General features: G+C 67.1%; 24 protein-coding genes and 1 tRNA gene (1 of these 25 running past the window's edge). 14 read left to right on the forward strand and 11 right to left on the reverse strand.

Features of this window, described 5'->3' with window-relative positions; genetic code table 11:
- Positions 1-184: 184 nt before the first annotated feature.
- Positions 185-343, reverse strand: a complete 159-nt coding sequence (locus AU193_RS23125) for a hypothetical protein (protein WP_156425190.1) — start codon at positions 341-343, stop codon at positions 185-187.
- A gap of 222 nt (positions 344-565) precedes the next feature.
- Here AU193_RS23125 and AU193_RS12425 point away from each other — a divergent pair, with 222 nt between their 5' ends.
- Positions 566-1,420, forward strand: a complete 855-nt coding sequence (locus AU193_RS12425) for a phytanoyl-CoA dioxygenase family protein (RefSeq protein WP_064422691.1) — start codon at positions 566-568, stop codon at positions 1,418-1,420.
- 42 nt (positions 1,421-1,462) lie between these two features.
- Here AU193_RS12425 and AU193_RS12430 read toward each other — a convergent pair whose 3' ends face one another.
- Entirely contained in the window at positions 1,463-1,966 is a 504-nt protein-coding gene (locus tag AU193_RS12430; RefSeq protein ID WP_064422692.1) for a DUF2505 domain-containing protein, read from the reverse strand.
- A gap of 171 nt (positions 1,967-2,137) precedes the next feature.
- Here AU193_RS12430 and AU193_RS12435 point away from each other — a divergent pair, with 171 nt between their 5' ends.
- The 3 genes from AU193_RS12435 (at position 2,138) to AU193_RS12445 (ending at position 34,238) form a co-directional block, all read left to right on the forward strand.
- On the forward strand, positions 2,138-2,986 hold the full coding sequence (locus AU193_RS12435) for a class I SAM-dependent methyltransferase (RefSeq protein WP_371259192.1): 849 nt from the start codon (positions 2,138-2,140) through the stop codon (positions 2,984-2,986).
- Between the two features lie 419 nt (positions 2,987-3,405).
- Positions 3,406-33,474 carry a non-ribosomal peptide synthetase gene (locus AU193_RS12440; protein ID WP_082682951.1) on the forward strand — a complete coding sequence of 10,023 codons (30,069 nt, stop codon included), beginning with the start codon at positions 3,406-3,408 and terminating at the stop codon, positions 33,472-33,474.
- Positions 33,471-34,238 (forward strand): methyltransferase domain-containing protein, encoded by a 768-nt coding sequence (locus tag AU193_RS12445; protein WP_064422694.1) that lies wholly within the window; start codon positions 33,471-33,473, stop codon positions 34,236-34,238. Before AU193_RS12440 ends, AU193_RS12445 begins: the two co-directional genes overlap by 4 nt.
- 11 nt (positions 34,239-34,249) lie before the next feature.
- Here AU193_RS12445 and AU193_RS12450 read toward each other — a convergent pair whose 3' ends face one another.
- Positions 34,250-34,636, reverse strand: coding sequence for a DUF2237 family protein (locus AU193_RS12450; protein WP_064422695.1), 387 nt, complete (start codon positions 34,634-34,636; stop codon positions 34,250-34,252).
- A 75-nt stretch (positions 34,637-34,711) separates the two neighbouring features.
- On the opposite strand from AU193_RS12450, the gene AU193_RS12455 reads away from it, so the two are divergent.
- A complete protein-coding gene (locus AU193_RS12455) occupies positions 34,712-35,962 on the forward strand; it encodes a KasA/KasB family beta-ketoacyl-ACP synthase (protein WP_064422696.1) in 1,251 nt (416 codons plus the stop codon).
- Here AU193_RS12455 and AU193_RS12460 read toward each other — a convergent pair whose 3' ends face one another.
- From AU193_RS12460 to AU193_RS12470, 3 genes are all read right to left on the reverse strand, one after another.
- A complete protein-coding gene (locus AU193_RS12460; RefSeq protein ID WP_172798289.1) occupies positions 35,963-36,838 on the reverse strand; it encodes a cyclopropane mycolic acid synthase family methyltransferase in 876 nt (291 codons plus the stop codon).
- Positions 36,839-36,923: 85 nt separating this feature from the next.
- The gene (locus AU193_RS12465; RefSeq protein WP_064422698.1) at positions 36,924-37,868 is read right to left on the reverse strand and encodes a cyclopropane mycolic acid synthase family methyltransferase; all 945 of its coding nucleotides are present in this window, start codon (positions 37,866-37,868) and stop codon (positions 36,924-36,926) included.
- Between the two features lie 121 nt (positions 37,869-37,989).
- Positions 37,990-40,365, reverse strand: a complete 2,376-nt coding sequence (locus AU193_RS12470) for a lysylphosphatidylglycerol synthase transmembrane domain-containing protein (protein WP_064422699.1) — start codon at positions 40,363-40,365, stop codon at positions 37,990-37,992.
- A 204-nt stretch (positions 40,366-40,569) separates the two neighbouring features.
- Here AU193_RS12470 and AU193_RS12475 point away from each other — a divergent pair, with 204 nt between their 5' ends.
- Positions 40,570-41,955: a cytochrome P450 gene (locus AU193_RS12475; RefSeq protein ID WP_064422700.1), complete on the forward strand. Its 1,386-nt coding sequence runs from the start codon at positions 40,570-40,572 to the stop codon at positions 41,953-41,955.
- Here AU193_RS12475 and AU193_RS12480 read toward each other — a convergent pair whose 3' ends face one another.
- Complete coding sequence (locus AU193_RS12480; RefSeq protein ID WP_064422714.1) at positions 41,956-42,441, reverse strand: hypothetical protein; 486 nt, start codon at positions 42,439-42,441, stop codon at positions 41,956-41,958.
- A gap of 165 nt (positions 42,442-42,606) precedes the next feature.
- Between AU193_RS12480 and AU193_RS12485 the strand changes: the two genes are divergently transcribed.
- Together AU193_RS12485 and AU193_RS12490 are read left to right on the forward strand one after the other, a co-directional pair.
- Entirely contained in the window at positions 42,607-44,403 is a 1,797-nt protein-coding gene (locus tag AU193_RS12485) for a bifunctional serine/threonine-protein kinase/transporter substrate-binding domain-containing protein (protein ID WP_064422701.1), read from the forward strand.
- A 276-nt stretch (positions 44,404-44,679) separates the two neighbouring features.
- On the forward strand, positions 44,680-45,156 hold the full coding sequence (locus AU193_RS12490) for a DUF5994 family protein (protein WP_064422702.1): 477 nt from the start codon (positions 44,680-44,682) through the stop codon (positions 45,154-45,156).
- 3 nt (positions 45,157-45,159) lie between these two features.
- Here the strand turns inward: AU193_RS12490 and selD are convergent, their stop codons facing one another.
- Positions 45,160-46,167 carry a selenide, water dikinase SelD gene (gene selD, locus AU193_RS12495; RefSeq protein WP_064422715.1) on the reverse strand — a complete coding sequence of 336 codons (1,008 nt, stop codon included), beginning with the start codon at positions 46,165-46,167 and terminating at the stop codon, positions 45,160-45,162.
- Positions 46,168-46,218: 51 nt separating this feature from the next.
- On the opposite strand from selD, the gene AU193_RS12500 reads away from it, so the two are divergent.
- Positions 46,219-46,313: transfer RNA gene (locus tag AU193_RS12500), tRNA-Sec, on the forward strand.
- Positions 46,314-46,327: 14 nt separating this feature from the next.
- Here AU193_RS12500 and AU193_RS12505 read toward each other — a convergent pair.
- A complete protein-coding gene (locus tag AU193_RS12505) occupies positions 46,328-46,849 on the reverse strand; it encodes a DUF488 family protein (RefSeq protein ID WP_064422703.1) in 522 nt (173 codons plus the stop codon).
- Between the two features lie 109 nt (positions 46,850-46,958).
- Here AU193_RS12505 and selA point away from each other — a divergent pair, with 109 nt between their 5' ends.
- Both selA and AU193_RS12515 read left to right on the forward strand, forming a co-directional pair.
- Positions 46,959-48,239 carry an L-seryl-tRNA(Sec) selenium transferase gene (selA, locus tag AU193_RS12510; RefSeq protein ID WP_064422704.1) on the forward strand — a complete coding sequence of 427 codons (1,281 nt, stop codon included), beginning with the start codon at positions 46,959-46,961 and terminating at the stop codon, positions 48,237-48,239.
- Positions 48,227-49,927, forward strand: coding sequence for a selenocysteine-specific translation elongation factor (locus AU193_RS12515; RefSeq protein ID WP_064422705.1), 1,701 nt, complete (start codon positions 48,227-48,229; stop codon positions 49,925-49,927). The genes selA and AU193_RS12515 overlap by 13 nt, the downstream gene beginning before the upstream one ends.
- Before the next feature lie 316 nt (positions 49,928-50,243).
- Here AU193_RS12515 and AU193_RS12520 read toward each other — a convergent pair whose 3' ends face one another.
- Positions 50,244-51,761 (reverse strand): glycosyltransferase family 39 protein, encoded by a 1,518-nt coding sequence (locus AU193_RS12520; RefSeq protein WP_064422716.1) that lies wholly within the window; start codon positions 51,759-51,761, stop codon positions 50,244-50,246.
- Positions 51,755-52,597, reverse strand: coding sequence for a family 16 glycosylhydrolase (locus tag AU193_RS12525; protein WP_064422717.1), 843 nt, complete (start codon positions 52,595-52,597; stop codon positions 51,755-51,757). The genes AU193_RS12520 and AU193_RS12525 overlap by 7 nt, the downstream gene beginning before the upstream one ends.
- Positions 52,598-52,821: 224 nt before the next feature.
- Here AU193_RS12525 and fdh point away from each other — a divergent pair, with 224 nt between their 5' ends.
- The 3 genes in view from fdh to nrfD are tightly spaced (each overlapping or abutting the next) and all read left to right on the forward strand, a layout consistent with a single transcriptional unit that may run on beyond the window.
- Positions 52,822-56,073, forward strand: a complete 3,252-nt coding sequence (fdh, locus tag AU193_RS12535) for a formate dehydrogenase (protein ID WP_253867790.1) — start codon at positions 52,822-52,824, stop codon at positions 56,071-56,073.
- Complete coding sequence (locus AU193_RS12540; protein ID WP_064422708.1) at positions 56,070-56,972, forward strand: 4Fe-4S dicluster domain-containing protein; 903 nt, start codon at positions 56,070-56,072, stop codon at positions 56,970-56,972. Before fdh ends, AU193_RS12540 begins: the two co-directional genes overlap by 4 nt.
- A protein-coding gene (nrfD, locus tag AU193_RS12545; RefSeq protein ID WP_064422709.1) for an NrfD/PsrC family molybdoenzyme membrane anchor subunit crosses the window boundary here: on the forward strand, positions 56,972-57,671 show its 5' portion. The gene runs 257 nt beyond the window's last position; 700 of the gene's 957 nt are visible here — the first part of the coding sequence; its start codon is at positions 56,972-56,974; its stop codon lies off the right edge, out of view. Before AU193_RS12540 ends, nrfD begins: the two co-directional genes overlap by 1 nt.

Raw genomic sequence — 57,671 nt, forward strand, 5'->3', positions numbered from 1 at the left:
ACACAATGTCAGCAGCTCGCGGTGACGGCATCACCTACTCTAACAAGAGCGGACGAATTAATGACTCAGGACACTAGTTCGTCGTGATCTGAGCCAATTCAGTTAGACCGTGCGGGCTCCGATCGATTCGTTTTCGTCGGCGCCCTCGCACGCTGGACTGGAAGGCCAGCGAAAAGGTCCGGGTTCAGCGCGACCGGGCAGCATTGGCCGGCGTGACCGTTGCCAATGCAGTGCGCAATGCTTCGGCGGGGAAGACTTCCTCAGCGAGTGCGAGCCAGTCGACGGCACCGGTCCTCGTCGTCTTGTCGACGGGCGGACGGCCGGTCGTGACGGTTGTGATCATGACACGATCGTCGTCGCTTGCAGGGTCCCCGAGAATGGCTGCTGGGCCAGACTTCGGACCCTCGAGGTCAGCTTTACCTATCCGTGGGGTAAGGGCCGAATGCTTATCGGGAAGCAGCCTTGAGTGCCATAGGTGTCGCCCGCAAACCCTTGACCGCTGCTCGAGTGAGGTCCAATGTTCCGAGTAGGCCGCCGAACACACGTCGGCCGGTAAGGACTGCTGATGAGCATCGACGACGATCCGGTCACCACGCTCGACGACCTCAGGAACGATCTGGCACGCCGACACAAGTGGACACCCAGCAGCGGCGCCTCGGTCGACCCGGCGATCGTCGACGCCGATATGGCGGCCCTCGACCGCGACGGCTACCTCATCTGGGAGAACCTGCTCAGCGCCGACGAGTGTCGGCACATCAAAGAGACGGTCGCGCCGTGGCTCGCGCACACCGGCCGCAATTCGTTCGAAGGGCACCGAACCCAGCGGGTCTACAGCCTGATGAGCAGGACCCGGGCCTGCGACCGGCTCGTCGATCACCCGCGGGTGCTCGCGGTCCTCGATCGGTTGTTGATGGACAACTATCTGCTTTCGGCGCTGCAGGCCATCAACATCCAGCCGGGCGAAACTGCGCAGCTGGCTCATCATGACGACGGCTTCTACCCGATTCCGCGGCCACGCGAGCCCCTTGCCGCGGCGACTATCTGGGCGATCGACGACTTCACCGCCCACAACGGCGCCACGGTGCTCTACCCGGGCAGCCACCGCTGGGGCAGGCGTCGACCGGAACCGGATGATCTCGCGGTTCCCGTTGTCATGCCTGCAGGTTCCTGCGTCTTCTTCGTCGGCACCCTCTGGCATGGCGGCGGCGCGAACACCACCGACAAGGCACGACTGGCCGTCACCGCCCAGTACTGCCAGCCGTGGCTGCGGCCGATGGAGGCCTTCACGCTGTCGATCTCCCGCGACACCGCGCGCGAGGTGTCCGACGACATCCGGCGCATGATCGGCTACAGCATCCATCCGCCGTTTGTCGGTGCCGTCGACGGCTTACATCCCCTGCGGCTGTTGGAGGCGCCGTGACCCCGCGCACGGCTGCGAGATTCGCTCAGTTCGCCGCGCGCATCAGCCCTGCTCGGCAATCCATTCGGCCGTGAAGCGCTGAATTGTAGAAATCTGCTGGGTCAGGAGATGGCCCATGATGAATTCGATCTTCGCCCCCACCAACGGCACCCTGAACTCCACGGTTGCGCTGCACTCCAGCGTCGAACCGCTCGGCGCGGGAGACAGAAGTATGTCGCCGGAACCGGATCCCGGCGCCCCATGCGTCGAGATGCAGACTTTTCCGCGGACTCTGCCCCCGGCGGCCGGGCACCAACTCTCGTTCTGCACCACTCGCCAGCTACCGGGAAAGAATCTGGCGACCAGTCTCGGTAGACCGTCACGACGCAGGTCTTGCACGACCACGATGTCCACCGACCCGTCATCGTTGGTGACCAGCGAATCCAACCTCCCGAACCCGCCGAACGCCTTCAGCCGCGAACGCCAGTACTCCGTCGCACAGAACGCCGAATGAATCTGTTCGACGGTGGCTGCAGATTCGACCGCGAAGTCGAATGACCGTGACACGAAAACCCACGCTATGTCTGTCGGCGGTAGGAGAGGTCGCTTCGGCGCAACTCCCTACGAGCCCATCCCGACGAGTCCGAATCGCCGATGTCCACGTCGCCGCAAGCGCAAGCCGCTAGTCTGACCGCGCAGCCACGTCGGTCAGACTCGAGTCGCGGGCTGGAGGAGGACGTGACGGATACGGGAAGTCCGGAGCCGATCGGCTCCGACGGCAAGGTCGACTTCACGGCGGTGCGTTGGGGATCTGTCGAGTGGACGCTGCTGTGCATGCTTTACCTGCGTGCGTGCGAAAGTCGTTCACCGACAACGATTTTAGGCGATCGATTCGCCGCGCGGGATGTCGCGCGCATCGAATACGACTGGCCGCGCGTCCACCGCGCCGTCCGTCCGGCGATCAATCAATTCGGAGTGGCATTGCGGGGGGCGCAATTCGACACCCGCATCACCGACTATCTGACCCGTCGTCCGGACACCACGGTGCTGCATGTGGGTTGCGGATTGAACAGCCGCGCAATGCGTTTGACAGTGCCGGCGTCGGGCCGCTGGTTCGACGTCGACTTTCCGCAAGTCATTGCTTTGCGCCGCAAGTTGTACGGCGAGTCGGACACCTACCGGATGATCGGCTCATCGATAACCGAGCACGGCTGGATCGATGAACTCCCCTCGGGTGGATCCGTGCTCATCGTCGCCGAAGGCGTGCTGATGTATCTGGCGCCGGACGAGGTGAGGGATCTGCTGCACCGATTACTGGATCGCTTCCAGACGGGTGTACTCCTCGCGGACCTCCTGTCGCCTTGGGGACCGCGGATATCCAGACTCAGGTCGGGCATCATCAAATGGGGCACACGCGACGGCGGTGAGCCCACACGCTGGGATCCCCGGCTTCGACTCATCGACGAAAGCTCCGTCATTGCAGGGTTCGAGAAGATCCCGCTCAGGCGGCCACGAGCCCTGTACCGGATGCAGAACGCGATTGCCACAACTCGAAACTACGATCGAATCTTTCGATACGCGTTCTGAAATGACGCCGACGCCGGCCCCGAATTCAGCAGCAAACACCCTGCTCCGAGTAATTCTGACGGACGCGAAAATTTCTCGCTGAAAACCGCCGATATGCCCAGTCGCCTGCAGTAGCGTCGGGTCCGGTTCATCCATCTCGGGGTCGGGGAAACCGATGAGCGTTGATCCGCTCAACAATGAATATGACAGCGGGCTCGTCCGGTTTGACGAGCAGCGATGCGGCGTCTGGCCAACCCGCGTAGAAGTGCCGGCTTGTCGAGGCTCAGACCTCGCATTAGCAGACCGCGGCTTATGCGAGAACCACGTCCAAGAGTGTCGGTTCGGCCCGCGGCCGACGTGGCCTCACAGGCGATTCACAGCGAGGCGGATCGCGTCAATTCTTCCCTTCTGAACTCTCCCTCGGGGATTGGGGCGCTCGAATGCGACACGAATACCGGGCATTGCCGCTGACTCGGCGACAGTTGGACATCTGGCTCGCGACCGCATCGGGTCACTCAACTACAGAGTGGCAGCTCGGGATGTTCGTGAAAATCGACGGCGCCATCGAACCCGGCGTCCTTGAAAAGGCAATCAGGCTAGGCCTTCTCGAAGCCGAGGCGGTCAGGGCCTCATTCGTGGAGAAGGACGGTCAGGTACGTCAACAGCCGATCGACTACTCAGACGTCCGACTCGAATCATACGACCTATGCGGCTCAGCGGACCCCGTAGCCGAAGCGCGCGCCATAGCCGCCTCGATCGAGCAAACGCCGATGCCCCTCGACGGAAAGCTGTTGAGCTTCAGCCTATTCCGGACACGGATCGACCAGTATTACTGGTTCGCCTGCTGCCACCACATCGTCATCGACGGGATGAGCATGGGGCTGGTCGGCCGTCGCATCGCCGCCATCTATTCCGCGCTCGTTTCCGGCGCACAACCCTCGCCCGCGGTATTCGGGTCACTAGAGGACCTCGTCACCTCCGAATTGCAATATGAGGAGTCGGCGGACTACGCCGACGATCGCGCCTACTGGAACCGCACTCTGTCCTCGGGCTGTGAGCAGATCTATCGGTGGGCGCCGGCTGCGGGAGGGGCCGGTTCACATCGGCCGTCGACGCCGATCGCCTTCGAGAAATCCTTGAATGTCCGCGTCCGAGAGTTGTCAAAAGCGCTGGGCGTTCGCCAGACGTCTGTGATCACCGCGGCCTGTGCCCTGCTGGTGCGCGAGTTCAGTGGCTTTGGTTCAGAAGTGGTGCTCGACTTCCCGGTCAGCAGGCGTGTCACCCCGACGTCCAGCTTGCTCCCAGGAATGCTTGCCGGGGTCGTCCCGCTCGTCTTGCGCACACCGCCGGACTGCGCGGTCGCCGACTTCCTGGTCCAGGTCGACACGCGGATCCGGGAAGCATTGCGCCATCAGCGTTTCCCTTTGCAAACACTCAGCGGCTATGGGCAAACCCTCGGCGCACGGCCGTCGAATCGGGTGGTGCTCAACTTCATCCCATCGAGGCTCTCGCTGGATTTCGCCGGCGTTCCAGCGACGGCGACATACACAACGTTCGGACCGGTCGAGCATTTCGGTCTGTTCTTCCTCGGGGTGGGCCGCGAACAGATGTTCTGCTCGGCAGGAATGGGCCAGCCGTTCTCCAGTTTCGCGGCCGCAGACCTGTCTTCGCGGCTGCAGACGATACTGGAGACGATGGCCGCGACACCCACGCGGCCGTTGTCGTCGGTCGACGTGACCCCAGCCGGTGAGCGCGCCAACCTGAGCGAACTGGGGCACGCCAACGCGTTGCGCGAGCGGATGCAGGCATCGCCGTCGATTCCGGCGCTGTTCTCCATGCAGGCCGCCCGTACGCCCACGGCGGTCGCTCTTGAATGCGGGCAACGCTTCTGGACATATCGCGAACTGGATGAGATGTCGAACCGGTTCGCGCATCTGCTGACGACGCGCGGCGTTGGTCCTGGGCGATACGTGGCGCTGCTGTCTCCCCGTTGCGCGGAAGCGGTCATCGCGATCCTGGCGGTACTCAAGACCGGCGCCGCGTATGTGGGGATCGACCCCGCGCTTCCCGCGCGGCGCATCGAGTACATGCTCCAGGACGCCGGCCCGGTCGCTGTGATCACCCGGGCCGGAATTCGACACCTGCTGCAGGGAAGTGAGCTACCGGTCATCGACCTCGACGACCCTGCCGCGGACGCGCACTCCGCCGGCGCCTTACCGGCACCTGACTCCAGCGACATCGCCCACCTCATCTACACGTCTGGCACCACCGGTGAACCCAAGGGCGTGGCCATCACGCATGGCAGTGTCACACAACTGCTGCAGCCGGCCGACAGCGATCTACCCGCACGCGCGTGGGCGCAGTGGCACTCCTATGGATTCGACGCCTCCGTGGAAGAAATATGGCGAGCGTTGCTGCACGGTGGTCGGCTCGTCGTGATCCCCGACGAGATAGCGGGCTCGCCGCACGAATTCCACTCGTTGCTGAGCTCCGCCGACGTCAGCGTATTGAGCCAGACTCCCTCGGCCCTGGCGACGCTCTCACCGGTGGGCTTGGAGTCGTTGACGGTACTCGTGGCCGGTGAGGCCTGCCCGGCCGCCCTGGTGGATCGCTGGGCGCCCGGGCGGGTGATGGTCAACGGCTACGGGCCCACCGAGACAACCATCTGTGCGGCGAGAAGTGCGCCGCTGCGAGCGGGCTGCGGTGAGCCACCGATCGGCTCACCCGCGGCCGGCGCCGCGTTGTTCGTGCTCGACGGCTGGCTGCGTCCGGTACCGGTCGGTGTGGTGGGTGAGCTCTATGTGGCCGGTCGGGGGGTGGGTCTCGGGTACTGGCGTCGGGCCGGTCTTACGGCGTCGCGGTTCGTCGCGTGTCCGTTCGGCGGCGCGGGAGCGCAAGGACAGAGGATGTATCGCACCGGCGATCTCGTGCGCTGGGGTCCGGACGGCCAGCTTCACTATCTCGGCCGCGCCGACGAGCAGGTCAAGATCCGCGGCTATCGAGTCGAGTTGGGCGAGATACGCGCCGCGCTCACCGGCCTGCCCGGCGTGGAGCACGCCGTCGTCATCGCCCGACAAGACCGTCCCGGCGAAACGCGTCTGGTCGGCTACATCGTCGGCAGCGCCGATCCGGTCGCGGCACGCACCGCGCTCGTCGAGCGGCTACCCGCCTACGAGGTCCCCAGCGCCGTCGTCGCGCTCGATGCGCTGCCGTTGACGCCCAACGGCAAGTTCGACACTCGAGCGCTGCCCGCCCCCGGACAACGAAGCGAAAACCGTTACCGCGCGCCGACCACGCCGACCGAGCAGATCCTCACCGGCATCTTCGAGCGGGTGCTAGGGCTCGTCCGGGTTGGGGTCGACGACTCGTTCTTCGAGCTCGGCGGGGATTCGTTGTCGGCGATGAGGGCAATCGGCGCCATCGCCGAAGCCATGGACGCCCACCTGTCGGTGCGAATGTTGTTCGACGCACCGACGGTCGCTTTGCTCGCACCGCATGTCAGCAGTGGGGATGGCCGCCGTGCGCCGTTGGTCGCCACCGAGCGTCCCGCGGCGATTCCCTTGTCGTTCTCCCAACGCCGGCTGTGGTTTCTCGACCAGTTGCAGCCCGGGGCCTACAACATGCCCACCGCATTCAGGATCGACGGTCCCTTGGACGTCGAGGCGCTGAGCGCGGCACTCGACGACGTCATCGCGCGCCATGAGGTACTGCGAACCGTCTATCGGCAGAGCGATGGTGTGCCCTGCCAGCAGGTGTTGCCCGCCCGAGCCGGGATGTGGCGTTGCGGCCCGGTGGAGACCCCGGTGGTGGAGAGGATGGCGGACGACGATGCGCTCGACGCGCTGAGTGCCTTGGCCCGCCACGAATTCGACCTTGCGAACCAAATCCCGATATGTGCCCAGATCTACGCAACCGGCCCCGACCGGTATCTCCTCGGACTGGTGATACACCACATTGCCTTCGATGGCTGGTCGGTGACACCGCTGGCGCGGGACCTCGCCGATGCGTACGAGGCCCGACGGCAGGGCCTCACAGTCGAGTTCTCGGAATTGCCCGTTCAGTACGCGGATTACGCGCTATGGCAGCGCGCGCAACTCGGTGATCTCGAGGACGGTCACAGTCCGATCGCCACCCAACTGGCGTACTGGCAGGAGGAGCTGGCGAATATGCCCGAGCGCCTCCAGCTTCCGACCGATCGTCCTTACCCCGCGGTGGCCGACCAGCGGGGCGCCACGGTGAAGGTCGACTGGCCGACGGCGCTGCAAGAGCGAATCCACCACATGGCCGCACGCTGCAACGCCACGAGTTTCATGGTCGCGCAGGCCGCCCTGGCGGTGTTGCTGTCCCGGTTGAGCGCCAGCGCCGATGTGGCGGTGGGATTTCCAAGCGCGGGACGTAGCGATCCAACACTCGATGAGTTGGTGGGCTTCTTCGTCAACACACTGGTGTTGCGGGTGGATCTGACCGGTGATCCCACGGTCGAAGAACTACTCGCGCAGGTCCGTCGGCGCAGCATCAACGCCTACGATCGTCAAGACGTGCCGTTCGAGGCGGTGGTCGATCGGCTCAACCCGACCCGGAGTCTCGCCCACCACCCGCTGGTCCAGGTGCTCCTGGCGTGGCAGAACCTGCCCGGCGGCATCGACCCCGCCGCAGCGTTGGCGCTGAGCGATCTCGAAATCACCCAGGTCCCGGTCGAGACCCGCACCGCGCGCATGGACCTGTCCTTCTCTCTAGCCGACCGCTGGACGAATAGCGGTGAGCCCGAGGGCATCTCGGTTGTTGCCGAGTTTCGCAGCGACGTTTTCGAGCCCGAGACTGTCAATACCCTGCTCGAGCGTTTCGAGCGGGTGCTGACGATCATGACCGGTCAGCCCACCGCGCGGTTGTCGTCGATCGACGTGCTTGACGCGAATGATTACGCCCGACTGGACCACATCGGGAACTGGGTGACGCTGCGGGAAGCCTCGGTGGCATCGGTGTCGGTTCCGGATATGCTCGCCGAGTACTCGACACGCTGCCCGGACGCGACCGCCGTTACATGCGGTGAGACCACGTGGACCTACGGTCAGCTCGACGAGATGTCGAACCGGTTGGCCGGCTTGCTCTTCAGCCACGGGGCGGTTCCCGGAGAGACCGTCGCGCTGCTGTCGGAGCGTACCGCCGAAGCCATAATGCTCATGCTCGCGGTGCTCAAGACCGGCGCGGCGTATCTGGCGATCGACCCGACCTACCCGGACAGCCGTATCGAGTTCATGCTCGAAGACGCCGCACCCGTCGTCGTGATCACCGCTGCCGCTATGCGTCCACGCCTCCACAGCTATGACGGAACCATTCTCGACATCGGCGACCCGGTTCCGCAGACACAACCCAGCCTCGATCGGCCGGTACCGACGCCCGACGACATCGCATATGTCATCTACACCTCCGGCACGACCGGAATCCCGAAGCCAGTGGCCATCACTCACCGCAATCTGGCCCATCTCGCCGCCTCGACACCATCCGAACTGCCTACGCCGCAGGTGTGGACGCAGTGTCATTCCTACGGGTTCGACTTCTCGGTGTGGGAGATCTGGGCCGCCCTGCTCGGCGGTGGCCGGCTGGTCGTCGTGCCGGAAGCGGTGACGGCGTCACCGGAGGAATTCCACGCCCTACTGGTGAGCGAGCAGGTCACCGTGCTCACGCAAACGCCCTCTGCAGCAAAGGCACTCGACCCGCGGGGCCTCGAGGCCATCGCGGTGCTGTTCGGAGGCGAGGCCTGCCCTGCCGACGTCGTGGACCAATGGGCGCCCGGGCGGGTGGTGATCAACGCCTATGGACCCACAGAGACCACTGTCTATGCGTCGATGAGCACGCCTATGAGCGCGGATTCGGGGCCCGCGCCGATCGGGGCACCGGTGTCGACCGCGGCGCTGTTCGCACTCGATGACCGCCTGCAAGCCGTCCCGGTCGGCGTAGTCGGTGAGTTGTACATCGCCGGCCAGGGAGTTGGCGTCGGCTATCTGCGCCGGCCCGGACTCACCAGCGGGCGGTTCATCGCCTGCCCGTGCGGGCAGCCCGGAACGCGGATGTATCGCACCGGTGATCTGGTGCGCTGGCGTACGGACGGCCAGCTCGACTATCTCGGTCGTGCCGACGAGCAGGTCAAGGTTCGCGGCTACCGCATCGAACTCGGCGAAGTCCAGGCCGCGCTCGCAGCCCTCGACGGCGTCGGACAGGCGGCCGTCATCGCCCGCGAAGATCAGCCCGGCATCAAGCGCCTCGTCGGCTACGTCACCGAAACCGCCACGGGGACGGTGGATCCGGTTGCCGCACGCGCCACCCTGACCGACTGGCTACCGGCCTACATGGTTCCCGCCTCGATCGTCGTTCTCGAAACGCTGCCGCTGACCGTCAACGGCAAGCTCGACGCCCGGGCCTTACCGGCACCGGTCTATGACAACATCAGCCGACACCGCGACCCCACCAATGCGGTCGAAGAAGTACTGGCCGGCATCTACGCCCAGGTACTAGGCCTGCAGCGGGTCAGCGTCGATGCCTCGTTCTTCGACCTCGGAGGCGACAGCATCCTGTCCATGCAGGTGGTTGCGCGCGCCCGCGCGGCGGGTCTGCGGTGTCGCGCTCGCGACGTCTTCATCGAGCAGAGCGTTGCCCGACTCGCGCGCGTTGCCGGGGTCGCTGACGCCGAGCCCGAAACGGTGGACGAAGGCACCGGCCCGATCACCGCCACCCCGATCATGCGGTGGCTGGCCGGGGTCGACGGCCCGGTCGGCGACTTCAACCAAACCGTCATCCTGCAGGTCCCGGCCGCGGTCACGCGCGCCGACATCTCCAGCATTCTCCAGACCCTCGTGAACCACCACGCGATGTTGCGTCTGTGCGCCGAACGCGGTGACTCCGGCTGGTCACTGAGCGTGCCCGAAGCCGGTTCGATCGACGTCGACGCCCATCTGCAAACGGTCGAAGCGTTGACACCAGACACATTGCGGGAGGGGCGATCCCGGCTCAGTCCCGAGACGGGGGTGATGCTGGTCGGCCTGTGGGCGCCCACGGCACGTGAACTGGCGTTGATAATGCACCACATGGCCGTCGATGCCGTCTCGTGGCGAATTCTGCTCGAAGACATCAACATCGCATGGACCCAGCACCACAGCGGAGAACCCATCGAGTTGCCGCACGGCGGCACCTCGTTCCAGCGATGGGCCGCCTTGCTCGACGAACTCGCAGACGGTCCGGAAGTCACCCTATACGCGGAATATTGGCGGACGGTACTGGCCACGCCCCCTGCCCTGCCCACCCCTCGGCCAGAAACGGATACCTATGCCAGTGCGGGACACCTGTCGTCATTGCTGGACGCCGACGTCACTCGCTTGCTGTTGGGGACCGCGACCGCGGCGTTACGCACCGGTGTGCAAGACGTTCTCCTGATCGCCTTCGTGCTGGCGTGCCGAGAGGTTCTCGGCGACCACGAGACGATCGCCGTCGACATCGAAGGCCATGGTCGTGACGAAGAGTTGGCGCCCGACTTGAACCTGTCGCGCACGGTGGGTTGGTTCACCGCCAAGTATCCCGTCGCGTTGTCCTTGGGGGCATTGCGCTGGCACGAAGTCGTAACCGGTGCCCCGGCGCTGGGCTCGCTTGCGAAGAGCGTGAAAGAGCAACTTCGCGCGGCGCCCGACGGATGGACGTACGGAGCGCTGCGCTACCAGGGTGCGGACACCGAGCTCACCGGGCCCGACCCGCCGATCGGTTTCAACTACCTCGGGCGCCTGGATGCCGAATCGTCGTCGGCATCTGAAAACGGCTGGCGCATCAGCCTGGAAACCATGGCACTGGCCACGACCGCGGCGGCCGTGCCCACACCGTTGACGCACACGCTCGAACTCGGCGTGGCCGGCATCGACACCGGCGAAGGCATTCGGCTGCAGGCGAATTGGACCTGGGCGCCGTCGGCACTGACCGAAACGCAGGTAGATCACCTCAACCGACTCTGGTTCGAGGCGCTCGCCGGAATATGCGCCTACGTGAACAGCGGCGGCAACGGCCTCACCCCTTCCGACATCGCTCCCCTCAACCTCGACCAACGCCAACTGGACGAACTGCAAGAGCAAGGGAGCGTCGCCGACGTCCTTCCGCTCACCCCTCTGCAAGAGGGCTTGCTGTTCCACGCGGGCGCTACGACCAACGCGGGCGACGACGTCTATGCGATGCAACTCGACATCACGATCGCCGGCCCGCTCGATCCCGAGCGCCTCCGAGATGCCATCGACGCCGTCGCCGCGCGCCACCCCAATCTCACCGCCCGTTTCGACGGCCGATATAGCCGGCCGATTCAGATCATCCCCACACAACCCGAAATACCGTGGAGTCTCCTCGACGCCGATGCCAACCGCATGGACGTCGACATCGACCCGGGCTTGGCCACGGCGGCGGGCAGCCGACCCCCCCGGCCCGTCACCGTCTCGACGCCCCTCCCGTCCCCGCGTGAAGGCGGGCCGATGGGTTCGACACGTCGGCGGGTCGATGTCGATGTCTCGCAGTGTATTTCGCAGTTCCTCGCCGATGAACGGGCCGCGGTCTGTGACCTGGCCCGGCCGCCGTCCCTGCGGGCGGCATTGATCCGAATCGGACCAGATTGCCACCGGTTGGTGTTGACCAATCATCACATCGTGCTCGACGGCTGGTCGTTGCCCATCGTCGCTCAGGAGATCTTCGCGAGCTACTACGGGCATGATCTTCCCGCCGCGGCGTCGTATCGCCGGTACGTCACGTGGCTTGCGGGCCGAGACACGGCCGCTGCACATGCCGCGTGGCGTGAAGTCCTGGCGGACGTCGAAACACCCACCCTCGTCGGGTCTCCGAACCGCCTGAAGCTCGGTCCGCGTGGCAACCTCGCGGTGCAGGTAACCCAGGAGACGACGAGCGCGCTCGGCGAGTTGGCGCGCTCCTGCCACACCACCGTCAACACCGTGTTGCAGGCTGCGTGGGCACAGCTGCTCATGTCGCTGACGGGATCACACGATGTCGTGTTCGGGACGGCGGTTTCGGGGCGGTCGGCCGATGTCGTAGGCGCCGAATCGATGGTCGGACTACTGATCAACACCGTACCGGTACGGGCCAGGATCACTCCGTCGATGACCGTGACCGAGCTGCTTTCGCAACTTCAGCGCGGGTACAACCAGACTCTGGAGCATCAGCACGTCGGGCTGGCCGAACTCCATCGCATCACCGGCCATGATCCGCTGTTCGACACCGTTTTCGTCTACGAGAATTACCCGGTCGACACGCGGGCGTTACTCAGCAACGGCCTGACGATCACCGACGTGACCGGCCGCGAGTCGACGCATTACCCGATGGCGGTCGTCGCTCACCCCGGCAGCGAACTCGGTGTGCGTTTCGAGTTCGACACCGATGTCTTCGACGCATCCGAGATCGACAGGCTCGGACATCGATTGCACCTTGTGCTGCAGGCGATGGCCGCAGACCCGACGCGTCGATTGTCGTCGATCGATCTGCTCGAGGGCGGCGAACAGGCCGAGTTGGACGGGTACGGACACCGGGCGACGCTGACCACACCCGTCGAGCCGGCGTCGATTCCCGCGATCTTCGCCGCCCAGGTTGAGCGTGCGCCGGAGGCGGTGGCGGTGTCCTTCACAGACAACACCGCCTCGAGCATCTCGTATCGCGAGCTCGACGAGAAGTCGAACCGATTGGCGCAGTTACTTATCCAGCGAGGCGCGGGTAGGGGGCGATGCGTCGCCTTGGTGGCGGAGCGCTCAGCACAGGCGGTCGTCGCGATCCTGGCAGTCCTCAAGAGCGGGTCCGCCTACCTTCCGATCGACCCTGCCGTACCGCGGACGCGGATCGAGTTCATCGTCGCCGATGCCCGACCGAGCCTGCTTCTGACCACCGCGGACCTGGCCGACGGGTTGAGCGGCCTCGATGTCGCGCACATCCTGATCGACGACGCCGCGGCGTACACGGCGCCGGACACGCCGCCACCCCTACCGTCGGCCGATGACATCGCTCACATCATCTACACGTCGGGCACGTCCGGCGTGCCGAAAGGGGTTGCGGTCGACCATCGCAACGTGACTCGGCTCTTCGACCGTCTCGCTCCGGGCTTCGAACTCGGCCCGCATCTGGTGTGGACGCAGAGCGCCTCGCTGGCATTCGACTTCTCGGTCTGGGAAATCTGGGGTGCTCTGTTGTTCGGTGGGCGACTCGTCGTGGTGCCCAAGGCCGTCGCGCGCTCACCCAAAGACTTCCACACCCTGCTGCGCAGCGAACACGTCAACGTGTTGAGCCAAACGCCGTCAGCGCTACAGGCGCTTCCCATCGAGGGTTTGGAAGCGGTGAACGTGATGGTGGCCGGTGAAGCCTGCCCACCCGAGGTGGTGCGACGGTGGGCACCCAGCCGGGTGATGGTCAACGGCTACGGCCCGACCGAGATCACGGTGTACGCGTCGATCAGCGCACCCCTGACCGCAGAGTCGAACCCTGTGCCGATCGGCACACCGGTTCCGGGCGCGGCGCTGTTCGTCCTCGATGGCTGGTTGCGGCGAGTTCCCGCCGGTGCGGTGGGCGAACTGTACGTGGCGGGCCACGGCGTCGGGGTCGGATACTGGCGCCGATCCGGCCTGACGGCATCGCGATTCGTCGCCTGTTCCTTTGGCGCAGCGGGTGCACGAATGTATCGCACAGGCGACCTCGTACGGTGGGGCCACGACGGGCAACTGCAGTATCTGGGACGAGCCGACGAGCAGGTGAAGATCCGCGGCTACCGCATCGAGCTCGGCGAGGTGCGCAGCGCACTCACCGCGCTGCATGGTGTCGACCAGGCCGCGGTGATCGTGCGGGAGGACCGTCCCGGTGACAAGCGCCTCGTCGGCTACATCACCGAAACAGCCGCCGGGACAGTCGATCTACCGGGCGTGCGGACGTTGCTGGCCGAGCAGCTGCCCGCGTACATGGTCCCCTCGGCCGTGGTCCTCCTGGACAGGTTGCCCCTGACGCCCAACGGCAAGCTCGACGCTCGCGCGTTGCCCATGCCCGGATACCCCGGCGGCCGGCAGTACCGCGCTCCGACCACACCCGTCGAGGAGATGCTCGCACGGACGTATGCGCACATCCTCGGACTCGACCGGGTGGGCGTCGACGACTCGTTCTTCGACATCGGCGGCGACAGCATCCTGGCGATGCGTGCGGTCGCCGAGATCAACGCCGCTCTCGACTCCGATCTCTCCATCCGGACGCTGTTCGACGCTCCGACCGTCGCCGAACTGGCACTCCGCATCCGCGGCGAAGCGATACCCCGCACGCCCTTGCTCGCCGGTGCGCGACCGCCGACGATCCCCTTGTCGTTCGCCCAGAACCGGCTGTGGTTCCTCGAACAACTACAGGGTCCTTCGCCGGTGTATCACATGGCGGTGGCATTGCGCCTGCGGGGACGGCTGGATGTCGAGGCGCTGCGTGAGGCGCTCGGCGACGTCGTGTCCCGTCACGAGACTCTGCGCACCGTGTTCCCGGCTCAGGGGGGCGTGCCCCAACAGGTCGTCATCAGTGCCGATAGAGCCGATTTCGGTTGGCGGCTCGTCGATTCCACCGCCTGGTCGGCCAGTCGGCTGACGGAGGCGATCGAGGACGCGGTAGGGCGAGCGTTCGACTTGTCCAGCCAAATACCCCTGCGTGCAGCGCTCTTCCGGATCAGTGACGACGAACATGTACTGGCAGGCGTGGTGCACCATATCGCCGCCGACGGCTGGTCTATCACGCCACTGGTTCGCGACCTGAGCGTCGCTTACGCCGGCCGTTGCGCTGGACGGCCACCGGATTGGGCGCCACTACCGGTGCAGTACGTCGACTACACGCTCTGGCAGCGTGCGCTGTTCGGTGACCTCGACGACGGCGGCAGTCTGATCGCCGAGCAACTCGCCTATTGGCGGGATGCGTTGGTGGGATTACCGGAACGGCTCACGCTTCCGACGGATCGGCCCTACCCGCCCGTCGCCGACCTGCGCGGGGGCACGGTCGAGGTCAGTTGGCCGGCCGACATCCAGCGGCGCGTGAACGATCTGGCCGTCCGATGCAGGGTGACCAGCTTCATGGTCGTCCAGGCCGCGTTGGCAGTGGTCCTGTCCCGGCTCAGCGGCAGTCGCGATGTCGCCGTTGGTTTTCCGATCGCCGGGCGTAGCGACCCGGCCCTCGACTCGCTGGTCGGCTTCTTCGTCAACCTGTTGGTGTTGCGGGTGGATCTGGCGGGCGACCCGACCGTGGCGGAGCTGCTGATGCACGTACGACAGCGCAGCCTCGGCGCGTACGAACATCAGGACGTGCCCTTCGAGTTCTTGGTCGATCGGCTCAACCCGGACCGAAGCCTCGCCCACCACCCGTTGGTTCAGGTTGCGTTGGCTTGGCAGGGTTCCACGGGAGCCGTGAGCAGTTCGCCAACCGGCTTGGCGCTCGGCGAGCTGCAGGTGAGTCAGATACCGGTGGAGACCCACAGTGCCCGCATGGACCTGGTTTTCTCCCTGTCCGAACGGTGGATGGGCAGCGGTGATTTGGACGGTATCGGCGGAACCGTGGAATACCGCACCGACGTCTTCGACGAAGCCACGATCGAGACCCTGGTCGCACGGCTGCTGCGCGTTCTGACGACGATGACGGCGGACCCGGGGCTGCGGATGTCGACGGTGGATGTGCTGGACACCGAAGAGCACACGCGACTCGACGCCTTCGGCAACCGCGCGGCACTGACCGCACCGTCCAATGCTCGCGTATCGATACCGGCGATCTTCGCCGAGCATGTGGCAGGCAGGCCGGAGCTGATCGCGGTCACCTGCTGCGATCGCACGTGGACTTATCGACAGCTCGACGAAGCGTCGAATCGTCTGGCGCACTTCCTCGTAGGCTCCGGAGCCGGGCCCGGCCGATGCGTGGCCCTCATGCTGACACGATCCGGCGAAGCGATCGTGGCCATCCTCGCGATACTCAAGACGGGTGCCGCCTACCTGCCGATCGATCCCGCGCTTCCCAGTGCGCGAGTCCAGTTCCTGGTGGCCGACGCCGCGCCGATCGCCGCGATCACCTCCTCCGATTTGCGTCCGCGATTCGGCGAAAGCGACCTGCAGCTGATCGATCTGGACGACCCCGCCATCGAGACCTTCCCCGACACCACCCTGCCCACACCCGATGCCGACGGTCTTGCGTACATCATCTACACCTCGGGTACCACCGGAACGCCCAAAGGTGTTGCCGTCACGCACTCCAACGTGACCCAGTTGCTGGCGTCACTCGATGCGGGCTTGCCTCGACCGGGCGTATGGCCGCAGTGCCACACACTGGCGTTCGACGTTTCCGTCTGGGAGATCTTCGGTGCGCTTCTGCGCGGTGGTCGAGTGGTGGTGATACCCGAAGACGTGACGGCCTCTCCGGACGATCTCCACAGCGTGCTGGTTTCCGAGCGGATCAGCGTGCTCACGCAGACGCCGTCGGCGGTGAGAATGCTGCCGCGTGACGGACTGAACGCAGCGGCCCTGGTGGTGGTCGGCGAGGCGTGCCCGGCCGAGGTGGTGGATCAGTGGGCCCCCGGGCGGATGATGGTCAACGCCTATGGACCGACCGAGACCACCATGTGCGTGGCCATCAGCGCACCACTGGCGGCGGGGTCGGGAGCGCCGATCGGCTCACCGGTATCGGATGCGGCCCTGTTCGTGCTCGACGAATGGCTGCGGCCGGTGCCCACCGGGTCGGTGGGCGAACTGTACGTCGCGGGAGCGGGTGTGGCGTGTGGCTACATCGGGCGGTCGGCGCTGACCGCGAACCGATTCGTGGCGTGCCCCTTCGGGCAGCGGGGCGCGCGGATGTACCGCACCGGCGATCTGGTGTGCTGGCGCCCGGACGGCCAACTGCACTATCTGGGACGCGTCGACGAGCAGGTCAAGATCCGCGGCTACCGCGTCGAACTCGGCGAGATCCAGAAGGCGTTGGCCGACGTGGACGGTGTGGAGCAGGCAGTCGTCGTCGCCCGTGAGGATCGCCCCGGTGACAGACGCCTGGTGGGTTACTTCACCGGAACGGCAGATCCGCGTACGGCACGCGCTGCACTGGGTGAACGGTTGCCTGCATACATGGTGCCGCACAACGTGATTGCGGTCGACGCGTTGCCGCTGACTGCCAACGGCAAACTCGACATTCGTGCACTGCCTGCGCCGGACCATCAGGGGGAGCCGTACCGCGCACCGGCCGATGCGGTCGAAGAGATCCTTGCCGGTATCTACGCGCAGGTGTTGGGCCGCGACAGAGTCGGCGTCGACGACCCCTTCTTCGATCTGGGAGGCGACAGCATCCTGTCGATGCAGGTGGTCGCGCGTGCTCGCGCCGCGGGTGTGGCCTGCCGGCCACGCGACATCTTCGTCGAGCAGACCGTGGCACGGCTGGCCCGCGTCGCCCGGGTGGCCACCGTCGACAACGGTCCCGTCGACGAGGGTGTCGGTGACGTGTCGGCAACCCCGATCATGCGGTGGCTGGCCGACATGAAAGGCCCCGTCGGACAGTTCAATCAAACGCTGGTGCTGCAAGCACCCACCGGGGTGAACAACAAGGACGTCGTCGTCCTGGTGCAGGCGTTGTTGGATCGCCACGCGATGTTGCGGCTCCGGGTCGCCGGTGACACGCTCAGCACGCCGGAGCCGGGTTCGGTCGACGCAGGAACGTGTGTGCAAGCGGTCGACGAGATGTCCGGCGAGGCGCTGGCAGCGGCGCGATCGCGATTGGATCCGGCCGGCGGACGGATGCTCAGCGCTTTGTGGGTATCCGACAGCGGCCAACTGACGCTGATCGTTCACCATCTGGCCGTCGACGCGGTGTCATGGCGCATCCTGCTCGAAGACCTCAACATCGCCTGGGGTCAACACCACAGCGGACATCCGGTGACTCTGCCGCGCGCAGGCACCTCATTCCGGCGGTGGTCCGCGCTGCTCGCCGATCGCGCCCACGACCCCGGCGTGGAGGCGCAGGCCGACAAGTGGAAGCAGGTCGCAACGGCGCCATCCGCGCTGCCCGCACCCGATGACGACGCCGACACCTACGCCAGCGCCGGACATCTCACGAGCTCGTTGGACACCGACACGACCCGCATGCTCCTCGACGCCGTTCCTGCCGCGTTCCACGCTCCGATACAAGACATTCTGCTCATCGCCTACGGAATGGCGTTGTCGGAGTTCCTCGCTCATCGCGATCCCCTCGCGATCGACGTCGAGGTCCACGGCCGCGAGGAAGACCTCGCACCCGACATCGATCTTTCGCGGACCGTCGGCTGGTTCACGGCGAAGTACCCAGTCGCTCTTGCGACGAATGGGCTGCGCTGGGACAAGGTCCTCGCCGGCGACGAGACGTTGGGCGCAGCCGTGAAAGCCGCCAAGGAACAGCTGCGCGGGCTGCCCAGCGGATTGACCTATGGACTGCTGCGCTACCTCAACGCTGACATCGACCTGCCCGACGACGACCCGGCGATCGGATTCAACTACCTGGGCCGGCTGCAGGATGCCGGCACCGAGGACAATGGTGGCCTGTGGCGCGTCAGTCGGGACGCAGTGTCGGTGAGCGCCGCCGCCGCCGCGATACCCATGCCCTTGGCACACACCGTGGAAGTCAACGCCGCGATCGTCGATATCGACGAAGCTCCACAGCTGCGTGTCGAATGGCTTTGGGCAACTTCGGTTCTCGACAGCTCCGAGATCGCCAGACTCAGCCGGTTGTTCGCCGAGGTCCTGAGCGGCGTCTGCGCGCACGTGCGCAGCCGCGGCGGCGGACTGACCCCCTCCGACATCCTTCCCGCCCGGCTCGATCAGCGCCAGATCGACCACCTCGAGCGACAATTCGGCATTGCCGACATCCTCCCGCTCACCCCCATGCAACAAGGTCTGCTCTTCCACGCCAACTCCGTGCTGGGCGACGACGACCACCTGTACGCGATGCAACTCGACATCACCATCGCGGGCCCGCTGGACACCGACCGCCTCCAAGCGGCCGCACGTGCCGTCGCGGTTCGTCACCCGCAGCTGGTCTCCCGGTTCTGCCAGGAGTACGACCCGCCCATCCAGATCATCCCGGGCGATGCCAGGCCCGGGTGGCGCTACGTCGACGTGGCGGCCGCCGGCCCGCAAGCCGACGAACACATCGCACGGGTATGCGCGCAGGAGCGCGCTGCGGTCTGCCGCCTCGACGACCCGCCGGCATTCCGTGTCGCGCTGATACGGACGGCGGACGACAGGCATCGGTGCGTTCTGAGTTTTCACCACATCGTGATCGACGGCTGGTCACTTCCCATCCTCGCGCAGGAGATGTTCGCGAGCTACTTCGGTCACCGACTCCCGGCGCCCGGATCGTTCCGCCGGTACGTCAGCTGGCTGTCTGATCGAGACCTCGATGGCGCTCGCGCGGCCTGGCGCGAAGTACTGTCCGGATTCGACACTCCCACGTTGGTGGCCCCGCCGAATCGGCGTGGCCGCCGACGTGTCGAATCGTTCCGGTTGTCCGAACGGATCACTCGGTCAATCGAGGAGTTGGCGCGCGCCGAGCGCACCACGGTCAACACCGTACTGCAAGCGGCCTGGGCGCAGCTTCTGGTGTGGCTGACCGGCCACCATGACGTCGTGTTCGGTACCGCGGTGTCCGGGCGCCCGGCGGATCTGCCCGACGCGGAGTCGATGATCGGTCTGCTGATCAACACCGTTCCCGTCCGCGCCACGTTCACAACGGAGACCACCACGTCCGACGTGCTCGCCCGACTTCAGAGCGCGCACACCGAAACCCTCGAACATCAGCACCTGGCGCTCAACGAGATTCACCGCATCGCGGGATGCGACCAACTCTTCGACACCCTGTTCGTCTACGAGAACTACCCGGTAACCACATCCGCGCTCGTCGAGGCCGACGGATTGACGGTCACCGACCTCGTCACGCGTGAACGCAACGACTACCCGCTGACGCTTCAGGCGATGCCGGGCAACGAAATCGCCCTCCGTCTCGAGTTCGACGCCGACATGTTCGAGGCGGTCGCCATCGACAAGCTGGTGAGAGGCTTGCAGCGGATGTTGGAGGCGATGGCCTCCGACCCGACGAGGCGGCTGCTGTCGGTCGATCTGCTCGCCGAGGACGAGCATGCCCATCTGGACCGACTGGGGAACCGGGCGGTGCTGGAGCAACCCTCGTCACCGGTGTCGATACCCGTCGCGTTCGCGGCGCAGGTGGCGCGCACACCGTCGGCCTTCGCACTCAGCTGCGGTGAATCCGCATGGACCTATCGCGAACTCGACGAGGCGTCGAACCGTTTGGCCCACCTGCTCGCCGACAAAGGGGCCGGCCCCGGAGACTCGGTGGCGCTGCTGCTTCCGCGGTGTGCAGAGGCGATCGTGGCGATCCTGGCGGTGCTCAAGACAGGGGCCGCGTACCTGCCCTTGGACCCCGGACATCCGCCTGCCCGGATCAGGTTCGTCTGTGAGGACGCCGACCCGATCGCTGCCGTCACCACCGCCGAATTGGCGGACCGGTTCGGCGAGTGCGATCTGCCGGTCGTCGATATCGCCGACCCGCTGATCGACTCCCAACCGAGCACCCCGCTGCCCGCACCGGCGCCCGACGACATCGCCCACATCATCTACACCTCGGGGACCACGGGTGTGCCCAAAGGCGTTGCGGTCACGCAGTACAACGTCATGCAACTCTTCGACGCGCTCGATGTCGGTTTCGAATTGACACCCGGACAGGTGTGGTCGCAGTTCCATTCCTACGCCTTCGATTTCTCCGTGTGGGAAATCTGGGGGGCGTTGCTTCACGGGGGCCGTCTGGCGGTGGTGCCCGAGTCACTTGCGCGTTCCGCTGACGACTTTCATGCCTTGCTGGCGCGCGAGAACGTCACTGTGCTGACTCAAACCCCCTCTGCTGTGCGGGGATTGACGCCCGATGGCTTGGGTCCAGCGGCTTTGGTCATCGGCGCCGAAGCGTGCCCGGCCGAGCTGGTCGATCTGTGGGCACCTGGCCGGACGATGATCAACGTCTATGGTCCTACCGAAACGACGATGTGGTTGGCCAAGAGCGCACCGCTGGCGGCGGGCTCCGGGTCGCCGCCGATCGGCTCCCCGGTAGCGGGCGCCGCCTTTTTCGTTCTCGACGGATGGCTGCGGCCGGTGCCGGTCGGCGTGGTGGGGGAGTTGTATCTGGCCGGCCGCGGCGTCGGCGTGGGATATTGGCGCCGACCGGGTTTGACGGCGTCACGCTTCGTCGCGTGTCCGTTCGACGGATTCGGTGCGCGGATGTACCGCACCGGCGACCTCGTCTGCTGGGGCGCCGACGGGCAACTGCGCTATTTCGGGCGAGCCGACCAACAGGTCAAGATCCGCGGCTACCGTATCGAACTCGGCGAAGTGCAGGCGGCGCTCTCGGAGCTCGACGGAGTCGAACATTCCGTCGTCATAGCCCGCGAGGACCGCCCCGGAGACAAGCGACTCGTCGGGTATATCACCGGCTCGGCCGACCCGGGACAGTGCCGCGCCGCCCTTACGGAACGGCTGCCGTCATATATGGTGCCGTCCGCGGTGGTGGTGCTCGACGCCCTTCCGGTCACCGTCAACGGCAAGCTCGACACCCGCGCGCTGCCCGCCCCGGAGTACGTCGACATCGACCGATACCGCGCCCCCACAACGGCTCTCGAAGAGATTCTGGTCGGAATCTTCGCCCAAGTCCTCGGGTTGCCGCGCGTCGGCGTCGACGACTCCTTCTTCGACCTGGGTGGTGACTCGGTCTCGGCGATGCGGGCGACGGCAACGATCAAAACGACGCTCGACGCCGACATCTCGGTGCGGACCCTGTTCGACGCACCGACGGTCGCCCAGCTGGCCCCCGTCCTCGTCACCGAGCCCGATCCGTATCCGCTCTCCGCGGCCGAGCAGCGGCCCGAGATGATTCCGCTGTCGTTCGCCCAGAGTCGACTCTGGGTCATCGATCAGCTCCTGGGGCCCTCGCCGGTCTACAACATCGCGATCGCGCTGCGGCTGCGGGGGCGGCTGGAGGTGGATTCGCTACGTGCTGCGCTCACCGACGTGGTCGGCCGCCACGAGAGCCTGCGCACGCTCGTCGCCGCCCATGACGGAACGCCACACCAGGTCGTGGTCGCCGCTGAGAAGGCCGCTGCGAGTTGGGCACACGTCGACGCGGCGGCGTGGTCGGCGGAGCGGTTGGCGGAGGCGGTCGGTCTGGCCACGCGTCAGACCTTCGACTTGGCATCCGAAATACCCCTGCGGGCAACGCTGTTCCGGATATCACCCGATCACCATGTCCTGGTCGGCGTGGTGCACCATATCGCCGCTGATGGGTGGTCGGTGACGCCGTTGGTGCGGGATCTCGCGGTGGCGTATGCCGCGCGGCGGCGAGGGCAGTCCCCGCAGTGGGCGCCGTTGCCGGTGCAGTACGTGGACTACACCCTGTGGCAGCGTGCACGGCTGGGTGAGCTCGACGACAGTGACAGCCCGATCTCGGCCCAATTGGCCTACTGGATGCGAACGTTGTCCGGCATGCCCGAACGCCTGGCGCTGCCCACGGACCGGCCCTATCCGGCCGTTGCCGATCAACGCGGCCAGACCCTGACGGTGGCGTGGTCGCCGGACCTGCAGCATCAGGTCCGTTCGGTGGCCGCCGAGTGCAACGCGACCAGCTTCATGGTGATGCAGACCGCGCTGGCGGTGCTGCTGTCCCGACTGAGTGCCAGTCCAGATGTGGCGGTCGGCTTCCCCATCGCCGGTCGCACCCACCCCGCACTCGACGAGTTGATCGGCTTCTTCGTCAACACGTTGGTACTGCGAGTGGATCTGACCGGGGATCCGAGTTTCGTCGAACTGCTGGATCAAGTGCGTCGACGCAGCCTGGCGGCTTTCGAACATCAGGACCTGCCCTTCGAGGTGCTGGTGGAGCGGCTCAATCCGGTACGGTCACTGGCGCATCACCCTCTTGTCCAAGTTTTGGTGGCCTGGCAGAACCTCGACGGGCATACCGCCGACCCGTCGACCGTCCTGGCGCTCGACGATGTGCAGGTCGATCGGCTGTCGGCCGACACCCAGACCGCACGGGCGGATCTGACGTTCTCGCTGTCAGAGCATTTCACCGACTCCGGTGAACCGGCCGGCATCTGGGGAGCGGTCGAGTTCCGCACCGACATATTCGATCTCGCGAGCATCGAAGCACTCGTCGATCGACTGGAACGGCTGCTGACCGCGATGACCGCCGACCCCCGCCGCCGAGTCTCGGAGACAGACCTGCTCGGTGCGCATGAGCACCACCGGCTGGACGCGATCGGTAACCGGCGGGTGTTGAACGGTCCCGTACCGGCCGGGGTGTCGGTGCCGGAGCTGTTCGCCGAGAATGTGATTCGGATGCCGGCCGCGATGGCGGTCAGCGACGGAACCCGATCCCTCTCCTACCGTCAGCTCGAGGAGACGGCCAACCGGTTGGCGCACCTGCTGATCGGGCGAGGTGTCGGACGTGGCGCATGTGTCGCGCTGATGTTCGATCGCTGCTGGGAGGCGATCGTCGCGATGCTCGCGGTGCTGAAGACGGGCGCCGCGTACCTTCCGATCGATCCGGCTCATCCTCGTCGGCGCGTCGAGTTCATGATCGACGACGCCGCTCCTGCCGCGGTCGTCACCAAGGCCGCCTTGGCCGAGAAGTTGAACGATCTCGACGTCGTGATCGTCGACGTCGACGACCCCGCCGTCACCCTGTGCCCGAGCACACCGTTGGCCGCCGCACCGACGGCCGACGACATCGCGTACCTGATCTACACCTCGGGCACCACCGGAACCCCGAAGGGAGTGGCCGTCACTCATCGGAATCTGGCTCATCTCGCCGAGTCCACCCCGGCCTCGCTGCCGGGCGCACCGGTATGGACGCAATGTCATTCTTACGGGTTCGACTTCTCGGTGTGGGAGATCTGGGCGGCGCTGCTCGGCGGGGGACGGCTGGTCGTCGTTCCTGACGAAACCGTCGGCGCACCAGACGATTTCCACGCCTTGATGAGCCGCGAGCGGGTCACGGTGCTGACGCAGACTCCGTCCGCATCGGCGGCGCTGTCGCCGCAGGCGTTGGAGCCGACAACGGTGCTCCTCGGTGGGGAACCGTGTGCGGCCGACGTGGTCGACCGGTGGGCCCCAAGGCACACGGTGATCAACGCCTATGGCCCCACCGAAGCGACCGTGTACGTGTCGATGAGCCCGCCGCTGGTCCCGGGTTCGGGAGCGGCGCCGATCGGGGCACCGGTATCCACCGCGGCGGTGTTCGTACTCGACGAATGGCTGCGTCCGGTGCCGCGCGGTGTGGTCGGTGAGCTGTATGTGGCCGGCCGCGGCGTGGCGATGGGTTATCTCGGCCGAGCCCGGTTGACCGCATCGTCGTTCATCGCCTGCCCATTCGGTCGACCGGGCACGCGAATGTACCGCACCGGGGATCTGGCGTGTTGGCGTCACGACCAGTTGCGATATCTGGGGCGTGCCGACGAGCAGGTGAAGGTCCGCGGCTACCGCATCGAGCTCGGCGAAATCCAAAGCGCGATGGCCGCTTTGGACGGTGTTGAACAGGCCGTCGTCATCACCCGCGAACATCGCGCGGGTGACAAGCGCCTCGTCGGGTACATCACCGGCACCGCCGCCCCCGGCGAGGTACGCACCGCGCTGGCCGAGCGGCTACCCGCCTATATGGTGCCGACCGCGGTCGTGACGCTCGAATCGATTCCGATGACGGTCAACGGCAAGCTCGACATCCGCGCCCTGCCCGTACCGGAATATGTCGACATCGACCGATATCGCGCCCCCACAACCGCTGTCGAAGAGGTCCTGGCCGGGATATACGCGCAGGTCCTCGGCCTCGAGCGGGTGGGCGTCGACGACTCGTTCTTCGACCTCGGCGGGGACAGCATCCTGTCGATGCAAGTGGTGGCCCGTGCTCGCGCCGCCGGCCTGCGTTGTCGGCCCCGTGATGTCTTCGTCGAGCAGACCGTGGCCCGACTGGCAGGCATGGTCACACTGGCCGATGCGACCGGTGACGCCGACGATATCGGCGTCGGCCGGGTGGTGCCCACACCGATCATGCACTGGCTGCACGACATCGACGGTCCCGTCGGCGAATTCAATCAGGCGATCGTCGTCCACGCCCCGACCGGGGCGAGCGAGGCCGACGTGGTGTCGGTGCTGCAGGCACTGCTCGACCACCACGCCATGCTGCGGGTGCGGGTCAGCGAGGACGACGGCGACGGCTGGGAACTGGATGTGCCCGAGCCCGGATCCATCCGTGCCGAGGCGTGCCTGGAAACCGTGCAGGCGCTCACCGGGGAGACGCTCACCGCAGCACGCGCGCGGCTGGCTCCGGGCGCCGGGGCCGTGCTGGCCGCGGTCTGGGCGCCGGCGACCGGGGACTTGGCGTTGATCATTCACCACCTCGCGGTCGACGCGGTGTCGTGGCCGGTCCTCATCGAAGACCTCAACATCGCGTGGGCTCAACACCGCGGTGGTGAACACATCGCCCTACCCTCCGTCGGCACCTCATTCTTGAGGTGGGCGTCGATACTGAGCCGGTATGCCCACACCGAAGAGGTTGTCGCACAAGCTGACACGTGGATGCGCGTGACGGCAGCACCGCTCGCGTTTCCTGCGCCCTCACCCGATCGCGACACGTACGCCAGTGCCGAACACCTGTCGGCATCACTGGATACCGCCGCCACGCGCGCGCTGCTCGCAGAGGTGCCCGCAGCGCTTCACTGCGCGCTCGACGACATCCTGTTGATCGCAATGGCCTTGGCGTGCAACGAGTTTCTCGGCTCGGGGCCGATCGGCATCGACGTCGAGGAACACGGTCGCTGCGAGCACATCGCCACCGATGTGGATCTCTCCCGAACGGTGGGCTGGTTCACCACCAAGCATCCCGTTTCGCTACAGGCCGCGAAGCTGAACTGGCGACATGTCGTCACCGGTGCGGGCCGCCTCGGCGCCGTGATCGCAGACGTCAAGGAACAATTGCGTGCCCACCCCGATCCCATCACGTACGGGCTGCTGCGTTATCTCAACTCGGACGCCGCGCCTTTCGGGCCCGACCCCACGATCGGCTTCAACTACCTCGGACGCCTCGGCGCGAGCGCCGCGCAGCTACCCGCGGAAGGTTGGCGCATCAGCGAAGAAGGGCTCGCCCTGGCCGAAGCAGCCGCGGCGGTGCCCATGCCCTTGCCCCACGCGGTAGAACTCAACGCCGCGATCGTCGAGACCGACGGCGGCCCTCGGCTGCAGGCCGATTGGTCCTGGGCGCCCTCGCTGCTCGACCACACGCGGGTCGGCAGGCTCTGTCAGCTGTTCTTCGAGGCGGTGCGGGGCATGTGCGCGCATGTGGACCGGGGCGGCGGCGGGCTCACCCCGTCGGACATCATTCCGGCTCGCCTCAACCAACAGCAGCTCGACCAACTCCAGTCGGGCCACCGTATCGCCGACGTTCTGCCGCTCACCCCGCTCCAAGCGGGTCTGCTGTTCCATACCCAGAACGGCGTCGTCGCAGACGACGTCTACGCCATGCAACTCGACATCACCATCGCAGGTCCGCTGGACTGCGACCGCCTGCGAGACGCCCTGCACGGAGTGGTCACCCGCCATCCGCATCTGGCCGCGCACTTCTGCACCGAATTCGAGTACCCGGTGCAGGTCATTCCCGCGGACCCCGCCCCCGGATGGCAGTACGTGAACGCTCTCGACGGCGGACGGGACGTCGAAGAAGTCGTTCGCAAGGTGTGCGTTGACGAACGCACGGCGGTCTGCGACCTCACAAGACCCCCGGCTTTCCGGGCGGCCCTGCTGCGCACCGCAACCGACCGCCACCGGTTCGTGTTGACCAATCACCACATCGTCCTCGACGGATGGTCGTTGCCGATCCTGATGCAGGAGATATTCGCCGGCTATTACGGGCAACGGCTGCCCGCGGCGGCGCCGTATCGCGAATTCGTCGTCTGGCTCGCCCGACAAGACCTCGATGCGGCCCGCGCCGCCTGGCGTGCGGTGCTGGCCGGATTCGACACTCCCACGTTCGTTGGCCGGCCCGGATCGCTGAACCGCGGGGCGCGGGGCACCGCCGAAATCCGGATGGCTGAGCGTGATACCAAGGCGTTGAGCGACTTCGCTCGCGCACAACGCTCCACCGTGAACACGGTGTTGCAAGCCGCCTGGGCGCAATTGCTGAGCTGGCTGACCGGCAACCGCGATGTCATGTTCGGCGCTGCGGTATCCGGGCGTCCCTCCGACCTGGCAGGCGCGGAATCCATGGTGGGCCTGCTGATCAACACCGTTCCGGTGCGAGTCGACATCGACCCGGTGGCCACCGTGGCCGATCTGCTCGGCCGATTGCAACGCGCCCACGTCGAGACCCTGGAACACCAGCACCTGGCGCTCAGCGAGATTCATCGGCTGACCGGTCATGACCAACTCTTCGACACCATCGTCGTCTACGAGAACTACCCGGTCGACACCAACGCGCTGACCGAAGCACGCGAGCTGGCCATCACCGATATCGTCGGCCGTGAGTCCACCCACTATCCGCTGATGCTTCAAGCCCGAGCGGGCGAGGACCTGCGTCTGCGTTTGGAATACGACTGCGACGTGTTCGACGCACCCGAAATCGACAGGCTCGCCGAACTGTTGCAGCGGGTCCTACAGGCGATGACCGCCGCTCCCGCCCAGCGCATCTCGTCGTTGGACGCCCTCGACGCCGACGAACACGAGCGGCTGAACCGGTTCGGTAACCGGACGGTGCTGGGGATGCGCGCCGAATCGTTGTCGATCCCGGCGCTGTGGACAGACCAGGTGGCGCGCACACCCGAGGCCGTCGCCGTCAGCTGCGGTGAAACTTCGTGGACCTATCGCGAACTCGACGAAGCCTCGAACCGGCTCGCGCATCTGTTGATCGGCCGGGGAGCCGGCCCCGGACGTTGTGTGGCTCTGCTGTTGGAGAGGTCCGCCGAGGCCGTCGCGGCCATCCTGGGGGTGCTCAAGACCGGAGCGGCCTACCTGCCGCTGGACCCGGCGCTGCCCGCGAGCCGGATTGCGTTCATGACCGGGGACGCCGCGCCGATCGCCGCGGTCACCACCGCAGAACTGCGCGACCGGTTGGACGATTGCGGTCTTCCCGTCATCGACGTGCACGACCCCGCGATCGCCGCCCAACCGCGCGAGGCCTTACCGCCGCCCACACCAGACGACCTGGCCTACATCATCTATACCTCCGGGACCACTGGAATCCCCAAAGGTGTTGCGATCACGCACCGTAACGTCACTCAGCACCTGGACTCGCTGGGCATGGGGCTGCCGCTGAGGTCGGTGTGGGCGCAATGGCACTCGCTGGCCTTCGACGTCTCGGTGTGGGAGATCTGGGCCGCACTGCTGCGCGGTGGCCGGCTGGTCGTGGTGCCCGAGCCTGTTGCGGCCTCACCTGAGGACCTGCAAGCCCTGCTCGTCGCCGAGGACGTCAGCGTACTGAGCCAGACACCGTCGGCTGCCGCGATGCTCTCGCCCGCGGTGTTGGGGTCGACCGCACTTGTGGTCGCAGGTGAGGCCTGCCCGACGGAACTGGTCGATCGGTGGGCACCGGGCCGAGCCGTGGTCAACGCGTACGGGCCCACGGAGACAACGGTGTACGCGACGATCAGTGAACCGCTGACCCCGGCGCCCGGTCCGGTGCCGATCGGTGCGCCGGTGCCGGGCGCCGCGCTGTTCGTGCTCGACGGCGCGTTACGGCCGGTGCCGGTGGGGGCGGTGGGCGAGCTGTATGTGGCCGGTCACGGTGTGGGCGTGGGATATTGGCGCCGGCCCGGGCTCACGGCGTCACGGTTCATCGCGTGTCCGTTCGGCGGCAACGGATCTCGGATGTATCGCACCGGTGACGTGGTGCAGTGGGGCAGCGACGGGCAGCTGCGATACCTCGGCCGCGCGGACGAGCAGGTCAAGATCCGCGGCTACCGCGTCGAACTCGGCGAAGTGCGCACCGCCATAGCCGGAGTGGCCGGTGTCGAGCAGGCGGCTGTGATCGCCCGGGAGGACCGTCCCGGGGACACGCGCCTCGTTGGTTACGTCACCGGGACGGCGCACGCCGACGAGATCCGCGCCCAGCTGGCGCGTCGACTGCCCGCCTACATGGTGCCGGCCGTCGTGGTCACCCTCGACACCTTGCCGTTGACGGTCAACGGCAAACTCGACCGTCGAGCCCTGCCGACGCCCGAATACGTGACCGCAGAACGTTATAGCGCCCCGACACTCGCCGTCGAAGAGATTCTGGCCGACATCTACTCCGACGTGCTGGGTGTCGAGCGCGTCGGCATCGACGACTCCTTCTTCGACCTCGGCGGGGATTCGCTGTCGGCGATGCGCCTGGTGGCCTCCGTCAACGCCGGGCTCGACGCCGGCCTGACCGTTCGCGCTCTGTTCGAAGCGCCCACGATCACCCAGCTCGCCGCCCGGGTCGCCGGGTCGACCAGGGGACGTGCACCGGTCCTGTCCGGCGATCGGCCCGTCGTGATCCCCTTGTCGTTCGCTCAGAGCAGGCTGTGGTTCCTCGACCAACTGCACGGTCCTTCAGCGGTTTACAACATGGCCGTGGTGCTGCGGTTACGTGGAGAGCTCGACTGTGAGGCACTCGGGATGGCGCTTGTCGACGTTGTGCGTCGTCATGAGAGTCTACGGACGGTATTCGTGGCGACTGACGGGACGCCCCAGCAAGTGGTACTACCGCCCGAGCGGGCCGAGTTCGGTTGGGCGACAATCGATGCCGTCGGGTGGCCGACAGCGCGTCTGGATCGGGCGGTCCATCGGACGGTGCGCCACTCGTTCGACCTGACCGCCGAGGTTCCCCTGCGTGCGCGGCTGTTCCGAATCGCCGACGATGAGCATGTGCTGGCCGCCGCGGTCCATCACATCGCCGCTGACGGCTGGTCGATCACCCCGCTGGTGCGTGATCTCGGAGTGGCGTACGCCAGCAGATGCAGTAGGCAAGCGCCTGGATGGTCGGATCTGCCTGTCCAATACGCGGATTACGCGTTGTGGCAACGCGCGCAGTTGGGTCGACTCGATGACGAGGACAGCCCCATCGCCGCGCAGTTGAGCCACTGGCAGCAAGTCCTCGCCGGGATGCCCGAACATCTGCAGCTTCCCACCGATCGTCCCTATCCGCCCGTGGCCGACCATCGGGGAGCAACTGCAGCGGTGGACTGGTCCGCCGAACTGCAGCGCCGGGTGCGTGAGGTGGCCCGTCGACACAACGCGACCAGTTTCATGGTGACTCAGACCGCCCTTGCCGTCGTCTTGGCTTCGGTCGGCGCGACCGATGACGTCGCGGTGGGATTCCCGACCGCCGGGCGCGCCGACCCCGCCCTCAACGACTTGGTTGGATTCTTCGTCAACACGTTGGTTCTTCGAGTCGACCTTGGTGGAAACCCCACTCTCGCAGACCTTCTGGCCCAGGTGCGCAGGCGCAGCCTGACCGCCTACGAGAACCAGGATGTCCCGTTCGAGATGCTGGTCGACCGGCTCAACCCGTTGCGGAGCCTGACCCACCACCCGCTGGTACAGGTGATGTTGTCCTGGCAGAAGGTCTCCGGAACCGAGTCCGACTCCGCGACGCGAATGACGTTGGGTGACGTCGAGGCCACGCAAGTGCCGTTCGATCTGCACACGGCCCGAATGGATTTGGTGTTCCACCTGGCCGAGTGCTGGTCCGACGGAGACGAGCCCGCCGGGATCCGAGGCGCCGTCGAATATCGCACCGACGTGTTCGACGCCGTCACCATCGGCGCGCTGATCGACCGCTTGGAGCGTGTGCTGACTTCGATGACGACCGATCCGCAGCAGCGGATCTCCTCCTTGGACACGCTCAGTACCGCGGAGCGGACCCGACTCGACGACATCGGTAACCGCGCGGCCCTGGACCAGGGCCCCGTCCCGGCATCGATCCCTCAGCTGTGGGCGGACCGTGTCGCGCGCACACCCGAGGCGGATGCGATCACCTTCGACGGCAGCACCCTGACCTACCGAGAACTCGATGAACTGTCGAATCGGTTGGCTCACAGGCTGATCGACGTGGGCGTGAAACGCGGGCAGTGCGTCGCGTTGTTGTTGGAGCGCTCAACCGCGGCCGTCGCGGCGATTCTCGCGGTGCTGAAAACCGGTGCGTCTTATGTTCCGATCGACCAAGCTCACCCCGACGCCCGGATCGACTTCATGTTCGCCGACGCGGCACCGGTCGCGGCTGTCACCAGCCCCGCGTTCGCCCGGCGGCTGGATCGGTGCGACGTCCCGGTCGTCGACGTCAGCGACCCCCGGATCGACCTGCAACCCGATGCCGCGCTTCCCGAGCCGGCGCCCGACGACCTGGCCTACATCATCTACACCTCCGGCACGACCGGAATCCCGAAAGGGGTCGCGGTCACCCACGGCACGGTGACCCGGTTACTGCAGGCGTCGGCCGACGGCTTACCCCGCGGCGGGGTGTGGACGCAATGGCATTCGCTGGCCTTCGACGTGTCGGTCTGGGAGATCTTCGGAGCCCTGCTGCGGGGTGGGCGGCTCGTCGTCGTTCCCGAAGACGTCGTGTCCTCGCCGGCGGATTTCCACGCGCTTCTGATCGACGAACACGTCACCGTGCTGAATCAAACGCCCTCGGCCGCCGGACTGCTTTCTCCCGACGGGCTGGATTCGGTGGCGTTGATGGTGGCGGGGGAGGCCTGCTCTGCAGAGCTGGTGGATCGATGGGCGCGCGGTCGGATCATGGTCAACGGATACGGACCCACCGAAACGTGGTACACGTCGTTCAGCGCGCCTCTCTACCCGGGATCGGATGTGGTGCCCATCGGTGCGCCGGTACCGGGGGCGGCCTTCTTCGTGCTCGACCAATGGCTGCGACCCGTTCCGCCGCGGGTGGTCGGTGAGCTCTATGTGGCCGGTACGGGGCTGGCGTCCGGATATGTGAACCGGGCAGGGCTGACCGGATCCCGATTCGTTGCTTGCCCGTTCGGACCGCCCGGGGCCCGGATGTATCGCACCGGTGACCTGGTTCGGTGGGGCGCCGACGGACAGTTGCACTATCTCGGGCGTTCCGATGAACAGGTCAAGATCCGTGGCTACCGTGTCGAGCTCGGCGAGGTCAAAGCCGCACTGGCTCAACTCGACGGCGTGGATCAGGCCGCCGTGATCGCCCATGAGGATCACCACGGCAACAGACGACTCGTCGGCTATGTCACCGAACACATCGCCGGCGCAGTCGATCCCGGTCGAGTACGACTCGCGCTGGCGGATCGACTTCCCGGATACATGGTGCCCGCCGCCGTCATGGTGATCGACGCCATCCCGCTGACCGTCAACGGGAAACTCGACACGCGCGCGCTCCCAGCGCCCGATTTCCAGAACAGCGACACCACGCCTCAGGCACCCGAGACTGCGGCCGAGACCCTGATCGCCGACGCCTTCGCCCGTGTCCTCGGTGTCGAACGGGTCGGAGTCGACGAATCCTTCTTCGACCTCGGGGGAGACTCGCTGTCCGCGATGAGGGTCGTCGCGGTCATCAACGCCGAATTGGACACCCACCTCGCGGTGCGCACCATGTTCCATGCGCCGACGGTCAGGGGACTCAGTCAACAGCTGGGTGAGCCGGACAGCGCGGCAGAAGTCGTTCCTGTCGAGGTTCTCAAAGAGGGTGAGGGGTCGCCGTTGTGCTGCATCCACGACGGCTTCGGGCTCAGCTGGGCCTATCGCAGCCTCGCCGACCACCTGCCCGGGCCGATCCTCGGAATCAACCAGACCGCTGCCGATGGCGAGACCGAACCCCGATCGATTCGTGAGATGGCCGCGTGTTATGCCGACCGCATCCAAGCCATCCGTCCCGCCGGTAGCTACAGGATCCTCGGCTGGTCCCTGGGCGCGGTGGTTGCGCATGCGCTGGCCGTCGAACTGCAACGCCGCGGGTGCGTCGTCGAACACGTCGTGCTGTTGGACGACGCCTTCAGCGCCAACCGGGTCATCCCCCGCGTGCGAGCCTCCGAGGAGGGCGCAATTCTGCGAGAAGTGCTGCGGCTCAACGGCATCGACGTTACCGACGCAACCGGGGCCTTCACCGCCGAGAAAGCGGTGCAGCTGATTCGCCGCTACCTCGAAGCCGGCGGGTTCCCCTGCCCGTCGACGCAGTTGCTCGAGTTCATGGTGCACTGCGTCGTCAGAAACCAACGTCACCTTCACGAGCATGTCCCGGAGGTGTTCGACGGTGACGCGGTGATGTTCTCGGCACGCCGGGACGAAGACGACGCGTCGACGGCTGTGTGGACCTGGCAGCCATACATTTCCGGTGACATCGCGACGTACTCCGTCGACTGCACACACCTCGAACTGCTGGCGCCTGCGTCGCTGGAAACCTACGTCGACGACCTCGAGGAGGCTTTGGAACCGCGATGAGTGTCAACGAGAGCATCGACATCGCCGACATGCCTCGTGGCGGGCCGCACGCTTCCTGGTTGGACCGGCGACTGCAAACGGATCGGCTGGAATACCTCGACCGCCACGACGTCGACGAACTGAAACGCAAAGTCGTCGAAGCGCTCGACCGCGGCGGCCGGCGACAGCGGTTGGGCGTCTACGGAAAGTGCGCCACCGCGGTGCTCGACGAGGTGGCCGACGTTGCATCGCCGAACATCTTGGAGCTGGGAGCCGGGTTGGGTGGTCTGTCGCAGATCGTGCTGGAAAGGCACGCAGGTGCCCGAATCATGGTGTCCGACATCGATCTCGCGTTCGTGAGTGCCATTGCGGCCGGAGATCTCGGCCATCATCCGCGTGCCACCGTGCGGCAGATCGACGCCACCGCAGTCGACGCGCCCGACGGTTCGTACGACCTCGCGGTGTTCGCGTTGTCGTTACACCACCTGCGGCCCGACCAGGCCGCGCGGGTGTTCGCCGAGGGAACCCGGGTAGCGAACAAGCTCATGGTCATCGACCTTCGCCGACCACCGGCGCCCGTGCATGCCGTCGTGTTGGCGGCGATGTTGCCGTTCGTCCGGCTGGTGCCGTTGCTGCACGACGGGGTGATCAGCTCGCTGCGGGCGTACAGTCCCTCAGCGCTGCGTGCGCTCGCCCAGCATGCCGTGCCGGGCATCTCTGTCGAATTTCGCACTCGCCGGTTCGGCCCGACCGTCGTGGTGGCGAGTCGATCGCCACTGCGCTGACAAGAGCCCGCCTAAAGGCTGCCCAGGTCGTCGGGCACGTCGACGGCGTGTTCTCGCAGCGCCTCCAGGGAGATCACCTCGAGCGTCCGCTCATGTGTGCACGCCAGCACCACCGGCGCGGCGAAGCCGTCCTGGTAGGCCTTCAACCAGTTCACCGCGGTGACGCACCAGCGGTCGCCCGGCCGTAGACCGGGGAAGCGGTACTCCGGTCGTGGGGTGGACAGGTCATTGCCGATCGACCGCTGGTGCGAGAGGAACTCCGCCGTGACCACCGCGCAGATCGTGTGGCTGCCGAGATCCTCGGGCCCGGTCGAGCAACACCCGTCCCGGTAGAAGCCGGTCATCGGGTCGGAACCGCACGGCTCCAGCGGCTCGCCGAGCACATTGAGTTCAGCCACAGTCGTCCGTCGTCTTGGAGGGTCCTAATATTCAGTACTACCCGAACATATTCGAGTGAACGAGGAGCATCCGGCATGGCCGCGCTCAGGACTGGCGACGGATTGCCCGACATCGTCGTGACCGCTGTCGCATCGACGACAGCGTTGGCCACCGACGCCGAACAGACCTGGCAACTGCTACAGCAGGGTCGAAGCGGAATCCGGGCGCTCGACAAGTGGTTCGTCGACGAGTTCGACTCGCCGGTCCGAATCGGCGGGCCGATCCTCGAGGATCTCGACGAACAGCTGGACCGCGTCGAGCGGCGCCGGACGTCGTACATGCAGAAGATGTCGACCGTTCTGAGCCGCAGGCTCTGGGAGATCGCAGGCAACCCCGACGTCGACACCCGCAGGCTCGCGGTGTCGGTCGGCCTCGCTCTCGGCAGTACCGAGGAGATCCCTCTCCAGCACGACCTCTGGCGGCAGAAGGGTCTGCGCGCCGTGTCGCCGCTGACCATACAGATGTACATGCCCAACGGAGCGGCCGCTGCGGTCGGACTGGATCGGCAGGCCAAGGCGGGCATCATCTCACCGGTGATGGCCGACGCATCGGGCGCCGCCGCCATCGCCCAGGGCTGGCGCCACCTCGTGCTCGGCGAGGCCGACATGGTGATCTGCGGTGGCGTCGAAACCCACATCGAGGCGGTGCCGGTCGCGGCGTTCAGCTTGCAGGGGCTGCTGTCGACCAACAACGACGACCCCGCCGGCGCCTGTCGTCCGTTCGACAAGGACCGCGACGGCATGGTGTTCGGCGAGGGCGGCGCGCTGATGCTCATCGAAACCGAGGAGCACGCCAAGGCGCGCGGTGCGCGACCGCTGGCCCGCCTGATGGGCGCGGGCATGACCTCGGACGCCTACGACGTCAGCGAACCCGATCCCAACGGAGAGCGCGCCGGCGACGCGATCGTCCGGGCGATCGAACTGGCCGGCCTGACGGCAACCGACATCGACCACATCAACGCGCACGCCACCGGGACCGTCCACGGTGACCTGGCCGAGGCCCGGGCCATCCGTCGGGCGCTCGGCGACCACTCGCCGGCGGTGTACGCACCGAAGGCGGCATTGGGGCATTCACTGGGATCCGCCGGCGCGATCGAGGCGGTGCTGACGGTTCAGGCGCTGCGCGACAGGATCGTTCCGGCCACGCTCAACCTCAAGGACATCGATCCGCAGATCGACCTCGACGTGGTCGCCGAGAGCCCGCGCCGCGGCGACTACCGCTACGCGGTCACCAATTCGTTCGGGCTCGGCGGGTACAACGTCTCGTTGGTGTTCGGCGCGTACTGACTATTTGCTCAGCGTGAACTGGCCGACGTAGCTGACGTTGCGTTGGAAGAAGTCCGAGCAGCCCCGTAGGTACTTCATGTACCGGTCGTAGACCTCCTGCGATGTCGCCGCGACCGCCTGATCCTTGGCTGCCTCCAGCTTCTCGGCCCACGTGTTCAGGGTGCGCACGTAGTGCGGGGTCATGTCGTCGAAGTCGGCGACGGTGAAGCCGGCATTCCCCGCGAACTCGTAGACGTCCTCGTCGCACGGCACGGCGCCGCCGGGGAAGATCTCCTTGGCGATGAACCGCATGAACTTCAGGTCCGACATCACGATCGGAATCCCCAGCTCGGGCCACCGCTTGAGCGGGTGGCCCATGATCGTCTGCAGCACCATCCGGCCGTCGGCGGGCATGACCCGGTAGCAGGTGTCGAAGAACGCCTTGTACTTCGATTTCGGCCACGCTTCGAACGCCTCGATGGACACGATGCGGTCGACCGGTTCGTCGAACTCCTCCCAGCCCTTGAGCAGCACCCGCCGGGAGCGGTCCGTCTCGACCGCATCGAGGATCTGCTGGCCGAGTGCGTGCTGATTGCGGCTGAGCGTCAGCCCGACGACGTTGACGTCGTAGGTCTCGATCGCGCGCTTCATCACCGAACCCCAGCCGCAGCCGATGTCGAGCAGCGTCATCCCGGCCCGCAGGTCGAGCTTGCGCAGTGCGCGGTCGATCTTGGCGTACTGCGCCTCTTCCAGGGTCATGTCGTCGCGTTCGTAGAACGCACAGCTGTAGGTACGCGTCGGATCCTGGAAGAGGCCGAAGAAGTCGTTCGAGAGGTCGTAGTGGGCTTGAACGTCCTCGTACGCCACCTTCATCGTCGTCCCCGAACTATCCGACATCTTCGATTGGCCTCCTATGCGGGTGTTACGCGACCCCGACGACCCCGTAACGACCAAGCTTTATATCGCACTTCTCCTGAACCGGCTAAGCAGGTGCCTTCTCACACGTGAACTGGGCGACATCGGTGTAGCCCTCGCGGAAAAGGTCGGCACAACCGGTCAGGTATTTGCGGAAACGCTCGTAGATCTCCTCGGAGGTGATCGCGATCGCCTCGTCCTTCTTGGCCTCGAGGTTCGCTGCCCAGGCGTCGAGCGTCTTGACGTAGTGCGGCTGCAGGTGCTGTTCGCGGGTGACCGTGTAGCCGGCTTTGTTTGCGTGCTCGCGCACCATCGACGCCAGTGGCAAACGCCCGCCCGGGTAGATCTCGTCCATGATGAACTTGATGAATCTCACCCGAGACATGGTCAGCGGCAGGCCTTTTGCCTTGATCTCCTCATCCTCGGGAATGATGATCGTGTGTAGCATCATCACGCCGTCGTCGGGCATCCAGTTGAAGGTCTTCTTGAAGTAGTCGTCGTACTTGTTGAAGCCGAAGTGCTCGAAGGCGCCGATCGAGACGATCCGGTCGACTCGCCCCTCGAATTCCTCCCACGGCTGCAGCCGCACTTCCATCTTGCGGTCGCTCTTCAGATTGGCGAACCAGTAGTCCTCGATGTGGCGCTTCTGGTTCTCCGAGAGCGTCAGGCCGATGACGTTGACGTCGTACTTCTCCACCGCCCGCGCGATCGTCGAGCCCCAGCCGCAGCCGATGTCCAGCAGCGTCATACCGGGTTTGAGGCCCAGCTTGCCCAGCGACAAATCGACCTTGGCCCGTTGCGCCTGCTCGAGGGTGTAGTCATCCTTCTCGAAATACGCGCAGCTGTAGGTCTGCGTCGGGTCCTGCCACAGCTTGAAGAACTCGTTGGAGATGTCGTAGTGGAACTGGACTTCCTTCTTGTCCGATCCGCGGGTCTGCGCCGCGGATTTGGACAGCCACTTCGACTGTGCCTGTTCTGCCGAGCTCTGCTGTGTATCTGAGGTTCCTGCCACGGTCCACCCTTAGAACTGATCGAGGGACAATATTTGACTATCGCGCAGTTTTCTTCGACACGATGGTCAAACAGTACATCCGACCGTTGCGCCGATGCGGCGTGGCGCCACGAGATCAAGCCTAGATTTTCGAATTTCTGGTCATCCAGCGCATCACCTGCCAACCGACGAACACCGGCAGCCATATCGTCAGCACCCGATAAAGCAGAACCGACGGTACGGCGACGGCGGCGGGCATGCCGAACGCCGCCAGCCCGCCGATCAGCGCCGCCTCGACGGCACCGATCCCGCCCGGCGTCGGTGCGGCCGAGGCCAGCGTGCCGCCGACCATCGTCACCACGGTGACCGTGACGAACGACGTGTCACCGCCGAAGGCCTCGACCGCCGCCCACAGCGCTAACGCATTGCCCAGTGTCGTCGCGGCGCAGCCCGCCATGATGATCGCCAGGCGTCGAGGTTCCCGGGCCAGCGCGATCAGGTGGCCGACCACCTCCTGCAGCCGAGGCCGCACCGCCGTGGCCAGCCACCGCCGCAGTTTGGGCACCAACAGGAAGGTGCCCAGCAGCCCGAGCAGTACACCGCCGATCAGGTACAGCAGCGTCACGTTCGGGACGAATCGCGACAGGTCCGCCGATACACCGGCCGCCGTGGAGAAGAAAATGAGCAGCCCCAGGTGGGTGATGACCTGAACCGACTGCTGCAGCGCGACGGCGGTGGTGGCGCGTATCGGGCTCACGCCGCCCTTCTGCAGATATCGAGCGGACAGCGCCAACCCACCCACTCCCGCGGGCGTCGTGGTGGCGGCGAACTTGTTGGCCACCTGCATGACGACCAGCCCCCACAGGCTGACCAGTCCATCGGCACACGCCCAAAGTGCCGCCGCCGCACCGAGATACGTCAGACTCGTGGCGGCAAGACCGATCAGCGCCCACCACCAGTTCGCGGTGCGCAGTTCGGTGACGAACGTCGGCACCGAGGACAGGAACGGATACGCGACATAGACCAGCGCGGTCAGCAGGACCAGCTGGATCACCTGGCTGCGCGTGAACCGCGTGACGGTCTCGGTGCGGATCTCGTCGACGCGGGTCTGACGCTTCACCTCGTCGCGGGCGGCGGAGATGACGGCCTTGGCGTCGGTCACCGAACTGCGGATGTGCATCGGCATCGCGGCCATGGTCAACCGCCGCGACGCGCTCAGCACGGTGTCCTTGCCGAACGCGTCGATCGCGGCCCGCACCGCCGAACCCGCGTCGTAGAGATGCGTCGTCGTCACCAGCAGCTGAGCGATGTCGTTGCTCAACTGGGCGTCGGTGGCGCCGTACTCGGAGTTGTCGAATCCGCCGAACAGGACCGCGTCGCCGTCGACGGTGATCTCGCTGCTCCGCAGGTCGCCATGGGAGATCTGGCAGTCGTGCAGTTCGCGCAGCGACTCCCACACCCGGCCGACGGGTATCGACTCGACACACTCGCTGATCGGAACCCCGCGGGGCGGGGTGTGGGCATACAGCGTCCAGCCCCGGTCCAGCGCGGCGACGGCGATCGTCGAGGCGTTGGCGATCTTGAGCTCGCCGATCGCGATGGCCATCAGCGCGCGGTGCTCGACGAGGCGGCGCATCGACGCGTGCAGCGGCGCGGTCTCCCGGTCGCGCAACCGCACCTTGCGCCACAGCTGCAGCAGCACGCCGCCGCCGCGCTGGTGTGGTCCGTACAGTTCCATCACCGCCGTGCCCTGCTGCTCTTCGCAGGTGGCGGTCAGCACGAGCGGACCGGCGCCGGCGGGGCGCACCACCCGCAAGCCGGTGACGACGCAACCGCGGCGGGCCATCGCCCGCACGGCACCGTCGAGCGGCACCTCCAGCCCGGGGGTTCCGACGACGAGCACCACCAGGGCCCCGACGAACCAGCCGGCCGCCAGCCCGACGAGTGAGCGGGCCGGCACCACCGCGCTGACCACCAGGTGGATCGGCACGAACGCCAGCAGCAACGTCCACCACCAGCGCCGCCATCGGGCAGGCAGCCAGGGGCCGGAGACGGTGAGGACCGCGGCGAGCATCGCGATCCAGCGCGGATCGTCGACGAATTGGGAGGCGAAGGTGTCGAGGCGCCCGGACAGATCGAAGTGCCAGCGCGGCGCGGTCAGCCCCAGGCCGCTGATCGACAACGCGGATCCGGCGATGACGGCCGCCGCGGCGTAGGCGCCGAGCAGCTTCCACTGTCGCGACAGGATCAGGCTGACCAGGATGACGAACGGCAGCGCGACGATCGCGATGCCGTAGACGAGGTAGACCAGGTTGGCCTGGGTCGGCGTGAGAACCGCGACGATCTCGGAGATCGAGCGTTCCAGCGCCACCCATTCGCTGCGGGTGATCAGCGAGCCGGTGATGACGACCGCGAGGAACAGCGCGGCCAGCACGACGCGGACGATGTCGTTGGTCCGCCTCGTCAAAGGCTGCAGCAGGCTGCCGGAGACGGCGATATCCCGTCCGTCAACGCGCATGTATCAACGATCTTCTCCGGTCGGGGGCCACCTCGGTAGCGACCCGCCGTCAACTTAGCCGTTGACCGGTGCAAAGCGGCTCATTGGCGACTGGGTCGCTGCTCGCCGATACTGCGCCCAGGGTCGCGGATCGGCGACAGCCACAGCCGGAGAACGCACAAGCGGCTATTCCCCTCGGCGGTGTGCGCTCGTACTCTATTAGGCATGAGTACAACAACGGCGTCGGCTCTGCCGCCCGGTCCACGTCTGCCGTCGTTCGCGATGCTGCTGCTGATGATGCGGTGGTGGCCGCGGATCGTGTCGATCTGTCGACGCCGCTACGGCGACGTGTTCACGCTGACTAACTCGATGGTCGGGTCGATGGTCTATCTCGCCGATCCGGCGGACATCAAGACCGTGTTCGCCGGTGATCCGCGGATTTACCATGCGGGCGAGGCGAATTCGATGCTCACGGGGTTGCTCGGCGACAGCTCGGTGCTGGTTGTCGATGACGAGGTGCACCGCGAGCGCCGCCGGTTGATGATGGCGCCGTTCCACCGCGACGCGGTGGCGCGGCAGGTCGACGTGATGGCCGGGATCGCCGCGGAGAACATCGCCGGGTGGCCGGTGGGCAGGCCGTTCGCGGTGGCGCCGAAGATGTCGGAGATCACGCTGGAGGTGATCCTGCGGACGGTGATCGGCGCCAGCGACCCCGATCGGCTGGCCGCGCTGCGCGACGTGATGCCGCAACTGTTGAATGTCGGGCCGTGGGCGTCGCTGGCGATCGCCAAACCCCGGCTCCTGGGACACCGCCCGTGGCAGCGGTTGCGGCGCAACATGGATCGCGCAGACCGGCTCTTGTACGCCGAGATCGCGGACCGGCGCGCCGATCCGAACCTCGCCGAGCGCACGGATGCGCTGGCGATGCTGGTGCGCGCCGGGGTCGACGACGGCGCTTCGATGACCGACCGGGAGTTGCGCGACCAACTGATGACCCTGCTGGTCGCCGGGCACGACACGACCGCGACCGGATTGTCCTGGGCGCTGGAGCGATTGACCCGCAACCCCGAAGTGTTGTCAAAGGCGGTGCGGGCGGCCGATTCCGGCGACGACGAGTATCTCGACGCGATCGCCAAGGAGACATTGCGGATCCGTCCCGTCGTGCCCGATGTCGGCCGAATTCTCACCGAGCCGGTGGAGATCGCCGGCTACCGGCTGCCCGTGGGGGTGATGGTGGTTCCGAGCATCACGCTCGTGCACGAGGACGGCGACATCTACCCCGACCCCGACAGCTTCGATCCGGATCGCATGGTCGGCGCGACGTTGAGCCCGGCGACGTGGTTGCCGTTCGGCGGCGGCAATCGCCGTTGTCTCGGTGCGGGATTCGCGATGGTGGAGATGCGGGTGGTGTTGCGTGAGGTGCTGCGCCGCGTCGAGCTGGCGACGACCACGTCCGCAGGCGAGCGGCCCAAGCTCAAGCACGTGATCATGACGCCGCACAGCGGCGCGCGAATCACGGTGTCGGCGAGGAGGATTGCCGTGCCGACGGCGGCGGATCAAGCTGCATCAAGATCTGCCACCGCCGACACGTCACCCGCTGCGCAGAACTGATCAGGGGATGTCGGTGGCCGGCACGCCGCCGCAACCGACTCCGGGAACGCAACCGGCGGCGCCCTGCGGTCCGGCCGCGCCGGACGGTCCGCCGGGAATGCCGCCCGCGGCGCCCTGCGGACCGGCTGTGCCGCCCGGGCCGCCGGGGATGGCGCCCGTCGCGCCCTGTGGTCCGGCCGCTCCCGCTGGACCGCCGGGGATCGCGCCCGCCGCACCCTCGGGTCCGGCGACGCCGACCGGAGCGCCAGGCGGCGGCGGTGGCGGCGGCCATGCGCCGGGAGGCGGCGGCGGTGGAGGTGCCCACGTAGCCGGAGCGGGCGCCGGGGCCGGGGCGGCGCAGCCCGTTCCAGCGGGGTCGACGCAGCCCGAGGGGCCACCGGTCGGGAGGAACGACGGCGAAGCAAAGCCGGCAGGCGCGGCAGCGATCGCGGCAGCCGCCGCGCCGGCCACCAAGAGCGGTGAGAACTTCTTCAGGTTGGTCAACATGCCGGTGCTGTAACCACCGTTCGCGGTGCTCAAACATGCAATCTCTGCGAGGGGCCGCTTGCCGGCCAAGGACGGCGCAGCTTATTCAGAGATTCTGGCAGACGTGATGTAGCTTCAATCGACACACCGATGCGGGGTTGGCCGCTGTCGAGGGGTTAAGAGACGGTGGACGCGACACCATTCGGGCCTTATCAGCTGCAGGAGTTGATCGGCCGCGGCGGTATGGGCGAGGTCTACCGCGCCTACGACACCAAGACCGACCGCGTCGTCGCGCTGAAGGTGTTGCCGCCCAGCATGGCCGCCGACGAGATCTTCCAACAGCGGTTCCGGCGTGAGTCCCAGGCCGCCGCGGGGCTCAACGACCCACACGTCGTGCCGATCCACGGATTCGGCGAGATCGACGGCCGCCTCTACCTCGACATGCGGCTCATCGAGGGCCGCAACCTCGGCGCCATTCTCGCCGAGGCCGGGAAACGGCCGCTCGACACGACGCTGGCGGTCACGATCGTCGAACAGGTCGCGACGGCTCTCGACGCCGCGCACGCCAGCGGACTCCATCACCGCGACATCAAGCCGTCGAACGTCCTGGTCACCGAACGCCAATTCGTGTACCTCATCGACTTCGGCCTGGCGCGCAGCGCAGGAGAGAAAGGCTTGACCACCGCGGGCAGCACGCTGGGGACGATGGCGTACATGGCCCCCGAGCGCTTCGAGGGCAAACCGGTCGATCCGACCGCCGACATCTACGCACTGGCCTGCGTGCTCTACGAGTGCCTGACCGGCGTGCGGCCCTATCCCGCCGACAGCCTCGAACAGCAGATCGCCGGCCACATGAACAAGGACGTGCCCAAGCCCTCGGCGGTCGATCCACGATTGGCGGCCTTCGACGAGGTCATCGCCAAGGGCATGGCCAAGAAGCCGGCCAAGCGCTACCAGAAGGCCGGGGAACTGGCCGACGCCGCACGCCGAGCGCTCAACGCGCCGGTGCGCACCGCGCGCAGCGGCAGACACCAGGCGCGACGGGCAGCGGTGCCTGCGAAGCGGGTGCCACGCAGGGTATTGGCGGTGGCCGCATCCGTTGTATTGGTCGCGGCGCTGGGCACGTTCGGCGTGCTGCAATGGCGTGGCGACGACAGCGCCAAACCGGCCAGCGTCGAAGAGACGACGTCGCCGCCCGCCGCTACCCCCGGCGCGGTGGAGTCGATCGCGGCGACGGTGCCCGAAGAGATCCGGTCGACGGGCAAGCTCATCATCGGCGTCAACACCCCATATGCGCCAAACGAATTCAAGGATGCCGACGGCCAGATCGTCGGCTTCGACGTCGACTTGATGAATGCCGTCGCCCGGACGCTGGGCCTGGTTCCCGAATACCGCGAAACCGCGTTCGAGGCGATCCTGCCGTCGGTCCGGGCCGGCGACTTCCACGTCGGCATGTCATCGGTCACCGACACCAAGGAGCGCGAGGAGGCGGTCGACTTCGTCACCTACTTCCAGGCGGGCACCCTGTGGGCGCAGCGGATCGGGTCCGGGATCACCCCGGCCGATGCGTGCGGGCTTCGTATCGGCGTGGCGTACGCGACGCTTCAGCAGACCGAGGAGATCCCGGCGAAGAGCAAAGACTGTGTCGCCGCCGGGTCGGCGCCCATCGACGAGGCCGTCTACGTGACGCAGGACGAGTTGACCAAGGCGCTCATCAACGGCGAGGTCGACGCGATGGCCACGGATTCACCGGTCGCGGGATTCGCGATCAAGACCTCGGGCGGCGCCCTGGAGGCCGCCGGGGACGTCTTCAACTCCGCCCCGTACGGCTGGCCGGTGGCCAAGGGTTCCGGGCTGGCAGAGTCGCTGCGCCAGGCGCTGGCCCATCTGATCTCCACCGGCGAGTACCGCACCATCGCGCTGATGTGGGGCGTCGAGAAGGGCATGATCTCCACGCCGACGATCAACGGCGCGACCCGCTGACCGTCGGCGCCTGAACCGCGACGTGTAACCTGGAGTCAGCCCTTTCGGGTCAGCAGCCATCTCTCAACCCGCGATGGAACTGCGTTTCGACACCGCGCGCCCTTTCGACATCGGCCGCAGCGGAACGTAACGAAGGACTTGCTACATGCAGTCGAACGACCTGTTTTCACATCCTCAGAAGCCCGAGTTCGTCTCGAGCGAAGACCACTCCACCGAACCCGTCACCAATCCGGTGTTCTCCGACCGCCCCGAACGCGGTTCGTCCACAGCGTCGGCATGAACGGCCTCACGGGCACGCGCCGGCTGGCACGGCCCGTCCGCCTCGTGCTCGCGCGCAAACTCGGCTCCGACATCGACGGCGCCTGGTGGCCGCACACCGGCTCGGTCGCAGGCGAACTGCCTGAGCTGATCGAAACCCTGCACAAGACGCTCGGCGAGATCATCGATATCCGGGTGAACTGGGCTGCCACCGAGGGCGCGCTGGACTACAACTCGATCCTGTCAAGCAAACGCACCAAGAATCCCGCTCCGCGCCGGTCCCATCGACTGATGGTCGTCACCGGACGTTCGGCTTCGGTGAAACTCCTTGTGATACCGCATATGACGACGCCGGCACTCGGGGCGATGGTCATGCGCTGCGCGGTCGGCAAATCGAACGACGGCACACCGGAGTGCGAGCAGTGGAGCGAGGCCGCCGGCGCCGTCATTCGGGACGCACAGTCCGACAGCGTGACGTGGGCGGCGCGGACGTAACCGTCAGCGCACGACGATCGTGTGCTCGCGGCGCGGCACCAGTTCGCCGATCACCGGCGCGCCGGGGATCTCCCCGGCGATCAGCAGGCCACCCGACGTCTGCGCATCGGCCAGCAGCAGCGCCTCATCCTCGTCGACGGCGGTCAGATCGACGTGCGGCGCCACCCAGTCGAGGTTGCGCCGCGTCCCGCCGCTGACATAGCCCTGCGCCAAGGCGTCCCGCGCGCCGTCGATGTAGGGCACCGCCGTGCTGTCGATCACCGCGGTCACGCCGCTGGCCCGGGCCAGCTTGTGTAGGTGCCCGAGCAACCCGAAACCCGTTATGTCGGTGGCACATTCGACGCCAGCGTCGACGGCGGCCCGTGCGGCATCGGCGTTCAGCGTGGTCATCACCGCGATCGCCTCGGCGAACGTCTCGCCGGTGTTCTTGTGCCGGCTGTTGAGCACGCCGACACCCAGCGGTTTGGTCAACGACAATGGCACACCCGGTTTGCCGGCGTCGTTGCGCAGCAACCGATTCGGATCGGCGACACCGGTCACGGCCAAACCGTACTTCGGCTCGGGGTCGTCGACGCTGTGCCCGCCGGCCAGGTGACAGCCCGCGGCCCCACACACATCCAGTCCGCCGCGCAACACCTCGCCGACCAACTCGATCGGCAGCACATCGCGCGGCCAGCCCAGCAGGTTCACCGCGACGACCGGACGCCCGCCCATCGCGTACACATCCGACAGCGCGTTGGTGGCCGCGATACGGCCCCAGTCGTAGGCGTCGTCGACCACCGGGGTGAAGAAGTCCGTCGTCGCGATCAACGCCAGGCCACCGCCTGAACCGACGCCGTCGAGGCGCACCGCCGCAGCGTCGTCGCCGTCGTCGAGCCCCACCAGCAGTTCGCCGATCGGGTCGCGCGGCGCTGCCCCGGTCAGGCTGCGCACCACGTCCTCGAGTTCGCCGGGCGGGATCTTGCATGCGCAGCCGCCGCCGTGGGCGTACTGGGTCAGCCGGAAGGTCATCTGCTCCGTCACAGCCTCCATGCTGCCTGGCATGATCGGTCCGTGGGTCAGGGAGGCGTATCCGGTCTGGTGACCGGCGCGGTCTTCAAAATCGCTGAGCGGCAGATCCTGTCGCTGGCGGGTTCGATTCCCGTCCGCCTCCGCCACCCCCTGGGGGTGATCAGCGGTCCCACACCACCAGGCCGTCGTCGCGGATCCGCGCCCCGTCCGACGGCTCGTGCGGCACCAGCCGACCGTCGTGCATGAGGTGTTCGACCGGCACCGAGAACCGCAGCACCGCCACGTCGGCGACGATGCGCCGGTGGCAGCGCCACCACACCGACTCGCTGCACATCATCGCGGTGTGCTCTCGCCGGGACTGGTCCACGAGATCGCCCAGAGCTTCCTGGAACTCCTCGGTGCGCGTGTAGGCGGCGTAGGCGGCGAACTGCTTGACCCGCCACCACGGATCCTCGGGTTCGGAGTCCGCGGGCAGGCTTCTGCGTCCGCCCAGTCGCTGCTCCCAGCGGTAGGCCAACCCGGCCGCTTCTGCCCAATCGGTGATCGCGGTCATCGCGACGTCGGGGTTGTGCCGGCTGTTCGGATAGCGGCGAATGTCGACGAGCGCCTCGACGCCCGCCTCCTCCAGCAACCGCGCGAGCCCCGACCTGCCGAGCGCACCGTGTCCCACCGACGTCAACACACCACCGGTGTACCCGGTCGACGTCGTTGCGCCATGATGGCTGCATGCGAATTCTGTGCGTTTTGTTGCGCTGGCCGCAACAAAGCGCACACAACTCACGAGGGCGACGGTGACCGACCCACGACGACGTGTGCCGCGCACCGACGCGCTGCTCGCCGATCCGCGCCTGGCCGAGGCCTCGCGGGTGTTGGGCCGAACCCTGGTGAAAAGCGTTGTGGGACAGTCGCAGCAGCGTGCGCGGGCCGGTGAGATCGAGCCGGAGCGCGTCGCCGACGACGCGGTCGCGTCGCTGCCGGCGAGCGCGGCCAGCCTGCGGCCGGTCATCAACGCCACCGGCGTCGTCGTGCACACCAACCTGGGGCGGGCGCCGCTGTCACAGGCCGCGGTCGACGCCGTCGTCACCGCGAGCGGCGCCACCGACGTGGAGTTCGACCTCGAGACCGGACGCCGGGCCCGCCGTGGACGCGGAGCGCTCGCCGCGTTGGCGCAGGCCGTCCCCACGGCACAAGGCGTACACGTGGTCAACAACAACGCCGCCGCGCTGCTGCTCACCGCGATGACGCTGGCGCCCGGCAGGGAGATCGTCGTCAGCCGCGGCGAGCTGATCGAGATCGGCGACGGCTTCCGGCTACCCGAACTGATGGAGTCGACCGGCTCGCGCATCCGCGAGGTCGGCACCACCAACCGCACCCACCTGCGCGATTACGCCGACGCGCTCGGCCCCGACACCGGTTTCATCCTCAAGGTGCACCCGTCGAACTACGCGGTCACCGGTTTCACCTCGACGGTCGGCGTGCGCGAACTGGCCGGACTCGACGCGCCCCTCGTCGCGGACATCGGCTCAGGCCTGCTCACCCCGCACCCGCTGCTGCCCGACGAGCCCGACGCCACCACGATGCTGCGCGACGGCGCCGACGTCGTGACCGCCAGCGGGGACAAGCTGCTCGGCGGACCCCAGGCCGGCCTGCTGTTCGGCTCGGCGGAGCTGATCGAACGGCTGCGCCGCCATCCCGCCGCGCGGGCGATGCGGGTCGACAAGCTGACCCTCGCCGCGCTGGAGGCCACGCTGGTGGGCCCGCCGCCGCCGGTCATGCAGGCGCTCGACGCCGACGTCTGCGATCTGCGCGCCCGCGCGCGGAAGATGGCCGCCCAACTCCCGGGCGCCGAGGCCGTCGACTGCACCGCCGCGGTCGGCGGTGGCGGCGCACCCGACGTCGCGCTGCCGAGCGCCGCGATCAGCCTGCCGGAGTCCTACGCCGCGCCGCTGCGGGCCGGCGCACCCGCGGTCGTCGGACGGCTGGAGGGCGGTCGGTGCCTGCTGGACCTGCGCACCGTGTCTCCCGACGACGACGGCCTGCTTGCCCAGGCGGTGCTGGCGTGTACGTCGTAGCGACCGCGGGCCACGTCGACCACGGCAAGTCCACACTCGTCCAGCGCCTCACCGGCATGTGGCCGGACCGGCTGGCCGAGGAGCAGCGGCGCGGCCTGACCATCGATCTCGGCTTCGCGTGGACGACGCTCGACGGCCGTGAGGTCGCGTTCGTCGACGTGCCGGGCCACGAGCGGTTCGTCGCGAACATGCTCGCCGGATGTGGTCCGATGCCCCAGGAAAGCCCGGTCATGTTCGTCGTCGCCGCGACCGAGGGCTGGATGCCGCAGTCCGACGAACACCTCGATGCGCTGCGGGCGCTCGGCGTCCGGCACCTGCTCGTGGTGATCAGCAAGGCCGACCTCGCGGACCCTGCGCGCGCGATCGGACAAGTCCGCGAGCGACTGCCTGAGGTGCCGGTGGTGCTCGGTACGGACTTGGAAGCCGTTCGCGGCGCGGTGATTTCGCTTGTCGACGCACTGCCGCCACCCGACCGTGACGCCGACGTGCGGCTATGGGTGGACCGGTCGTTCACCGTCCGCGGCGCGGGCACCGTGGTGACGGGGACGCTGGCGGCGGGCACGTTGCGCGTCGGTGACGAGCTCGAGCACGCGGGACGACGGGTGACGATCCGCGGGCTGCAGTCGCTCGGTGAGGATCGTCGGGAGGTCGGTGCTGTCGCGCGGGTCGCGGTGAATGTGCGCGGCGTCGACCGCCGGCACATCGGTCGCGGCGACACCGTCCGGGCGCCGGGTGCGTGGTTGGCAACCGCCGAAATCGACGTTCTGCTCAGGGAACCCGGCGAGTTACATCGGCAACTCGTGCTCCACGTCGGGTCGGCAGCGGTGCCGGTGCACGTGCGACCGCTCGGCGCGGCGGGCGCGCGGCTTCGGCTGACGCGTCCGCTGCCCCTGCGGGTGGGTGACATCGGAGTGTTGCGTGACCCCGGCGAGCACCGGATCGCCGCGGGCGTCGAGGTGCTCGACGTGCGGCCGCCCGCGCTGCGGCGTCGCGGTGCGGCACGGCAGCGCGGTGAGGACCTGGCCGCCGGGCGTGTGCGTCCGCCACCGTGTGCACGGGTAACGGAGTTGCGCGCCATAGGTTTTGACGCCGACGGCACCCGCATCGGGGAGTGGATGGTCGACCACGAGTGGTGGGCTCAGCGCCGCCACCAGATGACCGCGGCGCTCGACGACTGGACGGCCCGGCACGATATCGCGGCGGGGATGCCGCTGGAAGCCTTACGGCAGCAGTCCGGGCTACCCGCCGTCGAACTGCTGCAGGCGCTGCTGGACGGCACCGGGCTTCAGGTGGCCGACGGGGTGGTGCGACGCCCGGACGCGGAGTTGCCCGCACGCGTCGACAAGGCGGTGCGAACGGTGGAGGAGTGGTTGGCGGCCGAACCGTTTCAGGCACCGGAGGCCGACGAACTCGCCGACTTGAACCTGGGGCCGCGGGAACTCGCGGCGGCGATCCGTGCCGGACGGCTCACCAGGATCGCCGACGGCGTGGTCCTCGGCCCCGATGCCGTCGACCACGCCGCACAGATCCTCACGACGCTGCCGCAGCCGTTCACCGTCGCCGAAGCCAAGCGCGCGCTGAACACCACCCGGCGGGTCGCGGTGCCGCTGCTCGAACACCTCGACGCTCGAAAGGTCACCCGGCGAGACGCTGACGGCAACCGAACGCTTCATGCGCAGGAGCGTTGAACGCGCAGGCCCCACTAGCTCCACCAACCACATTGGCCTCCGGTGGGTTCAGCATCGCAGGTTCCCACCTCAGAGCGAATTATTCGCCGAGCGAATAATTCGCTGAGAGCCGGGCAACACGGAAGGGCTCTCCGCTAGAGACTGATGAGACGACGGTGACTGCCGGAGCGGGCCCAGTGGAAAAACCACTGACCGTCGGGGACCACCAGATCGTTGATGCCGTAAACCCCCGCTCGCGGGTGTCCCAATCATCCTCTGCCGCGCGTATTTTGGTCGACCGCGGTGTCATGGGTGAACGGCGGCACCAGGGGCGCCGCTAGCGTTCGGCCTTGACCACCTGCGCCAAACTGAACTGCCACCGCTCGACGAGCCGGAAACCCATATCGTGGCTGACCGCGAACGCTCGCGTACCGCCGAAGAGCGGTCCCGGGGGAATCGCAACTCCCTCTTCATGTTCCGGGGCTTCGGGGTCGGCCTGCGTGATGATCCAGACGACGGCGCAGTGTTCGAGCGGCCCGACCGAGGCCTCGGGGATCAGGTTCGTGTCGAACACGTCGCGGCGGTCGACGGCGCGCTGCCACAGGCTGACGTCGACCAGACCGACGTAGGCGTCGGGACGCGCAGCCATCAGCGGCCGCATCGGCGCGGGATGGAAGGTGACGGTGTCGTTGACCAACAAGCAGTCGCCCGCAGCGGACTTCGCCGAGATCAGGTCGGCCACCTGGCTGTAGTCCATGCCGTACTTCGCGTACGGACCGCGTTGCCCGGCAATGAAAGTGGGGGCCGCGACGACGGCCAACACCACCACGACCGCCGTCGCCACCCACGCCGAGCGTGCCACCGCCATGACACAGACCCCGAGCAGCAGCGCCATCGCGGGCGCGGTGAAGCACAGATACCGCGGAGTGTAGAGCGGTTCGCGCACCGCCGAGTACGCCACGATCAGCGTCGTCGGGATCACCAGCCAGGCGACGGCCAGCACGACCGCTTCCCGCTCTCCGACACTCGGCCGCCGCACGAAGACCCACACCCCGATCGCGGTGAGCACCACCGCCGCAGACAGCGCAGCGAAATACGGGTTGCGGTCGAAATACTGTTGTACGGCGACATCTTCGAACGTGCGCGAACCGATCGGCGTGATCCAGCTGATCTGCTGGGCCTGCCCGGCGACCACCGCGACAAACGGTGCCATCACCGCGACGCCCACTCCCGACGAAATCGCGAACGGCAGCACCACCGACCGACGGCGCCGAAACACCAGCACGAACACCGCGTGCGCGAGGACCAGCAGCACCAGATAGACGTCGAGCAGAATCGACACCGCCAGCAGGGCGCCGTATCCCGCCCACGCCCAACGCGATTCGCGCCCCGCCGCCCGCACCAACACCGCGGCCAGCCAGACCGCGAGCATCATCGACAACGCGTACGGACGCGCCTCGATACCCGCCCACGTCACCCGGGGCAGGATCGCGCACACGACGCCGGCCACCACCCCGACCGCCCGCGAGGACAGCTGCCGACCCAACACCACCACGCCCGCCGCTGCGGCGCCGACTGCCAGGCCGCTGGGCACCCGCGCCCAGAACTCGGTCGGCGGCACGATGGCGAACCAGCCGTGCATCAGCACGTAGTACAGGCCGTGGACGGCGTCGACCTCACCGAGCATCTGCCACAGCGCAGGCAGCAGCCGGCTGTAGGACGCCGAGATCGTCGCGGCCTCGTCGTACCAGAACGACGGGCGCCCGGCGCCCACGAGGCTCACAGCGGCGCCGAGGATGCCGACGAGCAGCGGTTCCAGCCGTGCGAGCCGGCCGCGGGTGAAGACGTCTACCAGACGCGGATCCAGTCGACGAGCATGACCGACGGATACGGCGCCCGACGCGGATCGCCACCGCCCGAACCGCCGACCGCGAGGTTGAAGATCGCCTGCAGCCAGTAGCCGGGCTTGCCGAACGGCCACCGCAGGTCGCCCGGTCGGCCGTGGACCGGGATCGGCTTGGCCGGCACGGTGAAGTACGGATCGGCGCCGTCGACGTAATCGCGCCAGAAGCGGAACCCGTCCTCGGTCCACTCGGTGCGCCAGGTGTGCCACGCGGGATCCACCAGATGGGGGATCGACATGCCCTCCCACGTCTTGCCGTTGGATGCGGCGTGGACAGTGGTTCCGGGCGGCCACGACTCGTTGCCGTAGTACTCGACGATGTCGATCTCACCGTCGGGCAGTGGATCCTGGTTCAACAGCCAGTAGGCGGGCCAGAGACCGGGGTGCATGCAATCGAGCTTGATGCGCGCCTCCCACGTGGTGCCGATCTGGCCTCGGAAGTGGCTGAGCACCTTGCCGCTGAAGTATTGGTCACCTTCCTGGGTGGCGCACAGCACGAGGTTGGAGTTGCCGTCGACGAACACATTGCGGCGGTCATCGCGGTAAATCCCCACTACCGGGGGCCATACCTCGTCTTGCCAACTCTGGATGATCCACTTCGCCGGATCGGGGGCAGAACCCGCCGGGCCGTCGAATTCGTCCACGAAGAGGTAGCTGCCGGAGGCCGCATCGGGCGGCGGCTGCGCCGGCGGCGCGGGACGAAGCGGCGAGGCGTTCGCCAGCGGCGCGGGTAGGGCCGCGCCGAGCGCGGCGACTCCGGTCATCATCATCAGGGTGCGACGGTCGATTTCGGCCACGGAAGCCACCATAGAGGGTGCCTCCCCTGATCATGTCGGGTTCCGGCCACCGCGACTCCCACCGCAGTGATCCGACGACGACGGCCGGGCGCGCCGCACCCCGGTTGACCAGGCGCAACGCCGACATGAGCCGGCTTCGTGGCAACAGCGACCGACACGCGGTTTGATGGGAGCGACGTCGGGTAAGGAGCCTTCGAGGAGCCTGAGGAGGCGCAGTGGACATCAAGGGGCTGTTCCAGTCGTGGCCGGTGTACCGGCAACTCACGGGCCAGGACCGGTTGGGACGCGGCCAGGCCGCCCAGTCCAGGCGCTCGATCGAGTTGACCCCGCGCACCGTCGACGCCGACCGCGTCGCGCACTCCGTCTGTCCGTATTGCGCGGTCGGGTGTGCGCAGAAGGTCTACGTCAAGGACGAGAAGGTCGTTCAGATCGAGGGCAACCCCGACAGCCCGATCTCACGAGGCCGCCTGTGCCCCAAGGGATCTGCGAGCAAGCAACTCGTCACCGGTCCGCAACGGCTGACCAAGGTGCGCTACCGCCCGCCGTACGCCACCGAGTGGCAGGAGATCGATCTCGACACCGCGATGGACATGGTCGCCGACCGGGTGCTCGACGCCCGCGCCAAGGGTTGGCAGCAGTTCGACGCCGACCGCAACACGCTGCGACGCACCATGGGCATCGCGAGCCTCGGCGGAGCAACGCTGGACAACGAGGAGAACTACCTGATCAAGAAGCTTTTCACCGCCTTGGGAGCGTTACAGATCGAGAACCAGGCGCGGATTTGACACAGCGCCACGGTTCCCGGTCTGGGAGCCTCCTTCGGTCGCGGCGGGGCGACGGACTACCAGCAGAACCTCGCCAACTCGGACTTCATCGTGATCATGGGGTCGAACATGGCCGAGGCCCATCCGGTCGGGTTCCAGTGGGTGGTCGAGGCCAAGGCGCGGGGCGCCAAGGTCGTGCACATCGATCCGCGGTTCACCCGGACCAGCGCGCTGGCCGACCGGCACCTCACGCTGCGGGCGGGCAGTGACATCGCCTTCCTCGGCGGCGTCATCAACTACATCCTGAGCAACAACCTCGACTTCCGCGAATACGTCACCGCCTACACCAACGCGTCGTTCATCGTCGACGAGCGCTTCCGCGACGCCGAGGACCTCGACGGGCTGTTCTCCGGCTACGACGACGAAACCGCCTCCTACGACCCGTCGACGTGGCAGTACGAGCGCACGGATCGCGAGGGCGGCGGATCCGGAGCCAAAGAGGAGGCCGCGCCGGACCAGCAGGGGTCCGGCGGCGCGCCGATCGACGACACCGCGCAGCGGATCCCGAGCGATCCGACACTGCAGCATCCGCGCTGCGTCTTCCAGATCCTCAAACGGCACTACGCCCGCTACACACCGGAGATGGTGCAGCGGGTCTGCGGCGTGTCCGCCGACGATTTCTTGGACATTGCGCGGGCGTGGACCGAGAACTCCGGGCGCGAGCGCACCGCAGCGCTGGTCTACAGCGTCGGGTGGACCCAGCACACGCTGGGCGCGCAATTCATCCGCGCCGGCTCGATCATCCAACTGCTGTTGGGCAACATCGGCCGTCCCGGCGGAGGAGTGTTCGCGCTGCGCGGGCACGCCAGCATCCAGGGCTCGACGGACGTGCCGACGCTGTTCAACCTGCTGCCCGGCTACCTCGCGATGCCGCACGCCGGTCAAGAGAGCCTGGGACAGTACATCGACGACATCCGCGGCCGGAACCAGAAAGGTTTCTGGCACAACGCCGATACCTACATAGTGTCGCTGCTCAAGGAGTACTGGGGCGAGAAGGCAAGAGCCGACAACGACTTCTGCTTCGACTACCTGCCCCGCATCAACGGTGACCACGGCACCTACCGCACCGTGATGGACATGGTCGACGGCAACGTGTTCGGCTATTTCCTGCTGGGGCAGAACCCGGCGGTCGGGTCCGCGCACGGCCGACTGCAGCGCCTCGGCATGGCCAACCTCGACTGGCTGGTGGTGCGCGACCTCGTCGAGATCGAGAGCGCGACGTTCTGGAAGAACGCGCCGGAGATCGAGACCGGTGAGATCGACCCGAAAACCTGCCGCACCGAGGTGTTCCTGTTCCCGGCCGCCTCGCACGTCGAGAAGTCCGGCACGTTCACTCAGACGCAGCGCAAGCTGCAGTGGCGCGAGCAAGCGGTCGAACCGCCCGGCGACGCCCGCTCCGAGCTGTGGTTCTTCTACCACCTCGGCCGGATTCTGCGCGAAAAGCTCGCCGGCTCAACCGATGAGCGGGACCGACCGTTGCTCGACCTGTCGTGGGACTACCAGCTGGACGGTGACGAACCGTCCGCCGACGACGTGCTGCGGCGCATCAGCGGCGTGGATCTGACGACGGGTCGTGCCGTCGACAACTACCTCTCGCTGAAGGCCGACGGCTCCACGATGTGTGGCTGTTGGATCTACAGCGGCGTGTACGCCGACGGGGTCAACCAGGCGGCGCGGCGCGCTCCGCACGACGACTCCCAGTGGGGTTGGGTGTGGCCGATGAACCGTCGCGTGCTCTACAACCGCGCCTCCGCCGACCCGCAGGGGCGACCGTGGAGTGAACGCAAGAAATTGATCTGGTGGGACGCCGACGCCCGGGAGTGGACAGGTTACGACGTCCCGGATTTCGAGAAGACCAAGCCGCCGGACTACCGACCACCGCTCGATGCGGTCGGCGTCGAGGCGCTGCGCGGCGACGACGCTTTCGTCATGCAGGCCGACGGCAAGGGCTGGCTGTTCGCGCCCAACGGTGTGCTCGACGGGCCGTTGCCGACGCACTACGAACCGCACGAGTCGCCGGTGGCCAACGCGCTCTACAAGCAGCAGGGCAATCCGGCGCGCAAGGTGTACGGGCGCGCGGACAACCCGTCGAACCCGTCACCGCCGGAGTTGCACGGCGAGGTGTTCCCCTACGTCTTCACCGCTGCACGCTTGACCGAGCACCACACGGCGGGCGGGATGAGCCGCCAGCTGCCGTATCTGTCCGAGCTGCAGCCCGGCCTGTTCGTCGAGGTGTCACCGGTGCTGGCGGCCGAACGCGGTCTGACGCATATGGATTGGGCGCATGTGGTGACCAGCCGATCGGCGGTCGACGCGCGGGTGTTCGTGACCGACCGGATGCGGCCGCTGCGGGTCGAGGACCGGATGGTGCATCAGGTGTGGATGCCGTACCACTGGGGCAGCGTCGGGTTGATCGACGGCGACGTCGTCAATGACCTGCTCGGCGTGGTGGCCGATCCGAACGTGTTCATTCAGGAGAGCAAGGTCGCGACGTGTGACATCCAGCCGGGGCGGCGGCCGCGGGGTCCGGCGCTGCTGCAGTACATCGCGATGTACCGGGAGCGGGCACGCATCACCCCCGAGACGGGCACGAACCTCGACACCACCGAGCCGTCGGAAGATCACACCGAGGAGAAGCCATGAGCCGCAACAGCTTCTACGGACCCCTCGACGACGTAGCCGGCGAGGCGGGATACGGCGAACACCCGCCGCGGATGGGCTTCTTCACCGATACCTCGGTGTGCATCGGCTGCAAGGCGTGCGAGGTCGCGTGCAAGGAATGGAACGAAGTCCCCGTCTCTGGGGATGGGGATGGTTACAACCTGCTGGGCATGTCGTTCGACAACACCGGTGAGCTGGGGGCGAACTCGTGGCGGCATGTCGCGTTCATCGAGCAACCTTCCCGGGAGCGCGTCGACCTCGGAATGCCCGGTTTCGAGCGCCCCGGTGACACGATGAGCGCCGAGACCCGGCAGGACTTCCGTTGGTTGATGAGCAGCGACGTGTGCAAGCACTGCACCCACGCCGGGTGTCTGGACGTGTGTCCGACGGGTGCGCTGTTTCGCACGGAGTTCGCGACCGTCGTTGTGCAGCAGGATATCTGCAACGGCTGCGGTTACTGCGTGTCGGGCTGCCCGTACGGGGTGATCGAGCGGCGGGAGGGCGACGGCCGGGCCTGGAAGTGCACGCTGTGCTACGACCGTCTGCTCGACAGGCTTGAGCCCGCATGCGCCAAGGCGTGCCCGACGGACTCCATCCAGTTCGGTGTGCTCGATGAGCTGCGTGAGCGAGCCGCGTTGCGCGTCAACGAGTTACACGAACGCGGCATCACCGAGGCGCGCCTGTACGGCGAGGATCCCAACGACGGTGTCGGCGGCGACGGCGCGTTCTTCCTGCTGCTCGACGAACCGGAGGTGTATGGGTTGCCGCCGGATCCGGTGGTGCCGACGCGCGACATGGGCGCGATGTGGCGCTACGCGGGGATGGCGGCGACGGCGATGGTCGGCATCGCCGTGTCCTCGTTCTTCGGAAGGCGCAACTGATGCCGCGCGAACAACTCGCCGTGCCCGAGGCCGAGTTCCGGTCGTACTACGGCAAGCAGATCCTCAAGAGTCCGGTGTGGGACTGGAGAATCGCGGCGTACCTGTTCTGCGGCGGGTTGTCTGGCGGCTCGGCGATGCTCGCGGCCGGAGCGGACCTGACGGGACGGGCCGAGCTGCGGAAGGTAACCCGAATCGGTTCGCTGGTCAGCATTTTGGCCAGCCTGTACTTCCTGATCGCCGACCTCGGGCGGCCGGAGCGGTTCCACCACATGCTGCGCGTGGCCAAGCCGAGTTCGCCGATGAGCATGGGCACCTGGATTCTCTCGGCGTACGGCCCGGGGTCGGGCGTGATCGCGGTCGCGGAGCTGATGCCGCGTCGCCTGCGCCGCACGGCGTTGGGCCGGCTGGTCGAACGGGCGGCACGACCGGCCGGTTTGTGGGCGGCGGGAACGGCGCCGGCGGTGGCGTCGTACACGGCAGTTCTGTTGTCGCAGACGGCCGTTCCTGCCTGGCGGGAGGCCCACCCGTATCTGCCGTTCGTGTTCACGGGTTCGGCGGCGGCCAGCGGTGCCGGGCTCGGGATGCTGTTGGCGCCCTACGACGAGAGCGTCCCGGCGCGCCGCATGGCGGTACTGGGCGCGGGCATGGAGGTGGCGGCGTCGCGGGTGATGGAGCAGCGGATGGGTGTGGAAGGCGAGG

The sequence above is a fragment of the Mycobacterium sp. GA-1285 genome (assembly GCF_001499905.1).
GTDB lineage: Bacteria > Actinomycetota > Actinomycetes > Mycobacteriales > Mycobacteriaceae > Mycobacterium.

Excerpts from the sequence above, each read along its gene's own strand:
- AU193_RS12425 (WP_064422691.1), top strand. The coding sequence starts at position 566 with ATGAGCATCGACGACGATCCGGTCACCACGCTCGACGACCTCAGGAAC.
- AU193_RS23125 (WP_156425190.1), bottom strand. The coding sequence starts at position 343 with ATGATCACAACCGTCACGACCGGCCGTCCGCCCGTCGACAAGACGACG.
- AU193_RS12460 (WP_172798289.1), bottom strand. The coding sequence starts at position 36,838 with ATGTCGGATAGTTCGGGGACGACGATGAAGGTGGCGTACGAGGACGTT.
- AU193_RS12490 (WP_064422702.1), top strand. The coding sequence starts at position 44,680 with ATGAACGGCCTCACGGGCACGCGCCGGCTGGCACGGCCCGTCCGCCTC.
- selD (WP_064422715.1), bottom strand. The coding sequence starts at position 46,167 with ATGACCTTCCGGCTGACCCAGTACGCCCACGGCGGCGGCTGCGCATGC.
- AU193_RS12475 (WP_064422700.1), top strand. The coding sequence starts at position 40,570 with ATGAGTACAACAACGGCGTCGGCTCTGCCGCCCGGTCCACGTCTGCCG.
- AU193_RS12455 (WP_064422696.1), top strand. The coding sequence starts at position 34,712 with ATGGCCGCGCTCAGGACTGGCGACGGATTGCCCGACATCGTCGTGACC.
- AU193_RS12440 (WP_082682951.1), top strand. The coding sequence starts at position 3,406 with ATGCGACACGAATACCGGGCATTGCCGCTGACTCGGCGACAGTTGGAC.
- AU193_RS12540 (WP_064422708.1), top strand. The coding sequence starts at position 56,070 with ATGAGCCGCAACAGCTTCTACGGACCCCTCGACGACGTAGCCGGCGAG.
- AU193_RS12445 (WP_064422694.1), top strand. The coding sequence starts at position 33,471 with ATGAGTGTCAACGAGAGCATCGACATCGCCGACATGCCTCGTGGCGGG.
- AU193_RS12480 (WP_064422714.1), bottom strand. The coding sequence starts at position 42,441 with ATGTTGACCAACCTGAAGAAGTTCTCACCGCTCTTGGTGGCCGGCGCG.
- AU193_RS12470 (WP_064422699.1), bottom strand. The coding sequence starts at position 40,365 with ATGCGCGTTGACGGACGGGATATCGCCGTCTCCGGCAGCCTGCTGCAG.